Genomic DNA, 55,563 nt, shown 5'->3' with positions numbered 1-55,563 from the left:
TCGGACGCCGTGCTGGCCGCGGTTAACCGCGAGCCCATCAGTCTGCCCGCTGGTGCCCATATGGTGGTGGGGGATGCGACGACGGTGTTCGCGGCATTGTAGGAGGAAATGATGGTCAAAGCCTTAACAGTCGGGTTGGTCGAAACTGCTTCTGGGTTTCTGCTGATTAACCGGCAAAAGCCGCCTTACCGGGGATTATGGAACGGCCTAGGCGGTAAAGTTGAGTCTGGCGAAACACCGCTGGCTGGCATGCAGCGCGAACTCGCTGAAGAATGTGGCCTCCACTTGCCGCAAGCCGCCTTTACCGCTGGCGGCTTGGTGCACTGGTATGTTGATGGCAGCTTGCGCGGTGAGCTGTATTTGTATACCGCTAAAACCGACCGGAAGTTTGCCCAGCCGCTGGCCACCCGCGAAGGCATCGTCGCCGCTATGGATCGCGCTTGGCTGCTCGCGTCGGACAACCTGGGTCTGGTGCCGGACCTCGCGCCACTGCTGCCGGCGCTGCTAGCCGGGGAAGCGCAGACCTATCGCTCGGACTTCACCGGTGATCATTTTGATGGTCTAGAGGTGCTAGCGCATGATTGACGTGGGGCTCACCGCCGTGGCTGATCATCCCAGCTTGGCCAGCGGTAAAGCCAGCAGCTTGGCGGATCTGGCGGCGGTGTTTCCAGTGGTTGAGCTGGATACCACCTACTATAATGTGCCCAGCCAGGCGGTAGTCACCAATTGGTTGAAGCAAGTGCCGGCCGGCTTTCAATTTATTGTCAAAGCGACCCAGGCCATGTCGGCCCACAAGGTGGAAGAGGGCCATGACGCCGGCGCAGAATTCACTGGCTTGCGGCGAGCGTTGGCGCCGATGATTGAGCGCCAGCAGCTGGCTGCGATTTTGTTTCAGCTACCGCCGTATTTTGGCGTGTCCGCCACCAATATTCATGTGTTGCGGCGCATCAAGCTGCTGTACCCGGATTTACCCGTGGCGATTGAGTTCCGTAACGCCGGCTGGTATTTGCCGGAATATCGGGCGCAAACGCTGGACCTGCTGCGGACGCTGGGTTTCATTCATGTAGTGGCGGATGAACCACAAAGCGCGGCCGGCAGTGTGCCACTAGTGGCGGAAGCGACCAATGAGGCTTTGACCATCATGCGCCTGCATGGCCGTAACCTCGCTGGTTGGCAGCGCGGCGGCGCGCAGTGGCGCAGCCAGCGCACGAACTATCGCTACTCGGCTGAAGAGCTGCAAGCACTTGGCAGGGTGGCCCAAAATTTGGCCAGTCAGCGCGTGATGGTCATTTTCAACAACAACGGTGGCCACGATGCCGCCGATAATGCGCAGCAATTCATTGCCCAGCAAGGTTTGCACTACAATAATTTGGGGCCCCACCAATTGGATTTGTTCTAGCGGGTAGGCGCCAATATGCTATACTTAAGGCAATTTAGCGCCTGTCGTCATTTCGACAGGCGATGCTCAGGAGGCACACTTTTCATGGCAAAACCCACGTTTTATGTCACCACGCCGATTTACTATCCATCTGGTAAGCTTCATATCGGCAATGCATACACGACCATTGCAGCCGACGTCCTCGCGCGTTACAAGCGCCTGACCGGCTACGACGTTTTCTTCTTGACCGGCACCGATGAGCACGGTTTGAAAATCGAGCAAAAAGCGGACAAGCTCGGCATCACCCCGCAGGCCTTCGTCGACGGGATGGTGACGCAGATCAAGCAATTATGGAAAATGCTTGAAATCACCAATGACAAATTCATCCGCACCACCGACAAAGAACATGTGGCAGCGGTGCAAAAAATCGTTGAGCGCCTGATCAAGCAAGGCGACGTGTATCTTGGTGAATACACCGGCTGGTACTCGGTGGAAGATGAAGAATACTTCACCGAACCTCAGCTGGCCGAAGTTTACCGCGATAAAGACGGCAAGGTCATCGGCGGCAAGGCGCCATCTGGTCATGACGTCAAGCTGGTCCATGAGCCAAGCTACTTCTTCCGGATGAGCAAGTACACCGACCGGTTGTTGAAGTTCTACGACGAGCACCCTGATTTCATTCAGCCGGCTTCGCGTAAAACCGAAATGATCAACAACTTCATCAAACCTGGCCTGGAAGACCTCGCCATGAGTCGCACTAGCTTCAACTGGGGCGTGCCGATTCCTAGTGACCCGAAGCATGTGGTGTATGTCTGGGTGGACGCACTGCTCAACTATATCACCGCGCTGGGTTACGGCTCAGATGACACCACCTTGTTTGACAAGTACTGGCCAGCAGATGTCCAGTTGATTGGGAAAGAAATCGTGCGGTTCCACACCATTTACTGGCCAATCATCTTATTTGCCCTGGATCTCCCGCTACCAAAGAAGATTTACGGCCATGGCTGGTTAGTGATGAAAGATGGCAAGATGTCCAAATCCAAGGGCAATGCCATTTATCCCGAAATGATCGTTAAGCGCTATGGCCTTGATGCCTTGCGTTACTACCTGATGCGGGCCATTCCGTTTGGCAATGACGGGATCTTCACACCGGAAGACTTCATTGACCGGATTAATTTTGATTTGGCCAATGACTTGGGCAACTTGTTGAATCGGACTGTGGCGATGATCAACAAGTATGAAGATGGTATTTTACCTGACCTGAGCCAAACCGAAGCCACCGAATTTGACGCCGACCTTGAGGCTGTCGCCAAAACCGCCATTGCGAAGTATGGCGATTTGATGAACAACCTGCAGTTCTCTGACGCCTTGGACGCCGCCTGGAAGCTGGTCGCGCGTGCGAATAAGTACATCGATGAAACCGAGCCTTGGACCCTGGCCAAAGATCCCGCCAAAAAGGCCCAGCTGGCCAGTGTCATGGGGCACCTGGCCGAAAGCTTGCGCCTGATTGCGCTCTTAATTCAGCCAGTGATGACCCATGCGCCGAAGCAGATGTTCGAACAATTGGGCATGGATCCGGCGCTGGAAGCCCAGCAACAGCTGGAATGGGGCCATCTGCCCGCCGGCAATCGCATCGCCGAACAAGGCACGCCAATTTTCCCACGGCTTGATGTCGAGGAAGAAGTGGCCTACATCAAGGCCCAAATGCAGCCGCCGAAGAAACAGGCGACAGTGGACGAAAAGACCCGCAAAGGCGAAATCGACTTCAAGACTTTTGACAAGTCGGAAATCCGTGTGGCCGAAATCCTGAATGTGGAAAAGGTCCGCGGCGCCGATAAGCTCCTGAAGTTCACCTTGGATGCTGGGGACGAAGGTACACGCCAGATTTTGTCCGGCATCGCCGAGTATTACCCCCAGTTCAAGCAACTGATCGGCAAGAAGGTTATGGCGGTGGTCAACTTGAAGCCGCGGAAGCTTAAAGGCGAAATCAGTGAAGGCATGTTGCTTTCTTCTGAAGACAATGCCGGTCACATCACCTTACTCGAAGTCGCTGCTGGCATTCAAAATGGTAGCCTCGTCGGTTAACTTAAATTACAATATCCACTCAAAGCTCGGCTGCGGCCGGGCTTTTTGTGTGGACGGTGCCGCGGGGTGCGACGGTGGGCTCCGCTTGGCCGGGGGGCTGGCGGTGCGGCCGTTCCGAGCCTAAACTCGGTCTCGGACCTAGTTTTGAAGCCGCAGTCGCTGCGCTCCGCTGCGTCTTCAAAACTGCCGCGATTAGCTCTGGGAAGCCCAGCGCCAAACCCGCGCCGGTCTTCCTGTCGCTAATCGTTTCACTGCCAGCCCCCCGTCAAGCTCCGCCCACCGCCTCACCCCGCTAGTTAACAGGCGGAGGTTGGACTTTCCTTTAGCAGTTCGCCATGTTATTCACGTTGGGGCTGGATCTGGCGGCCAGCAAGCCTAAAGTGACTGTTTAATCGTAGTGACCGATATTTGCAATGTAGCAGGGCAGCAAAAAAGCGAACCGACCGCAGTCAGTTCGCTTGGTGAAGCATTAGCATGTTTTGCCATCGACCATGACGCCCTGCTTGAAAGCGGCAAGCACGTCGGCACCGTTAGCGGTGCCGACGCTGCTGTCAAGGGCGTGGGCGTTGTCGCTGATGCTGATGGCACCACCTTCAAAGTCCATTTTTAAGCCGGGATTGAAGAACAGCATTTCGTAGTCAGACGTGTACAAGTGGAGGCCGGCGGCGTTTTCTAGTGTAACGTCATAATCAGGGTCAGGTTGATCGAGAATGATCAGCGAGAACTTGGTGCCGATGCTACAAGCGCCGCCTTGAAGGGAATAGCGCCCACCGCCATCATCGGCGATGAGTAGAATTGTTTTGTCGGCATAGCCGTTTTGGCGCATCCGGGAAACGAAAGAATCAGAAAGCTGAATCGTGGCCATAAAAATTATCCCCTTTCACAACACTATCTTGCACAATCTAACTTGAGTATAAACCTCATGTCAAGCTGAGTGTCGCAGCCGGCGCCAGCCGATTAGACTGGCGAGGGCCAGTAAACCGCCACACGCGCCAAAGGTCCAAGCAAAACCGATTTGCTGGATGGCCCAGCCCAGCAACGGAAACAGGCCAATCATGGCCAGCGAGTATAACAGTGACGCTACTGACAACAAAGTGGCACGTTGCGCGCTGGGAATGCGGGCGTTGTACAGCACGGTGAAAACTGGCGGCATTAGCGCGGATAAGCCGTAAATGAGCAGGAATAAGCCGCTGATCACGGCGGTTTGGCCAATGGCGGTGAGTAGGAGCAGCAGGCTCAAAATGCCAAGCACGCCGGCTAGGAGCCGATTAGTGTTGAGCTTAAGGAGCCGCGGCGACAGCCGGATGGTGAGCACGGCGACGACTGTGGTGCCAGCCAGCAGCAGTGTGATGACCGGGGTGCTGAAGTGGCGGGCGGTCATGACATTTTGAAAATAGAAATAGTAAGCGGCGGCAATCGCCGAAACCGTGGCGTCAAACACCATGAGTCGACGCAAGGTCGGCTGCTGGCGCAACACCGTGATGGCCTCGCGAATGATTTGGCTGATGGTTTGGTGGGCGTCTTGCTGCTTGTGCTGTTGCGGTTCATGCAGAAACAAGGTGGCCAAAATACCCAGGACCGCAAAGCCTAGCGCCAGCCAATAGCTTACCGCCAGGTCCCAGTTGACCATGGTGCCGGCTAAGAGCAGGCCGGAGCTGGTGGCGATTTCGATGACAATGTTCAGTCGACTGGACACCTGTGGCCAGCGGACTTTTTGATCAGCTTCGAGGAGCGATTCATACAGCAAGGCTTCAAGCGTGCCGGATTGCAGGTTGTAAGACCACGCCGAGAAAATGAAACTTAAGGCAAACCAGGCGAAGCCGCCGTTGATCAGCATCATGGCGGAGGAAATGAGGCTCATGATCCGACTCAAAACCAGCATGGTGCGGTAGCTGAAGCGATCGGCGAGGACGCCAGAAGGCACTTCAGACAAGAAACTTGCCACATGGAAAATACTTTCACACAGGCCAATGGCAACGAGACTCAAGCCTTGCTGGCCAAGGTAAATGACCCAAAGCTGCGTGATGCCGAAAAATGCGAAGAAGCTATACGCATAAGCGGCGTAGAGCTGTTTTTGGTGATTCATTAGTTTATCCTAACTGCGTTTTTGCGCAAAACAAAGGCCATCGCAAAGATGGCCAAGAGCCACAAAAGAGGGTAGATTCCACCCCTTAAGCGGCAAAATTGTTAATAATCGCGTGGGCACGAGCAAGCCAGGATAACACGATGAAGACCTCCGATAATTGTTGGGTTGATTTTAGCACGTTCAATCGCCCAGTGCAATTCGGCTTACGAGGACAAAAAAACACCTGCGTCGCCGCAGGTGTCGGATGTTGCTTAATTACTTTTCAACTTCAACTTTGCTGTCCCAAGGAGTAGCAGTTTCGGCCAAGACCTTGTTCAGGCGATCGATGTTAGCTTTACCTTCAGTTTGCAGCCATTGCTTGCCGGCGTCTTCGCCTTTAGCAGCGAATGGTTCAACGCCAAGCTTCCAGGTGGCACGGCCGCAGAGGACACCGTTAAAGGTGGAGCCAGCAGCCTTAGCAAACTTCAATTCATCCAAGAACAATTCGTTGGTCACACCAGCGGACAGGAAGATGAATGGCAGGTCGGTAGCGTCGCTTTGTTCCTTGTAGTACTTAGCGGCTTCTTCCTTGGTGTAAACTGCTTCAACGCCATCGTCGGTGAAGCCTTCAACGAACTTCTGGTTAACTGGCACTTCAAGCTTCAGTACGGAAACGTTGTAGCGAGGGTCGCTGAATTCGCGCGTCATTTCGATGACCTTGTGTGGCTTTACCTTAGCATAAGCGGCATCGGCAACGCTGTCGGAGTTGGCATCGTAGGAAACCAGTTCCAAGAACATTGGCAGGTTGTTCGCCTTAGCTTCAGCCCCAACGCGTTCAACGAAGGCCTTCTTGCGATCGTTAACGGCGTCGCCTTCATCGGCATCGTAGTAAAGCAGGAACTTAACCGCGTCGCCGCCTTCTTCAGCAATGCGCAAAGCGGACTGGTTTTCAATCAAATCTGGGAAACGGCCAGGTTCGGTTGCATCGTAACCGGTCTTTTCGTAGGAAAGGAGCAAGCCGGCTTTGGAATCACGAGCCTTAGCAGCTGGCAGGCCGTATTCTGGATCCAGCAGAATGCTGCTTGCATACTTGGTCAGCTCTTCAGAAACGGCAACTTTGAAGTCCACGATGGTGGTTTCGTTAGCAGGTTGGTTAGCCGCAGCGGCGATCATCTTTTTCAAAGAACCCCGTTGGTCGATGGCCAACGCGGAAATTACATCGTTGTCATCGGACAGTTGCTTCAAGTGTTCAAATTGACCAGCAGTAAGTTTTACAGACATTATAGTCCCTCCATGTTTTTAATCGGCATGAGCCGTTCATCAATAGCGTACTCTATTTCAAACAAAAATGTTCACTTTTTTTCGAAAATGTTTCACACCGTGACAATTTGCGTGAGGCGCGAATAGGTGGCCTGATCTTGGGCGGTGATGGTGGCGTTGGTAATCAGCGCATCCATCTGGTCCAAATCATAAAACGAATAGAAATCCCGGTGGTTCAGCTTACTGACGTCGCAGCACAGATAGCGCTGTTCAGCATTGTTCAGGGCGAGGCGCTGGACTTCGCCTTCTTCAGGGCTGGCGTCATAGAGCGCGTTGCCAGCGATGCCATTGGCGGAAGTGAAGGCCTTACTCAGGCTCAGGTGGCGCAAGGCACTGGTGGCCATGCTGCCAATGAAGGCGCCTGAGCGACTGCGGTAAATGCCACCCACCATTTCCAAAATGAAACGATCGGCATGCCGCTGAAAGCTTTCAAACACCGGCAAACTGTTCGTGACGATGCGCACATCGGGCACTTTGACATAAGCGGCAATCAGCTCGTTAGTGGTACCAGGGCCAATATAAACCGCATCACCAGCTTCAATCAAGCTTGCTGCTCGACGGGCCACCGCGTCTTTTTCGACGGTATTCAGTGATTGCTTTTGCAGCCGGGTGAGTTCATGGGTGCGCTCAAACGCTAGGCTTTGGGCGCCGCCATGAACCCGCGTCAGCAGCTTTTGGGCTGCCAACTCTTCCAAATCGCGGCGGACGGTCATGGTTGAGACGTCGAGTTCCGCGCAGATCTCGTTGACACTGATGATTCCGCGGGCGTCGACGAGGCCTTGAATCGTCAGTAACCGTTCGCGTTTCAGCAATTTATCACCTCGCTTTCATGTTCGAAATTGTTTACTTTTGTTCGACTTAAACTTTAGCATGGAGAGTAGGTGAGGTCAAGATATGTTGACCTGGGAATGGCACATTTATGGGGTGGCGCCGTAGTTGCGCTCCGGTCGGCAGCGTCGGAGTGGCTAGCTACGGTTGAGGCCTTGCCGGCAAAGGACACCGGCGAGGCCTCAACCTAGGCTATCCATCCGGCTAAGCCCGCCGACCTCCGCCGCCTTTAGTTCCGCCGCCTTTTGCCTTCCTTTCGCCACCTGCGTATAATAACTGTCAGTATATAAGAGGAGAGCGTTATGCAAATTTTTGATTCTCATACGCATTTGAACGATACGCCTTACGCTGGCCAAGAGGCGCAGTATGTGCAGCAGGCGGCGGCGTTGGGCGTGACCAAGATGGCGATTGTTGGCTCCAATGCCGGCTTGAACGCTGGCGCGCTGCGGCTGGCGAAACAGTTCAATCAGCTGTACGCGATTGTCGGTTGGCACCCAGATGATAGCAAGGATTATGACCAAGCGGCGGAAAACCTGCTGGAAACCCAGCTGGCTTTGCCAAAAACCGTGGCGCTAGGCGAAATTGGGTTGGATTACCACTGGGATAACAGTCCCCGGGAAATTCAGCGCCGCGTTTTTCGCCGCCAGCTGGCCATCGCGCGGGAACTGCACCTCCCAGTCTCGATTCACTCCCGGGACGCGTTTGAGGATACTTATGCCATTTTGAAAGCGGCACATCTTTCAGAATTTGGCGCCATCATGCACAGCTTCACCGGCGATGGCGAGTGGGCCAAGAAGTTCCTTGATTTGGGGATGTATATTTCCTATTCCGGCATTGTCAGTTTCAAAAATGCCCCTGAGGAACATGAGTCCGTGCAGGTGGTGCCGGCTGACCGGCTGTTGGTGGAAACCGATGCCCCTTATCTGACCCCAGCGCCTTACCGCGGCCGGCCAAATGAGCCGGGCTACACGCGCTATGTGGTTGAGGCGGTAGCCAAGTGGCGGCAAGAAACGCCTGAGGCCATTGCCCAAACGACTTGGGATAACGCGCATCGCATTTTCAACTTGAAAGGGTAGTTATGACGTTTAAACAAATTATTGTCGTGGAAGGTCGCGACGATACCAAGCGGCTCACGGAAGCTTTTGGGCCGATTGACACGATTGAAACCCGCGGCAGCGCTATTGATGAAGCGACGCTAGCGCTGATCAAAAAAGCGCAGGCGAGCCGCGGCGTGATTGTGCTGACCGACCCGGATTTCCCTGGTGAAAAAATTCGCAAAACCATCAGCCGCGCCGTGCCCGGCGTCACCCACGCCTTTTTACCAGTCGCGGCGGCGGTGCCAGATCACAAAGGCTCGCTGGGGGTGGAACATGCCAGCCCGGCGGCACTGCGCGAGGCGTTAAGCCATTTGGTGGTGGAAGTGCCAGATGCGCCAGTGCAAATTCCGCGGGTAGTGCTGGAAGCGCAAGGGCTGATTGGCGGGCCGGCTGCGCGGCATCGCCGTGAGCGACTGGGTGAGCTGCTGCATATCGGCTACACCAACGGTAAACAACTACAGAAACGCCTAGCGCAATTCCGGATTAGTGAATCCGATTTTGCGGCGGCGGTCAAAACGATTGATGCGGAGGATGCTCATGCCTGAAGATCACCATATTGCCACCCCGGCGCGCACCAAAGAAATCTTGCAGCGCCACGGCTTTCGGTTCAAGAAGCGCCTGGGCCAGAATTTTTTGACTAATCCCGCGGTGCTGAAGCGCATTGTGGAGGCCGGTGAAGTGACCGCTGCCGATGATGTGATTGAAATCGGTCCAGGCATTGGCGCCTTGACCGAATACCTGGCGGAATCAGCCCATCAGGTGCTGGCCCTAGAAATCGATCCGCAGCTGATTCCGGTGCTCGCTGAAACCATGGCCCCGTATCCGAATGTCACGGTGGAGGAAGCCGATGTCTTAAAAGTTGACCTGGCCACGCTCCTGGCAGAGCATTTTGACGGTCAGCACGCGGTGAAGGTGGTGGCCAATCTCCCGTATTACATCACCACCCCAATTCTGATGCACCTGATCGAAGCACCGATTGATTTTGCCAGTATCACTGTCATGATGCAAAAAGAAGTCGCTGACCGCCTCACTGCCGGTCCTGGGAGCAAGGACTATGGCAGCCTGAGCATTGGTGTGCAGCAGCGCATGGCAGTGGCCATCGCCTTTACCGTTAGCCGCACCGCTTTTGTCCCAGCGCCGAATGTTGATTCGGCGATCGTGACCCTGACTAAACGGCCGCAGCCGCTGGCCAGCGTGCATGATCAGGCGGCTTTTGACCGGCTGGTGCGTGGCAGTTTTGCCGCCCGGCGCAAAACCCTGTGGAACAATTTGCAGGGCTTATATGGGAAGGATGCCGCCACCAAGGCCCAATTAACCGTGGCGCTCAAGGCAGTTGAGATTGCGCCCAGCGCCCGGGCGGAAACTTTAACCATCGAATCTTTTGCCAAGCTCGCCGATGCGCTCAAAGCCGCGGGGCTGTAATGTTACGGCGAAAATAAAAAAATGGTGAGAATTGTACAAAAGCCAAAAGATGATGCTTGTCTATATGCAATTGTAATGGTATAATTGCAAATTTCTTGCTTTCGTGCTATGATTAACGGCAAGGGGTGAAGTGCATGCCAATTACTTTAGCAAGCATCAAGCAGCAACTCGACCGCAAGATCGGGGAAAATTTAACCGTTGTCGCACAAGCAGGCCGTAAAAAGGTCACTCGGCGCAAAGGCACACTCAAAGAAACTTACCCAGCTGTTTTCGTGGTCGCCTTAGACCAAGACGAAAACGCCTTTGAGCGTGTATCTTATAGTTACGCTGACCTCCTCACCAAATCGATTCAAATTACATTTGATGACGAAGAGCAAGCATCATAACAAAACAAAGCAGCCACTCATTTGAGGGGCTTTTTTGTTTGGAAAAGAGGCAGTTATGTTACGTTTCCATCCCGTCAAAACAGCGGCGGATGAAGCCGCCGTGCTGGCGATTTATCAAAGCAATCCTGACTATTTCGCGCTGACGGAGCAGCCGGCGCCGACTTTGGCCATGGTGCAAGAAGACGCCGCCGCCCGACCTGCTGAGGTGAGCAAGTGGGATAAACATTACGGCCTGCTCAAAGTCGATGACCGGCCAGTTGGTGTTTTGGACCGGCTCAACGGCTATCCCGAAGCCGACATCGTCTATATCGGCCTGCTGATGTTGGCCAAAAGCGAGCAAGGCCAAGGCTTGGGCCAGCGCGTGATCCGGGGCCTGCGCAAGCAGTTTAAGCAACAAGGCTTCAAGCGCCTGCGCGTGGCCGTGGTCAGTGCCAACACCGGCGCCTTGACGTTTTGGGAACAGTTGGGCTTTAAGCCGCTGGGCGAAAGTCAGGCCCAAGTCGGGGCGGCGCCACAGGCAGTGGTGATTTTGGAGCAGGCATTATAGCGCCAGCCGTGTTCAAATGCGCTTGAAACCGGTATAATCAGCTTAACAACTACAAACGGTGATAGCCTATGGAAATCGTCCAGAAGGCCCCAGCCAAGATCAATCTCAGTCTAGACGCGCTTTACCAACACCGTGATGGGGCCCACGAGTGGGAAATGGTGATGACCTCGGTCGATCTGGCAGACTATGTGCATATTAGCCCAAGCAGCCGCCTTTCGGTATCCACTGATAGTGGCTTTTTACCTGAAGACCCGCGCAACCTGGCGTATCAAGCCGCCTTGGTGTTGCAGCGGGCCGCTGGCGTGCACCAAGGCGCCAAAATTCGCTTGGAAAAACATATCCCGGTGGCGGCCGGCTTAGGCGGCGGCTCCTCGGATGCCGCGGCGGTGCTACGTGGGCTTAATCAGCTTTGGGGCCTGAATTGGCCGCTTGAACGGTTGGCCAAAATTGGCCTGGCAGTGGACTCTGATGTACCGTATTGTGTGTATTCCCGCACGGCCTTGGTCACCGGCAAAGGTGAAATCGTGACGCCGCTGGACCGGCGTCCGGATTGCTGGGTGGTGCTGGCAAAGCCGCGAGTGTCGGTATCGACGCAAAGCATTTTGCGGGCCATCGACTATGAGCAAACCGTGCCGCATCCAGACACTAAGAAAGTAGTGGCTGGCATCAAGCAAGGGGATCTGCCTTTGATGATTAGTGGTATGGCCAACAGCTTGCAGCCGGTGACTGCCGCGAAGCATCCGGAAATCTTAGCCTTGCAGCAGCGCTTGGTGCGCTTTGGCGCGGATCACGCCCAAATGTCCGGCAGCGGCCCGACCGTGTTCGGGGTCTGCCGCAAACGTAGCCGGGCCCATCGCGTGTACAACAGCATGAAAGGTTTTTGCCGCGAGGTCTATCTCGTGCGGCCGCTTCAATAACGGCTTCAGCTGACGCCAAGGTCAGCTTTTTTTATTGGTCATCCTTATTCGTAATGACTCCTAAAACGCCGGCGCGACGGGGTTTGCGTTGACTTTGCTGGAGCGATGTTCCACAATGAAGACGTCCGGTCAGCGTGATTTTTTGGCTGATTGCGGCTAGACAGGAGGGATTAGGGTGCAACAACCGAAACCGAATCAAGCGTTTCGCTGGGGAATACTCCTCAATTCAATTTATATTATCGCGGAGGCCACTTTTGGCCTGCTGATTGGCTCCATTGCCTTGCTGGCTGACGCGGCGCACAACTTAAGCGACGTGCTGGGGCTGGGCATTGCCTGGTTCGCCGATTGGCTGTCCTGTAAGCGGCCGACGGCGAACCGAACATATGGTTACAAAGGCTCGTCAATTTTGGCGGCGCTGATCAATGCCGTGTTTCTGCTAGTGGCCATGGGCGCCATCATTGTGGAAGCGGCTGGCCGCTTTGCGCATCCGGAACCGATTCAAGGTGGGACCGTGATGCTGGTGGCTGGCATTGGGATTGTGATCAATGGCGCCACTGCGCTGTTATTTCATCAAGGCCAGGCCCACGATCTCAATATTCGCGGGGCCTTCATGCACATGGCTGCTGATGCTGGGGTGTCGCTCGGCGTCGTCCTCGCCGGCGGGCTGTATCTGCTGACCGGCTGGGAGTGGCTTGACCCATTCGTGTCCATTCTGGTAGCGATTGTGGTGCTGATTGGTACCTGGGGTCTGCTGAAAGACGCGGTGAACCTCGCCATAGCGGCGGTGCCAAAAGCGATTGACACTACCAAGGTGCAAGCGATGATTAATGCTTACCCGACGGTGGCCAGCTGCCACGACCTGCACATTTGGGCCTTGAGCACCACCGATGTCGCTTTGACGGTGCACATCACGCGTAAAACCGATGCCAATAATGACCAGTTTCTGACGGATTTGAGTCACAAATTGCGGCACACCTTTGACATCGCCCATGTCACCATCCAAGTCGAGTACGGCGATTATCAGCCGCTGCAAGACGGCGACAATGCGTATTAACGCAAAAAGCCGGTCTTCACCCGTGTCATACGAGTGGAGGCCGGCTGCTTTTGACTTAGCGCAGCTGTAAATCCTCATTGTAGAACTGCGGGTAAGCGCGGTAGCAGGCAATGACGCTGCTGATGGAAGTGGCTGCCAGCAGCATGAACGTCACCATGATCTGATACATAATCGCTTTGGTGGGGTCAATGCCGGCAAAAATCAAGCCGGACATCATCCCTGGCAGGCTCACCAGACCAACGGTTTTAGCCGAGTCAATCGTCGGCGCCATGCCGGTTTTGATTGCAACCCGCACAATGGGCATCGTGGCTTGTTTCAAGTCGGCGCCTAACGCCAGCCGTTCCAGCAGGCCTTGGCGCTGATCATGGAAGCTGGCATTCAAGCTCCGGTAGCACAACCCAATGGCGACCATGGCGTTGGAGGCAATCATGCCGGAAATCGGCACGATTTGACTGGGGGTGAACTTAACCGCGTGCGCCACCACCAGCAAGACGATGGTGGTCAAAGTCGCCACTGAAATCGCCAGCAAGCTAATGACAAAAGCATGCGGAATGCCAGCGGCGCGCTTGCGGGCATTTAACGCGGCGTTAAAGATGATGATGGCCACCATCAGCAGTGTCAACCAAACGCGGTCGACGCGGATGATATAGGTCAAAACGTAGCCGACGACTGTGAGCTGAATCACGGCCCGCACCACACCAATCAGCATGTCTTTTTCAAGGCCGATGTGTTCCTTGAAGTTTACGGCTAGGGCAATCAGCACCAAAATCACGGCGAAGGCCAGCGCGGTAGGACTCACAATTAAATTGTTCATTGGGCGGCCTCCAATCTGCCGGCAGTAATGGTGAGCAAACGGTGGGCAACGTTAATTTCCGTTTCGTCATGCGTCACGGCCAGCACTGTCAGGCCTTTTTGGTTAAGGCCTTCGATCAGTTCATGGACGATGGTTTTGGTGGCGGCATCCAGGCCGGTAGTCACTTCATCCAGCAAAATCACATCCGGTTCAAACAGCAAGTTGCGGATTAAGGCCACGCGCTGTTTTTCACCGCCTGATAGTTCCGTGATCGGTTTGGTTAGCATGCTGGTGGGCAAATCCACTTGCGCCAGAGCGGCTTGGGCCTTGGCCGCGTCAAACGGCTGGTTGCGCAGCTCGAACGGGAAAGCCAAGTTATCCTGCACCGTGTCGCCGAAGAGGCTGGGCTGCTGGAAACAATACGACACCGCTTGTCGGTACGTCGTTTTAGGATACGAACTTTGCGGCTGATCGTGGTAGGTGATCTGGCCGCTGGTGGGGGTCAAAAGCGTTGCCAGCAGGCGGAGCAGCGTACTTTTCCCGGAGCCTGAAGGACCCGAAATGGTGATATATTCGCCGGCATCAACGTTGAAGCTAATGTCGGTCAGAATCTCACGGTCAGGGGTACGATACCCCACGTGATCCAGTGAAAATAACATCGAGGTCATCCTTTCAACTTGTTTATAATCATTCTAATATAAAGGCCGAGGGAATGCACCTGTTCTGGCCTAAAACTCGAGGTAATAGTTGATATCCGTTTCCCCGCGAGCACTGGTAAAATGATAATCCGCGGTATTCAGACCGCCGATATGGAAGCCATACTTCAGATAGAAGCGATTGGCAGCCAGATTGGACCCTTGAGCAATCGTGCACAGGCCTTGATTGCCATGCGCTTCGGCGAGTGGAATCGCCGCGTTAAGCAGCTGGTGGCCGATACCTTGCCCGCGGTAGGCCTGATTGACCTTCAAATCAGCCAGATAAAGGTAATGATTCCACCGAAACTCGTATTCAAAAGTCGCCAGGCCGATGCACGTCGCTTCATCAAAGGCGCCTAAAGCAAACCCGACGGCATCGATGTCTGCCAGTTGGTAATGTTCATCGGGGAAGGTCTGGGTGAAAGGCTTCGTCAAAAGCCGTTCGTGGTGATGCCAGCCCTGGTCATCGCGAGTCACAATGAATTCTCCAAACCGACTGAACGGTTCATTCGGTAGCTGCAGGGCGGCTTGATTCGCTGCGGTAATGCGTTCGATTTTCATGAGGGTACTCCTTTGTTAGTGACATCTCGCCTGAGTATACGCCAGCCCGCCAGCAGGAACAACGTGCCTCGGCCAAGGAATGCGAACAATAATGGAAATTATCGGAAATTGACTGGGATTTTGTTTGCCAATCCCGTATAATTGTGAGGATTAATGTCAAACGAGGCAGGATAATCCAAATATTCGGAGTTAAGGAGTAATACAATATGAAAGTTCGGCGTAGCGACCGGCTCATTGACATGACCCGGTACTTATTAGAACGGCCCCACACCCTGGTGCCATTGACCTATTTCTCAAAGCGGTATGATTCGGCGAAGTCTTCAATCTCTGAAGACCTTGCCATCATCCGTCGTGTCTTCGCCCAGCGGCAAACCGGCATTCTGGAAACCGTCCCTGGTGCCGCCGGTGGGGTGCGCTTTGTGCCAGTGATGGGGCTGGCAGAAGCAGAACAATTCGTCACTGAAATGGCGCACCGGCTGTCGGAAACTGACCGTCTGCTGCCAGGGGGGTATGTCTACTTATCTGATTTGCTGGGTAGCCCTGATGTGCTCCGCCAAATCGGGCGGGCGATTGCCACCCAATACTTAGATGCCAAAGTGGATGCCGTGATGACAGTGGCCACTAAGGGCATTCCGATTGCGCAAAGTGTCAGCCAGTACCTCGATGTCCCATTTGTCATTGTTCGCCGCGACTCCAAAATCACGGAAGGCTCGACCGTGTCGGTGAACTATGTGTCCGCTTCTTCGGCGCGCATCGAAAAGATGGAGTTGAGCAAGCGCAGTTTGCCAGCAGGCAGCCGGGTGCTGATTGTGGATGACTTCATGAAAGGCGGCGGCACCGTCAACGGGATGCGCAGCCTGATTACCGAATTCGATGCTGAATTGGTGGGCATTTCGGTGTTTGCGGAAGGCAACTTCTCTGGCGATCGGATGGTGTCGGAATACACTAGTTTGATTCGCGTGGATGAAGTCGATACGAAAGCCAACACGTTGCATGCTGTGCCAGGGAACTATTTGGATCAGAACATGAGCCGGCTGAAAGGGTTGGCCGAATGAGTGCGTATCTGATTCCGATTAAAACTGCGGCGCTGGTGTTTCCATTTTTGGCCTTGCTGCTGGCCCTGCCGTTCATGATCGTCCAGTACCGCCGCTATGGGAGCTTTATTTTTTGGCGGGCCGTGGTGCTTTATACTTTCGTCTTTTACCTGATCACGGCGTATTTCCTCATCACGTTGCCACTGCCCAGCATTGCCAGTGTCGCAAAATTGACCACGCCGCGCTACAACCTGGTGCCGTTCATGGCGCTGCGCACGTTCCTGAATACCACGGTGTTTTCCCCGCTGCATCCTGGGACTTGGTTGGCGGCGTTGAAGCAGCCGGGCTTCATCCAACCGGCGTTCAACTTGCTGCTGACCGTTCCGTTTGGGGTTTATCTGCGTTATTACTTTAAGCGCAGTGTGCCGCAAGTACTGGTGATGACGTTTGGACTCAGTCTGTTCTTTGAACTGACCCAGCTGTCTGGGTTGTACGGCATCTACCCGCGGCCATACCGGCTGTTTGATGTTGATGATTTGATCATCAACACCACCGGCGGGGTGCTGGGCGGCTTGATTGCCCCAGCCTTGATGCGCGCCTTCCCGAGCCGCGATGAAATGGATGCCAAAAGTCGCGCCCGCGGCAGTCAGGTCACCTGGTTGCGCCGCTTTGTGGCCTTTCTGGTCGACAATCTGCTGGGCGTATGGTTGATTGGCGCAGTGCTGGAGTTGATTGCCACGCTGCTCGGCGTGCGGTCTGCGCTGGGGGATGTCATTGTGACGCGAGTGCTGGCGCCAGTCTTCATCTTTGTGGTCTACCCGTTGGTGCGACGTGGCGCGACGCCAGGCAAAGCGCTGGTGCGCATTCGCATTGTCCAAGAAGATGGCGCGCCAGTCGGCTTTGGCCGGTTGCTGTGGCGAGAATTTCTCTTATACGGGGTGGCGCAATACAGTGTGTTCGGCTTCATGCAGCTTTTTAACGAAATCTTTGTGAAGTTCCACCGTACAGAAGTCAACTTCGCGCTGCTCGGCCTGTTTGGCCTCGTGGCAGCCTTCATTGTGCTCAATTTCTTGTGGGAAATGGTGACGCGGGATAATCATTATTTCTATGATGTCTGGGCGAAAACCAAGCAGGTCAGCACCATTGAAACGGACGCGCAAACTAAGGTGTAGCACCGTCAGCCACTCGGCAATCCGGGTGGCTTTTTGCTGACTTGATTAAATTGGTTTAGCCAAATGAAAGCTGTTGAAAGCCCGCTACCAAGCGGTCTATCCCAGTTTGTCAGTTGCTCAAAAGGCGGCAGTGGGCTATGATAAACGAGAATGTTAGTAGGATAGGAGCGAACATTATGTCGGGAAAATACACCATCATCTTAGCGGCCGGTAAAGGCACGCGGATGAAGTCCAAACTCTACAAGGTTTTGCATCAAGTCTGCGGTAAGCCGATGGTCGATCATGTGCTGACCGAGGTCGAAAAGACCCAGCCGGATCAGATTGTGACGGTTGTGGGTCACGGTGCAGAAGCCGTTGAAGAAACCTTGGGCAAGCGCAGTCAGTATGTCGTGCAGGAAGAACAACTGGGCACTGGCCATGCCGTCTTGCAGGCAGAGCCGCTGTTAGGCACTAAAGAAGGCATGACCCTGATTGCCAGCGGTGACACGCCGCTGTTCACGGCGGCGACCTTTGAGAAGCTGTTTGCCTATCACATGGATAAAGGTGCCAAGGCGACGATTTTAACCGCGACGGCGCCGGATCCATTCGGCTATGGCCGGATTATTCGCAGCGACATTGGTACAGTGCAAAAGATTGTGGAACAAAAAGACGCCACGGCCGAAGAGGCGCGGGTCAACGAAATCAACACCGGTGTGTATGTTTTCGATAACCAGGCGTTGTTTGCCGCTTTGCATGAAGTCAAAAACGACAATGCCCAAGGCGAATACTACCTGCCCGATGTGATTCAAATTCTCAAGGCCAAAGGCGACGTCATCGCCGCTTACCGGATGAAGGACTTCTCCGAATCCATGGGGGTCAATGATCGCGTGGCTTTGGCCGCTGCGACTAAGGTGATGCAGGCCCGCATTAACAAGCAGCACATGCAAGCCGGGGTGACGTTGATTGATCCCGCCACGACTTACATTGATGCCGATGTCGAAATCGGACCGGACACGATTATTGAGCCCGGCGTGTACCTCAAAGGGCACACCAAAATTGGGGCGGATTGCAAGATTGGCACGCATTCCGAGCTGATTAATGCCACCCTGGAAGATCACGTCACCGTCACCAGCTCCACCATTGAAGATTCCATCATGCATACCGGCTCGGATATCGGCCCGAACTCCCATTTGCGGCCAGACTCCGAAATCGGCGAAGGCGCGCATCTTGGCAACTTTGTCGAAATCAAAAAAGCCACGATTGGGCCGCGCACCAAAGTCGGGCATTTGACCTATGTCGGCAATGCCATTTTAGGCAGCGACATCAATGTCGGTTGCGGTGTGGTCTTCGTGAACTACGACGGCGTCAAGAAGTGGGAAGCCAAGGTTGGCAGTCACGCCTTCATCGGCTCTAACTCGAACATTGTGGCGCCAGTCACCATTGCTGACCACAGCTTCATTGCCGCCGGTTCCACCATCACCGAGGATGTGCCTTACCACGCCATGGGCATCGCCCGGGCCCGTCAGGTCAACAAGGCGGATTTCTGGCAGCGCACGGCGATTGCCGATGATCCAGAATGGAACCAACCAGATAAGTAGTCAAAGCCACCAGTCGCGTTGCGGCTGGTTTTGCTTTGCCATTTTCTGCAAATGCCGCACCGATTATTGCGGTGGTACCTAAAAATTAGGTCAGCAAACGCAAATAAAATTGCGATTGATGGGTGGAAAAGCCCGTTCACGCCTCAATGTTCTGGTATAATCAGACTGTAAATGGGCTCAAAAGTCAGTGCTGTGTTCATCAATAAATTAATATCATGGAGGAAACCATGCCTTACTCTGATCCGAAGTTGAAGATTTTTGCCTTGAATTCGAACAAACCCCTCGCGGAAAAAATTGCCGCTGAAGTGGGTGTTGAATTAGGGAAGTCGTCAGTGACTCGTTTTTCCGATGGGGAAATTCAGATCAACATCGAAGAAAGTATTCGTGGGGATGATATTTACCTCATCCAGTCGACTTCTGCGCCGGTTAATGACAATCTGATGGAACTTTTGATCATGATCGATGCCTTGCGCCGGGCCAGTGCCCACACCATTAGCGTCGTGATTCCTTACTACGGTTACGCCCGCCAAGATCGCAAGGCCCGCTCGCGGGAACCAATTACCGCCAAGCTGGTGGCCAACATGTTGGAACGCGCTGGTGCCACCCGCGTCTTAGCACTGGATCTGCATGCGGCCCAAATCCAAGGGTTCTTCGACATTCCCGTTGACCACTTGATGGGTGCCCCGCTGCTCGCGGATTACTTCATCCGCAACGGCTACACCAATGCCGACACCGTCGTGGTTTCGCCTGACCATGGTGGCGTGACCCGCGCCCGGAAGCTGGCAGAATTCCTGAAGGCGCCAATCGCCATCATCGACAAGCGCCGCCCACGGCCAAACGTCGCTGAGGTAATGAACATCGTCGGCCATGTCAAAGGCAAGAAATGTATCATCATTGATGACATGATCGACACCGCCGGCACCATTACCCTAGCCGCCCAGGCGTTGAAAGACGCCGGCGCCATCGAAGTGCAAGTCGCCGCCACCCACGCCGTCTTCTCTGGCCCAGCGGTGGAACGCTTGCAAAACAGTGCGATTGAGCGCGTGATTGTCACCGATTCGATCAACCTAGCTGAAGATAAGAAGATTGATAAGCTCGTGATTGTTTCGGTGGGTCCGCTAATTGGCCGGGCCATCACCCGCATTCAAGAAAACAAGCCAGTGTCACCGTTGTTCGAAAACCGGTTCACTCGCTAAGCGGTGAAGTGACTGATTACTAAGATAAAGTTGAAAAAAGTTCTGAACCACCGGCATCTGCGGCAGTTCAGAACTTTTTTAGCTAAGAATGACGATAAGCTTGGCGAACCATCAAGAAAAATCTGAGAATTGAAGGAGGTGTGGAATAGATGACTGACCATGCGCAATTGGTGACCCTAGATTGGCTCACGACGCCAACTGAACAGGAGCTGGACCAGCTGATGACAATTTGGCTGGCGGCCAACGAACAGGCGCATGCCTTTGTGCCGGCAAGCTACTGGCGGACGAATGAAGCTGAGGTTCGGGCGGCCTTGCCTGAGGCTCAGCTCTTGGTAGCGCGGCAGGCTAGCCAAATTGTCGGGTTTGCTGGCGTCCAAGACCACTATTTAGCCGGCCTGTTCATTACCGCGGCAATACGCAACCAAGGGGTCGGGCACCAGCTGATGACTGCGCTTAAGGACCGGTATGCGACCCTAACGTTGTCGGTGTATGAGCAGAATAGCGGTGCCGTGCGCTTTTATCTGCGGGAAGGCTTTAAGGTCTTGCAACGCGAAGAAGATGAGGCCGTGCACCAGCCGGCATTGGTGATGGGTTGGCAGCAAACTGAGTAACGGAGGAAGAAAATGCGACCAGTTTACTTTTATGGGGCCATCAGCCTGGACGGCTACCTGGCCGACGAACACGACGACTTAGCGTGGCTTCTTAGTAGCGACTTGGCGGGGCAGGAAACCTACTCGGCCTTTGAGCGCAAAATCGATACGCTGGTGATGGGGCGGGTGACTTATGAGGTTAGTCGCGCACTTGCTGGGACGACGCCGTTTTACCCTGACAAGCAGCTGGTCGTACTGTCGCATACGCACACTGGCGCACCGTACCAAAGCGGGGACGTGGCCACCGTGGTGCGCGACCTGCAAGCGCAGCCCGGCCGCGGCATCTGGATTGTTGGAGGCGGCGGCTTGGTGAAGGCCCTGCTGGAAGCTGATCTGATTGATGAGTGGTGGGTGCAGGTGGTGCCGGTGCTGTTGGGGCACGGCAAGCGCTTGTTTGAGCCAGGCGACTATGAAACGCGCCTCAAGCTGATTGAGACCACGCGGCTTGGGGAGCTGATCGAGCTTCATCTGGGCCGGAAGTAGGAGCACCCAGCTGCAAGGCGGCCCAAAAAACCGGCGTCACCCCAGATACATCTTGGGATGACGCCGGTTAGTAACAGTCCTAACTTGGGCTAAGCGCCGCTGGCAACGGGCCAGAACCGAAAGCAGGTTCAGGCCTGTTTTTCTTTGGCCAACAAATCGCGAATCTCGGCCAACAGTTCTTCTTGGGTCGGGCCAGCAGGGGCGGGCTTTTTCTTCGGTAAAATCTTGTTGGCCATGCGTACCAGCAAGAACACGATGAACGCAATGACCAAGAAGTTGAGAATGTCGTTGATGAAGGCCCCGTATGTAAACTTGGCGCCGGCGACGGTGACGCTCAACTTGGCCAAGCTGGCGCTGCGCAGGAATAAGCCAATCAACGGATTGAGTAAGTTATTGGTTAGGGACGTGATCAACGCGGTGAACGCGCCGCCAATAATGACCCCAACTGCCATATCCAGCACGTTGCCGCGCATGATGAAATCACGAAAATCTTTTAGCATTGCCATCTTCCTCCTTATTCGCTTTACTTATATTCTAACAAAACGACCGGCCTTGCAACATCAGATGTGCAAGGCCGGTCGTTGAGTTTAGCGGTTATTCGATAATTTCACTCTTGCGGGTGATGTGGTGCATTTTGTTGATCCACGGGCGAATCGGTTCTTTCAGGAACATGCCGGCTAGGAAGAACACCAGGCCGAACGCCGCCAGCGCCAACAGGTCAAGGCGCATATTCGGCCAGTAGATGCCGCCGACGGTTTCGCGCAGCATATTGACCGCGTAGGTGAAGGGCAGCCACGGGTTGATCATCTGGAAGAATTTACCTGACAAGACCACTGGGAAATTCCCACCGGCGCCGGAAATCGATAGCACCAGGATGATAATCCCCAGCCCCTTCCCGATGTTACCAAACAGGGAAATCAGCGCGTACAAGATAGAGACAAAGACCACCGACAAAAGCATGGCCAGCAGCACATACAGCGGCTTATTGACGACGTAGGTACCAATCAGGTAGAGGTTCCCCAGCGCCGCAATCAGCGCCTGCCCCATGCCTAACCCGGCGAAGGTGAGCCAGCGGGCGATATATTGCTGCTTCACCGTCGCTTGCGCCAGTTCGGCAGGCAGTTTGTATTCCGTAATCAAAATTGCGCCTAGCAGGAGCGCGCCGACCCAGATACACAAAGCGAGGTAGAATGGCGCGCTTTGCGAGCCGTAAGTCGGAATCGGGTAGAGGTGCGTTTCGTTAATGGTGACTGGCGCGGCTAGGAAGTCGGCTTCTTTGGTGGCATCACGGCGTAGCAGCTTCAGTAAGGCACTTAAGTCGATGGACTTTTCGCCTTTTTTGATGGCAGCCGCTCCGGTTTGAATGGCCTGCTTCAAGGTTGGCCAGTCGTTTTGCTTGAAATTCGCGGCCAGCTTCAGTCCAGACTCGAGTTCAGGCATTTTGGCATTGGCCAAGGCCAAGCTGTTGGTTAAATCCTGTTCGATGCCTGGCAGGTCCTGCTGGATAAAGGTGTTGGCCTGGGTCAGCTTGGTTTTGAGGGTCGGGAAATCATTTTGGTACAAGTCAGCGACGGTGGTGATGCCGCTGGTGATCAGCTGCATGTGACCATTCAGCAGTTCATTGGCGTCGGTCAGTTCCGTCTTGAGCGCTGGCAGTTGTTTTTTGGCGGTGGCCAAGAAGGTGTTGGCCTGGGTCAGCAAGTCTTTGGTGTTGGCCAGTAGCGCTGGTAGTTGCGGTAAAATCTGGCTGTTGATCTGCGCCAAGGTGACATCGGCGTCTTGCAACGCGGCAGTCAGAGCCGTCAACACCTGCTGCACAGTTTGGCCGAGCTGTAATTGTTGCAAGTCGGCGGCAGTTTGAGCAAATTGAGTCGCGGCGTTTTGCAGTTGCTCGAGCTGACTTTGCAGCTCGGCGGTGCTGGCCGTTTGGACCAAACCGGCAAAATGGGTGGCCTGCTTTTGAATGACAGTGGCACCAGCGGCTAAGGCATTCAGGCGGTTGATGGCGTCGGCGAAAGAGACATTTTGGCCATTAAGTTGGCCCGCCGCGGTTTGTAGCTGGGTCAGCGTTTGCGCCAGCTTAGTGGCAGTGGTGGCCACTTCCCCTTGGCGGCTGGCCAACGCGGTGAGCCGGTCGGCAATGGCGGTGCGTGCCGCCGCGTTATCTGGGTCAGCATCCAGTCCGGCCAGTTGCGTTTTCAAATTAGCCAAATCGGCGGCTAGGCTGGTGTTGGCGGCTTGAATCAGCGTGAGACCAGCATCAGTGGCGTTTTGAATCAAAGTGAGCGCCTGCTTGATTTTCGGCAGCACCTCGTCTTTGGTGGTGGCCACCGCGGCTTGGGCGTGCTGACCGAAGGCGGTGAGTGCCGGCAGGGTGCCGTCCACCGAATTAATCACGTTGATGCCTTGGCTGGTGATGGTGAGGGACTTGGTGACAGCGGATTCCAGTTGGTCGAAGTTCACCACCACCGTATTCAGCTGGGCACCAGCGTTTTTCACTTCAGGCAGTTTGCCTTTGACCTGGGTGGCGAGCTGGCCGGCCTCATCGATGGCCGGCAAGAAACGCTGCGACGCCACCAGCTTTTGGGTCATGGCGTTGACTTCAGGGAGGTAAGTGGCCATTTCATTGGCGGTTTGGAGTTTGGCCTTGAGCGTCGGCATTTTGGCTTGCAAGGTGTCGACTTCATTCAGGTACTTTTCAATGGTCGGCAGCTGCGCGTCGGTACTGGTGACCAAACTGGTGAAGCGTTTGATCATCGGTAGATTCTCATCCAGCTTGACGCCGGCTTGATTGAACACCTTGCCCAACGTTGAGGCAACCGTGGTGACGAACTGTTTGGAAATGGTGCTTTGCAAGGTATTGGCGCCGGTATCGGTGATTTTCGGCGCAATGGCGTTGATTTTCTGGTTCACGTAATAATCGAGCTGCGGCTTTTTGATTTTGCCTTGCACGAAGCTCATGAGATCGCGGGAGAAGGTTTTGGGCACCACAATGCTGGCATAATATTTGCCACTTTTGACCCCTTCAACCGCGGTTTGCTTGGAGTCGACGAACTGCCAGCCGAGCTTATCATTGTGCTTGAGCTCGGTGATCAGTTCATCGCCGATGGCCACCTTTTGACTCTGAAAAGTGGTGGGCTGATCGGCGGAGTACACCGCGACTTTCAAGTCATGTGTGTTGCTGTAGGGATCCCACAAGGCCCAGACGTTGAACCAGCAATACAGGCTGGGAATGACGACTAACGCCAGAATTAAAAGGAACGCAAACGGACTTTTTAAAATGCGCCGCCAATCAAGGACGAACAGCCGACCAATGTTTTTCATAAAATCCTCCAATAACTTATTCTAGGGCAGAGTATAGCATTATTTATGCAGGGCTAGAACGCAAGATTCACGAGCTTGGCGCCCCCAAAGTGAACAAAAAAAGAACCTCAGCCAGACTGACTTAGGTTCCAGATTGTAGCTTGCTGTTATCATGATAACGAAAAAAACGTTGGTCGTCTTGATACAATTTTCCGGATTTGTCCAACCACCGCACGCCGGCGCTAATGCCGACCATGATCGCCATCACCGCAATCAGGCCGATGATGATGATATGCCGCCGCTTGTGCAGGACCACGAAGGCGAGATACTCACGAATCACGGCATTGGGCAAGAAGTAAAAGGACGTGGCGGCGCCGACGCCATTGGCATCAAGCCCGGCCGCCCGGGCAAAGACGCCAGCCCGGAACAGGTGATAGTTGTTGGTGAAGAAGGCCGCCTTGACAGGTTTCGCGCCTTCGCGCTTGGTGATCAACGCTTTGGAAAACTTCATATTTTGATAGGTGGTTTTGGATTGATCTTCCAACAACGTATCGGTTTCGGGGATGCCATGGTCAACGGCCCAGGCGCGCATGGCCGCGGCCTCTGACAGTTTCTCATCTTCGCCCTGGCCACCGGAAAAAATAATTTTCGGGGCGGGCCGGTTTTTGGCCACTTGTTTTTGATAGAAGGTGACGGCGGCCTGAATACGGGCGGCTAACAATGGTGAAACCTTGTCCCCGTTGATTAGGCCGGCCCCTAGAACAATCAGGTAGTCGCGATTGTGCCGCGGCCGCCAGAGATTGTAAAGCACCAGGATGGTCAAGAAATTATAGAGCGCCAACAGCTCGTAACCGATGCTGAGGGTGAAGAAGAAGGTCAAGGCGTCATACAACGGATCGGGAATCCACTGGCGGCCAAAGGTGCCAGCCACTTCCAGTAACAGCAGGCCCACCGCAATGCCCAACGTTAGCATGTTGCCCAGCGAATGGCCTTCACGCCGCCACACCAGCCAGGCATTCCAAAGCAACCAGACTAAGTGCAAAGCGAACAGTAAAATGATGATGCCCACCGCAATCACGAATAGCGTGCCAGTGACGGCAATCAAGAGCCGGTTACCAGAGGCCAAAATGGCAAAGGCCAAAGTCGCCAAAAAGACAATGGCGAACCAGTTGAATAGCATTCCGTTGTAGAGATGGCGTGGTTCTTTGAAAAAGCTGAAGCAGAATAGCGCGCCCATGATGAGGGCTGGCAACCAGTACCAAAGCGCAAAGTTCGGCACAAAATCACATCCTTAGTGGCGATTAGAAGCAGGTTCAAGTATAATGAGGAAAATATGAGAAAAGGACGGCTAGTTGATCATGGCAGATCCGGTATTCGGACGCAAAGACCCCAAGCTTGATTATCACACGCGAATCGGGGTGTACGGGGTCATTCCTGACGCCAGCGGCAAACGCCTGCTGATTTTGCAGGCCCCTAATCATGCCTTGTTTTTGCCCGGCGGCGAAGTGGAGCCAGGCGAAAGCGATGAGGAAACGTTGACTCGTGAACTCTTGGAAGAGTTCGGGGTGAAAGTGACCATCGGCGCCAAACTGGGCCGCGCGGCCGAGTATTTCTACTCTCATCACCGCAATACCGCTTATTATCACCCGGCCACGTTCTACGCGTGCACCGACATTCAGCGCGTCGCGGATCCTTTGGAGGACTTCAACACGCTGATGCTGATGCCGATCGAGCTGGCGGCAGCCGAGCTGAAGCGGCCAACCCATCGTTATGGCGTAGCGCAATGGCTCAAGCAACGCTGATTATTTGAACGCGGGATCAATCAGCGTGTCATTGAGAATATACTGCTGAAATTTGGCGTAGGTGCCGGCGAATAAATCGTCGGCATTTTTGCTGAGCATGACTTTTGGAAAATAGAACCGCTTGTCCCCAGTGGCTTTACCACTAATCGCGGCTACCAGCGGGGACAAAGTTGAGAGTTCTTCCAAAGTTCCATCGGCTTGGATAATTTCGATTTGAGTTTTGGGATTGGCGACGCTGGGATCGTATTGATCATAGGGTAAATCGAAGCTGTCATTTTCGGCGGTGTAGTAATCTGGATCAAACCCGGCCTCGCTGACCAAAGCGCGCAGCTGTGGCAGTAGCACGGCAGTTTGATCGGTGATGGCCACGGATTTGAGCGGCCGCCGGCTCAAGAAGCGGCCAGCCAAGTCCTTCAGCACCGGATCAGGATAATCCAGCCAGTAGGTGAAATAGGTGTTCAGCACGCCATCATCAAGCCGCAGGTAATCCTTTAAGTCGAATTGATGCTCGAAGAACGGAATCAGCAGCCGCGGGTTGTAGCGCGTATCGAATTTACCCGCTTCATACAACGTCTTGGCGCGCTGCAACAGGTGGGTCAAAATCATTTCCATGGACCGCGATACCGGGTGGAAGTATACCTGTTGGTACATCTGGAACCGACCCACAATGTAATCTTCCACGGCGTGCATGCCGTTGGCGTCAAAACCGATGCCGCCTTGATAAGGGCGCATCACTCGTAAAATGCGGGCCAAATCGAAGTCGCCGTATTTGGTGCCAGTGAAGTAGGCATCCCGCAGCAGGTAATCCATCCGGTCGGCGTCGATTTGACTGGAAATCATTTGCACGACCTGCGGGTTAGGGTAAGTATGGGCAATCACGCTGGCCACCTGCTCGGGGAAGTCTGGCGCCACGCCGCGCAGAATTTTGTTCACTTCGGTGCTTTCATCCGTCAAAATGCGGCGGGTGATGGCTTCGTGGTCAGTGGCAAAGATGTGCTCAAAAGTATGCGAGTAGGGTCCGTGCCCGATATCATGCAGCAAGGCCGCACACAGCGCCACCAGCCGCTCGTTGTCATCCCACAGGCCATCACCAGGGGTTTGGGTGGGGAAGTTCACCGCAAAATTATCGCAGATTTGCCGCGTGATTTCATAGACGCCTAAGCTGTGGGTGAAGCGGGTGTGCTCAGCGCCTTGGAAGACGTAATCTGCCACGCCGAGTTGCTTGATGCGGCGCAGACGCTGGAACTCAGGGGTGTTGATCAAGTCCAAAATCACCTGATGCTGCACATGGATATAGTTATGGACGGGATCGCGAAAGACTTTTTCCCGGGGAAGCATTTTAATGGCCATATTTATTCTCCTTCAAACTGATTGCGGGCTTGCATGTCGGTTAAGGCGGCTGTCAGCGCTGATTGATAGGCCGAGGTGGCAAGGACAGGCGTGAGGGACACTGGCTTTGTGGTTAAAGCAGCCGTGAGTTTAGCACTTAAGCCTTGCGCGGTGAGCGGGGCAGCAAGGTGGGCATTTAAAGTGCCCATCGTTGCAGGCCTCACCTGCGGAAAGCGGTGGCGCGGATCGGCTTGGCCGTCGCCGGCCTGGTAAAAATCAGCCATCACCTGGCCGCGCGCGGCTTGATCGCCGCCAACGGCCAGATATGCCATCACCACGATGCCGCGACTGGTGCGGCGCTGAGCTAGCCCGGCGATTTTTTGTCCCCCTAAGCTCAGGTCAAAAGTGCCTGGGCAATAGGAATGAGGCACCTCACCCACCGTCAGCGGCGCCCCCACCGCAGTCGTCAGCCAGTCCGCCATGAGCTGATAGGCTTCAGGAATCGTGGCGGCGTCAGGGGGTAAGAACAAGCTAACGTTCAGCACCTGATCGTCGCAGACAATGCCTAAACCGCCAGAGTTGCGAACAAAGAAGGGGTAGCCCGCTGCTTGCAAGGTCTTCAGCGCTGCTGGGAGCTGCGGCAAGCGCAAATCCTGCATTCCCAAAATCACGGTGCGGGCCAATGTCCAGTAGTGGACGAACACTGCAGGCAACCCGGCTGGCCGGCTCAAAAGGGCGTTGGTATGCGCAAAGCTCAAAAGCCGCTGGTCAGCGGTGAAGTGTTGGTTTAACACGCCGATTGGCCCTGCCTGGTTCAGTACTTTGTCCATCCGCTCGCCCCCATTCATACCCTATTATATGCAAGTTCGGCGTGCCATGCACCTTTCCCAAGGAATTGAGCGGTTGGGCCAACTGCATAAAACATGACGCAGGCGTCAGTTTTAAGCCAAAAGAGGGTCTTTACGTTATAATGGAGAGCAGAAAGGGCTGATTCGAATGGATTTATCACACGGCGTCCCGGTGCAAGTGCACCTTGAGACTTTTGTCACCCAAGAGGCGGAAACGGAGAACCATGTGTTCGATGAGCCAGGCACAGTCGTTCAAATGGGGGACACACTGTACATTCGCTATCGTGAAGTGAACGAAGAAGAACATACCGACTATCCGGTCACACTGAAGTTGCGGGCCGATGGTTCTGTCCAGCTGTCGCGCGGCTCCAGCGAAGATGATACGCATCTGCGGCTACATTTTGCCAACAACCGCCGCATTCTGACGCGCTACCGCACGCCTTATGGCATCATTCCGGTGGAAACGGTGACGCCGCGGCTCGATGTGCGCCTGACCACGGATCCGCTGGCTGGCGAAATCTATATCGAGTACGAGTTGTTCGGCAACGGCGACCATCTGGGAAATTATCGGATGCGATTGCTTTTTAACGCTTGAGCGCGTATTATTCACAATAGACTGTATTAAGCAGAAAGGGCGTGTACCGGTTGAAACTTGATGTATTTGCCGATGCGAATAAATCAGAACTGTCCATGATCGAGGTTGCTCGCGGCATTCTCGAAGAAAAAGGCGACACGATGGGCTTTGCGGACATCGTGAACGAAATTCAGACCTTCTTGGGCAAAAGCGATGAGGAGATCCGTGATCGGTTGCCGCAATTCTACACTGACCTGAATGATGATGGCAGCTTCATCTCCTTGGGCGATAATGTCTGGGGCTTGCGGGCTTGGTACCCATACGATTCCGTTGATGAAGAAGTCAACCACCCAGAAGATGAAGAAGACACCCCACGCCGCGCCAAGAAGCGTAAGAAGGTCAACGCCTTTCTCGCTGACGTGGCCGACGATGATGATGTCATCGACTACAACGACGATGATCCAGAAGATGATGACTTCGACGCCGATGATGACGATGAAGACACCAGCGACGACTTCGACAATGGCGTTGACGCTAACGGCGACGACGATGATGACGAACAAGAAGACAATCTGCCCGACGGTATCGAAGGCCAGCTGGCAGAATTCAGCGACGACGATGAAGAAGATGACGATTCAGACGACACCGACACCCCAGATTTCTCCGCGGATGACGATAGCGATGATGATGACTCAGACGAAAATTAAGCATCTGCAAGCGGCCTAGCGCCGCTTTTTTTGTACCATTCAGGCATGAATAATAGGGCTTGGTGGTCATTATCAAAATGCTTTGGATTTAAATTAACATCTTTGCTGTTCGACCGATGTGGGCTGTGAAGCACAGGCCCTGGTCGTTTATGGCTGATTGATGTGCTACTTAACTCATAAGCGAACGTTGAGTTTTTTTGAAGCCACGCGAAAGCGTTACTGTTATGAAGCAGGTGAGGGTGGGGCGGCAGAGGGACGCGGTGGTCCAGCCGCGAAACAGTCTGGACACGAATAGACTGCGGGCTTTGCAGGCTATTCCTGGCCAGAATGGGGGCAAATGTGAAACGCCGTTGAGCGAAGCGATGGCGGTTCACATTTGAGGCTGGAGACCGTATTTTGGCTCCAGCAGACCCCGCAGCAGGACCACCGCGTCCCGGCGCCGCCCCGCCCTCACCTGCGGCTACTCGTCGAGCTAAGTGCGCCCAGCTCCACAGCCTGTGCTTGACACTTACCGTCCTTCCAGTTACTATATTGCTTGGGCGCCTTACAGAAAACGTAAGGCCAGACGGTTTCAAGCTCCCTGTTCGATTGAATAGGGGGCTTGTTTTTGTTTTTTCCCGAAAAAATTCACAAAGGAGTTTTCTCATGACCAAGTATATTTTTGTCACTGGTGGGGTCGTGTCATCACTAGGTAAGGGGATTGTTGCAGCCAGCCTTGGCCGCCTGCTGAAAAACCGCGGCTTGAAAGTCACGATTCAAAAGTTCGATCCATATATCAACGTGGATCCAGGCACCATGAACCCTTATCAGCACGGGGAAGTGTTCGTGACGGATGACGGCACAGAAACCGACCTGGACCTTGGCCACTACGAGCGCTTCATCGATATCAACCTGAACAAGTACAGCAATGTGACCACCGGGAAGATTTATTCTGAAGTGCTGAACCGCGAACGTCACGGTGAATACCTGGGCGCCACGGTGCAGGTCATTCCCCATATCACCAACATGATCAAAGAGAAAATCATGCGGGCGGCGACCAAAACCGACTCTGATGTGATTATCACCGAAATTGGTGGGACCGTGGGGGATATCGAATCCCAACCATTCCTGGAAGCCATTCGTCAGATGAAAAAGGACGTCGGCCCGGAGAACGTCTACTACATTCATGCCACCTTGGTGCCATATCTGCGCGCCGCTGGCGAAATGAAGACCAAGCCAACGCAGCACTCGGTTAAGGAATTGCGGAACGTCGGCATTCAGCCAGATATGCTGGTGCTGCGGACGGAACAGCCGGTCACCGAAAGCATGAAGAAAAAGATTTCACTGTTCACGGATGTGCCAGTGGCGTCAATTATCGAGTCGCGCGATGCCAAAATTTTGTACTCCGTGCCGCTGGCCATGCAGGCGCAAGGCATGGACGAACGCGTGGTGGAACACTTTGGCTTTGACACCCCAGCGGCGGATATGAGCGACTGGACCAACCTAGTCAGTCGGGTGGAAAACCTGCAAGACACGGTGCACATTGCCTTAGTCGGCAAGTATGTGGAACTTAAGGACGCGTACATTTCCGTCACTGAAGCGCTGAAGTCTGCAGGCTACTTCTGGAATGCCAAGATCGATTTGAAGAAGTACCAAGCCGAAGATATTACGGAAGCTAATGTCAAGGAACTACTCGGCGATGCCGATGGGATTTTGGTGCCAGGCGGCTTTGGTGATCGCGGCTTGGAAGGCATGATTACCACCATCAAGTATGCGCGGGAAAATGATGTGCCATTCTTCGGTATCTGCTTAGGGATGCAAATGGCGTCCATCGAATTTGCCCGCGATGTGGCTGGCTACAAGGATGCCTTCACCACGGAAGTCAGCAAGGATATCAAAGATCCCGTGATTGACATCATGGCTGATAAGAAGAACCTGGAAAACTTAGGCGGCACCTTGCGCCTCGGCCTCTACCCATGCGTGCTCAAGCCAGGTTCGGTGGCGGCAGCGGCCTACGACAACGCCAAGGAAATCGACAAGCGTCACCGTCATCGTTACGAATTCAACACCGACTATCGCGCGGCGCTGGAAGCCAAAGGGTTGGTCTTCTCTGGCACCAGCCCAGACAACCGGTTGATGGAAATCATCGAATATCCGAAGAACAAGTTCTTCGTTGCCCCACAATATCACCCTGAATTCCAATCTCGGCCAACCAAGCCAGAAGGTCTGTTCAAGGCTTTCATCAAGGCGGCTGGCAATTACTAAAAGCCATTTCTTACTTGGAAAAGTGCGGTGCTTCGCGCTTATCATCAAGTAAGGTCAGCACTAACTTCGAAGTGTCAGCGAAACGCTGGCACTTTTTTGTTAGAGTGCTAATGGCAATTTGCTGAAAACGGCGGTGCGACGGGAGATTGCGGGTTGTTTTTTGGACGCGAGTTCATTAGAATATAACGGTGAATGTAGTTTTGAAACCTTCACGCCTACCAGTTAACGAAATTTTCATTTCGAAATAATTTTCGGCCGAATTCGACGTCTGCGCCGAATTTCGTGTGCCGCTTCAGTGGCCCAACGCAAAGCGCCAATTTTTGCGGTGGTTGCTTCTAGTGAACGTCTTTTAGTGAGGAAAAAATTCATGAAAAACATGCTGATTCACGGAGGCAAAAAGCTCTCCGGCACCGTCGTGATTGGCGGGGCGAAGAATAGTACCGTGGCGCTGATCCCAGCCGCGATTTTGTCTCGCACGCCTGTCACACTCGAATCTGTTCCTGAGATTCAAGATGTCTACAACCTGATGGCCATTTTGGAAGAAATGAACGTCAAATCGCAGTTTTCTGATTGCGTCCTGCATATCGATCCCACCCAGATTCAAGATGTGCCGCTGCCCAATGGTAAAATCAAAAGCTTACGCGCCTCATACTACTTCATGGGGGCGCTATTAGGGCGCTTCGGCCGCGCGGTCGTCGGTCTGCCTGGCGGGGATGATATCGGCCCGCGCCCCATTGATCAACATATCAAAGGTTTCGAGGCGCTAGGCGCCACCGTGACCAATGAACATGGTGCCATCGCCATTCAAGCGCCTAAGGAAGGCCTGCATGGCGCCCGGATATTCCTTGATATGGCGTCAGTGGGCGCCACCATCAACGTGATTTTGGCGGCGGTCACTGCCAAAGGCCATACTGTGATTGAAAATGCGGCCAAGGAACCTGAAATTATTGACTTGGCCACTTATTTGAATAACATGGGCGCCACCGTGCGCGGCGCCGGGACGGATACGATCCGGATCGAAGGGGTCGCGGAATTGGCCGCTCACAACGCTCATACCATCATTCCCGATCGAATTGAAGCCGGGACTTACTTAGCGATGGCCGCGGCCGTGGGCGATGGCATCAATGTCAAAAACATCATTTCCGAACACTTGGACGCCTTTTTAGCTAAGCTGGAAGAAATGGGGGTCGTGATGGATGTTGGCGAAGATAATATTTTCGTCTATCCTTCTGGCGATTTGCGGATGGTCCAGATCAAGACCCTGCCTTATCCGGGCTTTGCCACGGACTTGCAGCAGCCAATTACGCCGCTGATGCTGAAGGCGCAAGGGGAAGGCATCATTGTCGACACCTTGTACCCCAAGCGCGTGCGCCACATTCCAGAATTAGAGCGCATGGGCGCTAACATCACCGTGGAAAATGACGTGATCATGCTTCACCACGCAGATCATCTGGAAGGCTGTGAAGTCACCGCCGAAGAAATCCGCGCCGGGGCTTGTCTGATGACTGCGGGTCTGATGGCAGAAGGCGACACGACCATTACCAAAGCGGAGAATATCCTACGCGGCTATGACCGCGTGATTCAAAAGCTGCGCGGCTTAGGCGCTGATGTGGAGCTGATTGATAGCGAAACACCCGCCCCAGTCCAAGCCGAAAACTGATTGCAAGTTTGGCTTTGGCATGATAGAATGCTAGAGTTGTGTACTGAATTATCTCTAGGTCAGGCAATGACTTAGGGCAAAGGAGAAGATATCATGAAGCAAGGCATCCACCCAGAATATCACCAGGTAGTGTTCATGGATTCCTCAACCGGCTATAAGTTTATTTCCGGTTCGACCAAGAACTCAAGCGAAACCATCGAATGGGAAGACGGTAACACCTACCCACTCGTCCGCGTTGAAATTTCTTCTGACTCCCACCCGTTCTACACGGGCAAGCAGAAGTTCAGCAAGGCTGACGGCCGTGTTGATCGTTTCAACAAGAAGTACGGTTTCACCAACAAGTAAAACATTGCCCGGCATGTTGCGGTTTGTCTGCGACGTGCCGGTTTTTGATTCACCAAAAATCCACCCTCACCAGTCATTAATGGCACTCATTAACTGGTGAGGGTGGATTTTTTCAGTGCCCAGCAGCCGGCGGTTTAATCCACCGACTTCAAGGCTTCAAGCATGTCGACACTTTGGATCTTGTGATTCATCATGAGCATTACGAGCAGTGAGAAGACAATCGTGAGGCCAACGGAAATGCCGATGTTAAGCCAGGTTAAGCCTGGTGCAACCATCGCGGTGGCTGGTGGCAACAGCGCCATGATGTAAGCATGGAACGCGTAGCCAACCCCGATGCCGGCGAGAATCCCGACCCCAGTTAAGATGTTGGTTTCCCGGTAAATGTACATGAGCACTTCTCGGGGGTAGAACCCAAGCACTTTCAGGGTGGACAGCTCGCGGACGCGTTCGGAGACGTTGATGTTGGTTAGGGTGTACAGCACGACCAACGACAAGAGTGAGGCACTGAGTACCAACACGAGAATCAAGTTATTCAAATTACTCAAAATGTTGGTGATGGTGCGTTTGGTTTCTTGCGATTGGACGGTTTGCACAGCGGCAGCTTGGTGGTTGAAGCGGGCGGCAAAGTGGTTAACCGCTTTGCTGGTGCTGTGTTTCAGTGTCACCAGGTAGGCGTTTGAGCTAGTCTTCGTGTGGTAGACCTGCTGGTAGTAGTGTTGGTTCATGTAAACATAGTGGCCGGCATACATCGTGGTGATGGCGGCGACTTTAATCTTGTGCGCGGTACCGTCGCTAGCTTTAATGGTGAAGGAATCACCGGCTTTGACGCCTTGCAGTTTGGCGAGTTTCTGCGAGATGATAGCCCCTTGGTTGGTGAGAGTGAGCTTTTTGCCGGTTTGCGTATCCCGGAGTTTGATGTACCGATCCATGGCACTGGCGTTTTGCGGCACCATCAAGGAGATGTTTTCGCGGGAATCAGAGCCGCTGGTGGTGGCGTAAACATTCTCAAAGTAGGCGGCGGTTTCGCGCTTGACTTGATTGGAAGCGGTCACGGTCTTTTTCGCCGCGCTGACCTTGGCGGCTTGGGCATCAGGGTTGTAAACCGCCACCAGATCATACTGGCTGATTTGGCCAAATTGCCGGTCGATGATGGTGTTGAGGGAATCGCGAATCCCAAAGCCGGTAATCATTAACGCAGTAGCGCCAGCCACCCCGATAATGGTCATGAGCATGCGGCCTTTGTAGCGGAAGAGATTGCGCGCGGTGACCTTGTGCGAGAAACTCATGCGCTGCCACAACGGGGTGATGCGTTCAAGCAAAATGCGCGAGCCGCTGGCCGGCGGCTTTGGCAGCATCAAGTCCGCCGTGATGGTTTTGAGTGAAGCATGGGCGGCGAGCCAAGATGCTAGTACCGTCGAGAATAACGCCAGGGCCAACCCCAAGGCGATATAGCCAGGATGCAAGGCCAGTTGCAAGCTAGCAAAGTTGAAGTTGGCGGTGTAGGCGCGGAAAATGATTCGTGGCAGCACCAGCAGCCCTAGGATACTGCCTAACACCGTACCAGTAATGGCAGTGGTGACACTGTAAACGAGAAATTCGCGCATGACCTCGCCTTTGGTGTACCCCAAAGCGCGCAGCGTGCCCATCTCGATGCGTTTTTCCTCCACCATCCGCCGCATGGTGGTGAAGCTGACCAAAATGGCAATCAAGAAGAAGAACGCGGGGAAGGATTTGCCCAGGGCATCAATGCGGGCGGCGTCTTCGCCATAGTTGTTGTAGCCATCGTTGTAATCATTGCGGGTCGCCACCGTCAAGGTGATCTGACTGAGTTGCCGCTTGGTGGTTTTGGCGATGGCGACTTTGGCCTTGGCCTGGGTGAGCTGCTTTTGTTTCGTGGTTAAAGCCGCTTGTTGCTGTGTGAGCGCGGCTTGCTTGGCGCTCAGTTGGGCCATGGCGACAGTGTTTTGCGTGGCCTGGGCCTGAGCCATTTGGCTAGAGAGCTGGGTTTGGGCAGCGGTCAAGGTGGCCGTTGCGCTTTGCAAGGAAGCGGTGTTGGTCTTAATGGCTTGTTCAGCAGTGGTGATCTGATCGGTTAAGTCACTGCGCAGGCTGGTAACCCGGGCCTGGTTGCGGCGGTTCAGCGTTTTTTGCAGTTTGTTGACCAACGTGGTGGCATGATGCTCATAAGCCGTTGAGTAGGCTGCGCCTTTGGTGGTGCTGAAAGCTAGCCGCGCGACATTGGGCTGGTTGGCCGTAAACGCGGCTTTCGTGGTGTAAGCAAAGCCGGTTAAGGTTCCATTCCCCAAACTCGTTGACCCGATTTTGTCTTTCTTCAAGTATTCAGTTGAGGTGGCAAAGCCCACCACAGTGAAGCTGCGGTGCTTGAGGCCAGTCGTGGCGCCGGTTTTGCCAGCGGCCAGGGTAATCTTGTCGCCTAGCTGATAGCGGCCGCGCAAGCTGTCACTGAGGACGATTTGCTTGGCGGTTTTCGCCTGATGGCCTTTGGTGAGCGTTAACTGCGACAAAGTCTGGGGGTTGCTTTGAATGCGCAACGCTTGCGTCGTGTTTTTGACCAAAACGTCGGTGGTATAGCCAAACTCGGCTTTTTTAATGCCACTGAGTTGGCGAATAGTGGTTTGGTCCTTGGCGTCGAGGCTGACCGTTGAAGTGACTTTGGCGTCAGCCAAGTGTTCTGCTTGGTAGGCAGTTTGCGCGGTTTGGCGCATGTTGGGGCCGGTAACGTTGAGGCCAATCAGGACGAAGACCCCAAGCATCAGGAGCGCTGACACCGAGAAATAACGCGCGCGGGACATTTTGAACTCGCGCCCAATATTCTTATTTAACATTGTCATGAGACGGCCTCCTACCATTCGAGTTCAGCCACCGGGGTCGGCTGGGCATTGCGGGTGTCGGCCTTGACCTGACCGTCGGCGATTTCAATCACATGGTCTGCCATCGGCCGGATCATGGAGTTGTGCGTCACGATGATGACGTTTTTGCCGGATTGCCGGGCGAAGTCTTGGAACAGTTGCAAAATCTTTTTGCCGGTTTTGTAATCCAAGGCGCCGGTGGGTTCGTCAGCTAAGAGCAGGGCAGGATTTTTGGCCATGGCGCGGGCGATCGCGACGCGTTGCTGTTCACCACCGGAGAGCTGAGCGGGGAAATTTTCCGTGCGTTTTTCCAGCCCCACCGCCTTGAGCGCCTCGTCAGCCGGCATCGCCTGATCGGCAATTTCAGCTGCCAGTTCGACATTTTCCCGGGTGGTGAGGTTTTGCACCAGGTTGTAAAACTGAAAGACAAAGCCGATTTGTTTGCGGCGATAAGTGGTGAGGCCGCGTGAATCGAGGTCGCCCAGTTCGATGCCGTTCACGTTGACTGACCCGCTGGTGAGGTGATCCATCCCCCCAAGCACGTTCAAAAGCGTGGACTTGCCGGCGCCGGAAGCGCCTAAGATGATGGTGAGCTCGCCTGGCGCGATGTCGAAGCTAATGTTTTGATTGGCGGTGACAGCGTGGTCGCCACTGCCGTAGGTTTTGGTTTCGTTTTTCACGGTGATGAAATTCGTCATTGCATTTCTCCTCCAAGCCGTTAATAATGAACAACGTGTTAATCAAATTACTCTCATATTAAACAACGGCTCGTGGCCAGTTCTATGCACAGATTTTAAAAAACTGTTCAGTAAAAGGAGAAAAAATAACATGCCTACGCATCAAGAACGGGTCGCCCAAACGGAAAAGGCGATTATGTCGGCGCTGGTCGCCGTTGGTAAAGCCAAACCCTTGAATCAAATTACCATCAGCGATCTCACCCGTACTAGTGGGATTAGTCGCGGCACGTTTTATTTGCACTATCTAGATAAAGATGATTTGGTGACCAAAATGGAAGCGGCACTCACCACTGAATTTCAGCACCGGTTAGACGGGGGCATCGAAGGCACCATGAATCCGCAAGATTTTACTGCCGGGCGCCCTTATCCGGTGATTGACCAGATCGTGGCCTTGGTCGCGGCCAATCGCGCTTTACTGGCGTTTCTATTTGGCCCGAATGGCGATCCCGGATTCGTGGCTTTGCTGACGGATAAGTTGCAAACGGCCATTCTCGGCGAGCTGTACCGCGTGAAAGGGACGCCGACGTTTCGCCGCGATTTGCCGCAGCCCTATGCCTTAAGCTTGGTGACCAATGCCATTATGGCGGTGGTGCGCACCTGGCTGGCTGGTGAAGATCGCCTGCCCCCGGCTGAATTGGCGCAAGTCATCATGCGCGCCTTGTATTTATCCCCGTATGACATGTTGGGGATTACCCAGCGAGGCACATCAAACTAACCAAGCAAAAAACTCTCAGACCACTTGGCATTTACCAAGTTGCCTGAGAGTTTTTGGTATGAGGAGCGCAAATAATGGGTTAAGAAGAAAACTCAACGCGGTTAACTAAAAAGTGGGAAGGAATGGCAATCCGCGTCTTGGGTTTGGGCGCTGAGGTCACTAGACTGAAAGCACTTTGGCCGATACTAGAAAAGTGATGGTCGATGGTGGGCATGTCTAATAAGAAGCCAGATAATTGATTTTCTTGACCAATTAATGGTGGCATGGTCAGGTGATGATCCAGGTAATACTGGCGCACCCCAGCTGCGACATCATCGCCATTAGTAAAAATGTACTCCAGTGGTAGTTGACGCTGCACCAGAGTGGCGGCGGCGCGGTAACCATCAGCATAAGTGGTGACATCCGTGATGACAGCGTTAGGATCCGGCTTAGTGGCGTAGATTTGTTCAAATACCCGCATGGTTACGGCGCTGGTGGCACTTTGCGCGACTGGTCGACTGAAGAGAAAGGCGATGTGCTGAATATGTTGTTGATGCAACCAGGTGAAGGCCTCAGCATAGCCACTTTCCCGATGTGAAAAAACGGCCGGAATCGCAATGGCACCAGGATCTTCACAAATGACGATGGGCCCATATTCTAAGTAACTCGCAAGTTTAGTGAGGGCGATGCCGTGAGACGTAAAAATCAAACCGTCAAAGAGCTTGCGCCGCAAAAGTTCGAGGTACGCTTCTTCCATTGACGGATCATATTCTGAAGGGAGTAAAGTGACCCGATAATCGCTGGCAAAAGCGCCAGCGAGAATGCCTTGTAAAAGTTGCGTGAAATACGGGTGTTTCGCATGCGGTAACACGACCCCAATGGTGTTGGTCTTGCCCGTGCTTAAATCACGCGCAATCACATTCGGACTGTAGTGAGTCGCCTTAATCACCTGGCTGATTTTTTCACGGGCAGTCTGAGATACATAGCCGCTTTGGTTAAGGTAGCGGGAGATGGTCGCAATCGAGTAGCCTGTCAGCTTCGAAATATCCCGAATGGTGGTCATGCTTCTTTCCTCCTTGGTCTAAGATCGGCGCAATGTTGTAAGGCATAAGCGACGCCATCCTCTGCATTTGATTTCGTGAGGTAGGCGGCGACTGCTTTCACCGCTGGCGCGGCATTGGCCATCACCACTGGCAGGCCCATCATGTTAAGCATAGGCAAATCGTTATGGCCATCACCAAAGCCTGCCACCTCAGCCTGAGTAAGATTTAATTGGTTCATCAGATAGGCAATACCCCGAGATTTTAAGGCTTCGTCACTGGTGATTTCCAGGTAAGCAGCGCCAGATTGTTGCGGTTTGATATTGGGCAAAGCCAAGGCCTTTACGACAGTTTGGGCTTGGTGCATTACCTGCTTGTCAAAGGCAATCAGCATGATTTTAAACACCTGCAAAGCTGGCTGGGCCAATAGCGTTGTGAGTGGGGCGATGACAGGCGTCTGGCCGGTTAAACGGGCTTCAAACCGAATCCCTTCATCCTGACGTGGGGCATACCAGCGGTTTTGGTCATAGAAGCTGATGCTCAAAGCAGGCACCTGTTCCGCCAGCGTCAAGAGTAACTGTCTGGCCGTGGGTAAGGGGATGGTGCGCGCACTGATGGTGGTCCAGCCGCTTGGGGCTGCTTTGAAGATTAAACCGCCATTGAAGCCGATTTGCGGTCCTGTCAACTTGAGGGCTTCAATCGTGGCCAGCATTTCCATCGGCGCCCGGGCGGACACTAGGGTAAGTGGCAGATTCGCGGCTTTCAGCGCTGCGGCAGTCGCAGCGGTCACCTGCCCCGCGGGATTGAGCAGGGTTCCGTCCATGTCAGAAAATAGATGTTTGATCATGATTGACACTCCTTTATTGTAATCGTCCTTAGGATAAAAGATGTAACGCGTTACAGGTCAAGGGGTATTTTTGCTTTTCTTCGCGCCTAAAATTGACAGACCGTACGCCAGTGCTATTCTGAGTGCAATAAGACAAAGTGAGGCTGGGCGAATGGACAATACTTGGTGGTGGCTATTGGGCTTAGTGGCCCTGTTATTTGGCGGCATGTTGCTGAGTGCCTGGCGAGCGCGCCAGCAGTTGCAAACGCGGCTGTTGATGTCGTGGGGCCAGCTGCCAGGCCGCACGCGGCAGGACAGTGAGGCCAGTTTGCAAGAAGCCTATGCGGCGCAGCGCCAGCTCCATCCCCGAGGCAGCACGATTGATGATTTGACCTGGCATGATCTCAATTTGATGCAGGTGTTTCAGCGCGTGAATCTGACCGAATCAAGTGTGGGGGCAGAGGCTTTATACGCACAAATGCGCGGGTTTTATTTTGGCCAACCAGCAACCGATGAAAAGCTGATTGCCTTTTTTGCCCAGAATCAACCAGCGCGCATGGCGGTGCGCACCGCTTTTGCGCATCTCGGTAAGGTCGATCACAACCAGTCGCAGCAGTACTTGTTGAATGCCGATCACCATGTGCTACCGGGCAGCTGGCAATTTCGGGTGCTGGGCTTATTACCGCTGGTTGGCGTCGCCCTGATTTTTGTGGTGCCGCTGGCTGGGGTGTTGCTGATGATTGCCAGTTTGCTGTTTAACTTGGTGTACTATCAGTTGCGCCGCAACGCGCTGGAGCTTGAACTCAACGCCATGCGCTATCTTGTGCAAACCATCGCTGCGGCCCACCAGCTCAGTGGCATTAACACCCCGCGGCAAGCTGCTTTGAAAGCGGCCTATGCCCCGCTCAAGCAGATCACGCGGCATGCGTTTGTGTTTCGTACCCACACCGGCACGGAATTGGAAGTGGTGATGGATTATCTGGGCATTTGTTTTATGTTGCCGTTTATCGCCTATAACTCGGTGCTGCAGACGTTGACCGCGCAGCGGCAAGCGGCGCTGACGTTGTGGCAGGAGCTGGGGCAGTTGGAGGTGGCGATTGCCATTGCCAACTTCCGCCAAGCCAGTCCGGTGGCCTGCCAGCCGACTTTTACGGCGGATGCGGTTGAAGCGCAAGGCCTGGTGCATCCCCTACTGAAAAAGCCAGTGGCCAATGACCTGGACTGGCGTCAAACCGCGTTGATCACCGGCAGTAACGCTTCAGGGAAGTCCACTTACGTCAAGAGTGTGGCCATCAACTGTGTGCTGGCGCAAACCATCAACACTGCCACGGCCAGCAGTTTTGCCTTGGCCCCAGGGCATGTGGTGACCGCCATGGCAGTGCAAGATGACATCACAGCGGGTGATAGCTACTTCATCGCCGAAATCAAAGCCATTCAGCGCGTGCTGAAACTTGCCGCGCAAGGTCAGCGCGTGTACGGGTTTATCGATGAAATTCTGAAAGGGACCAACACCATTGAACGCATTGCTGCTTCTGCCAGTGTCGTGCAATGGCTCAGTCGCACCAAGGCGCGGGTGATGGTGGCGACACATGACAGTGAACTGACCGAGATCTTGAAAGCCTTGGTGATTAACTGGCATTTCCAAGAAACGGTGACGGCCAGTGGTGTGACCTTCGACTATCAGTTGCATCAAGGGCCGGCAACCTCGCATAACGCAATCGCGCTGCTGTCGACCATGGCTTATCCCCAGCCGATTATTCAAACCGCGCATGATTTGGTGGCAGCGTTTGAGCAGACCCGTACTTGGCCACAAGTGGAGCAGAGCAAATGAAGCAGGTGGTGGTGGGGCTCAGCGCCGTCTTAGCCTTATTGATGATTGGCATGGTGCCGCTTGGTGCCATGATTGCCGTGCAGTTAGGTGTGTTAAGTTGGCTGGGCTATGCCTGGCGAGCGGCCTTTTGGTACATGGTGGTGGCGAATGGCGCCGCTTTTGGGCTCGGCTTGTTCACCGATGGTTTTAGCAAGGCCTTGATGCGGATCCAGCCCACCTGGGGGCGGCAGCAGCTGGTGATGCTAGGGCTTGATCTTGGTCTGAACGCGGCGGTGTATGCGGTGGTGGCCTGGGGGTTTCAACTGCAGTTAACGGCCAGCTTAATTTGGCTGCTGGCTGCGGTAGGGACCTTGGTGGCTTGGTTGATTGAGCTGGGCATGACAAAAATAACAGGTGAGGCTGAAGCTTGATTGATTGTGCACAAACTAATTGTCAAAATCTTAAAAGATATATTAGGCTGAGCTAACCATCAAATCCGCAATCAAGGTGCTATAACCCAACAATGCCGGCAGTGGATATTGACTTGGTGCATTAAATAAATTATTTTTACGAAAACTGAACTCAAATTTCGCGAATAAGTTATATGATTAAATCATCGTAAGGCAACAGGAAATCAGCCTTATGCTTACACACTAACTTACACTCCCAAAAAAGTTCCCCCAAACTTTTCCACCAGCGATGGTGGTTTTTTTTTGCCCTCGAATGAGGCAGCGCGATTTGCAGCGCAGGGGCGGGGTCTGTACACTAGAAGAAAAGGAGTGGGCTGATATGCAGCGTTTATTGAAAGGATTATATGGCCTGAATCTGCTAGGGGCGGTGGGCTACTATGTCGTCTGTTTGCCGGCGTTGCTGGCAGGGCATCCCATTTACCCTGGTCAAAAGGGCTTGCTGGCCCAGGTGGCCGCAGGTGTCTTGCTGGCGTTTTTGCCGCTGATCATTGAGCACGGCTTTAAATTTCGCTTTCCACTGGTACTGAAGGTCATTTACGAATGCTTTATTCTCGGTTCGGTGCTGCTGGGTACCGGGATGCAGTTCTACAATATTCCGTACTGGGATAAGTTCTTACATCTCTTCTCTGCTTCACTGCTCGCCGGTTTAGGCTTGGCGCTGTACAGCGCGCGCACTCCGGTTGCCAAGCGGGCAGAGATTGATCCGCTACTGATCTCAGGCTTTGCGTTTTGCTTTGGGACCACCATCGGCGTGTTCTGGGAGTTTTATGAGTTCACCTTTGATGGTTTGCTGGGCATGAACATGCAGCGCTTTTTGGCTAACGGTGTGCCGCTGGTCGGGCGCGCGGCCCTGATGGACACGATGGGCGATTTGTTCGCCGATGTGTTTGGTGCCTTGGTGCTGGCCGTTTGGGCGTATGTCATGCTTAACCGTGATCACAAGTGGCTGCAGCCGTTCACCTTTACTAAATTAACGACGAAATAAAGATTGACACCGCATTCATGGCGGTGTATTTTTATGCCGTAGGTTAGTTGCTCATATAACTAACCAATTAACCAAGAGAAAGGAAGGCCGCTAATGCATTTTGATGCGAATAGTGTGATTCCACTGTATCAACAAGTCGCCGATGCGTTCACGGCTGGCATTCTCAGCGGGGCGTTTCCAGAAGGCGACCAAATCCCCTCCACGACCGAAGTTTCACGGCAATATCAGTTAAACCCAGCCACGGTGCTGAAGGGGATGAACCAACTGGTCGCGGCCGGCTTAATTGAGAAGCGGCGCGGACTCGGGATGTTTGTGACGACTGGCGCTCAGGCTAAGCTGAAAGCGCAGCGTCAAAGCGCATTTTATTCGGAGCAAGTGGCGGCGCTGGTGCAAACCGCTAAGGAACTTGGGGTCAGCAAGGCGGATCTGCTCGCCGCCATTGAAAGAGGGTATGGGCATGAGTGAAATTACGATTAAACAGGTGACTAAGCGTTACGGTGCCAAGCAGGTGCTCAAAGGCGTCGACCTGAACCTGGCGGCCGAGCACATCTATGCGTTGCTGGGGCGCAATGGCGTGGGGAAAAGTACGCTGCTGCGGATGATCAACAATCGCACCTTGGCCACCAGTGGCAGCATCACGATGGATGGCCAGTCCGTGGTGGACAACGAAACCATTCAGAACCGGGTTTATCTGATGAATGATTCGCCGCTGTATCCGATCGACAAAACTGTCAGCTGGCACTTTCATACTGCCAAGCTGATGTTTGGCGGCTTTGATGAAGCTTTAGCCGCCCATCTGGTGAAGGCTTTTCACGTGGACCAGACCCGGCAGTTGCGGCAGCTGTCCACTGGCTTTAAAACCATCGTGAAGTTGATCATTGCGCTGTGTGTGCCGTGTGATTTTATTTTGTTGGACGAACCGGTGTTAGGGCTGGATGCGCCGAATCGGGAACAGTTCTATCAGGAATTGCTCGCGACGTACGCCCAGCGGCCGCGGACTTTTGTGATTGCCACCCATTTAATTGAAGAAATTGCGACCTTGGTGGATCACGTCTTCGTGCTTGCCCATGGCGTCGTCACCATCGACGAGGCGGCAGAAACGCTGCAAGCGCGCGGCCGCGCCGTTAGCGGCCCCCACCAAGCAGTGGCGACTTACTTAGCCGAGACCCCAATTCTGTCGCAAACAACGATGGGTCAACTGACCACTGCTTATACGATGAATGTGCCTGCCACGCCGGCCCCGGCGGCGGTGCAAGTGACGGCCCTTAATTTGCAGCAATTGTTCATTGCCTTGACGCGAGAGGATGAGAGCGATGCGGTTTAAACAATTGCTGGGGCTAAGCTTAACTCAGCTGGGCAAAATTCTAGGTGGCGGCATGCTCTTTGCCGGGATTGGGGCGCTGGTGCTGGGACTGGGCATGGGTAGCGAGGTGGTGCCCGGGCGGTACTTATTATGGTTTGTGGCGTTTTTCGGCGGTTTGTTTGCTATCGACTGGACCGCTGGTTTTGCTTTTCAAAATGGTATCAGTCGGCGCACCATGTGGCGGGTTGCATGGTCGTGATGTTGATCTTAGCCACGATTGGCAGCTGCGGTAGCTGGCTAGTGCTAGCGCTGCTTCACTTGGCTGGGCAGCCAGTCGTGGCCGGGGGTTGGTTAACTGCCATTGTGATGTGGTTGCAGCTCGTGGTGTGCCAATTGGGCGGGCTCGCGATTGGGGCCGGGAATTTAAATCGCCGCTTTGGCTGGGCGGTGCTGGGACCGGCGTTTTTGCTCCTGACGATTTGCGGCGCGCTGCCGCAAATCGTCAGTCAGGCCCCTACGACGCCGGTACTCCATGCGCTGTGGTGGACTTGGAGCCAGCAGTGGCCACTGGCGTTAGGTTTACTGGTGGTGAGTGGGGTTGGGGCATTGGCAACCCGGCTGATTTACCGGCGGTTGGAAGCGCCGCTGTTGCCGGAGGTGGGTCAATGAAATTCAAAGTTTTGTTGAAACTGCAAGCACCCGTGGCTTTGCTGATGTTTGGCGCTATTTTTGGCTTTGTCACCATCGGGGCAGCGGTGATTGTGCTACTGCTGCATCCTGATGATCCCGCGTTTTGGCAAGTGATGTTCAGCATGCTCATGGGGTATGCCGTGGTTTTTGGCTTGCTGGGAGCTTCATTGATCACCATCAACGATGGCCTAAGCTTTGCCTTTCAATATGGGGCTGCCCGCCAGACTTTGCTGAAAAGTACGCTGGCTACATTTGCCTTAGTGGGCTGCCTGGCGCTAGCGCTGGTGTCAGTGGCAGAAGCCCTCAGCCAGCCAGTGGTCGGCTTTGCATGGACGCTGCTACCAGGTCTGAATCCTGGGCCACTTCAGTTGGGCTTGCTGTGGCTACTGGTGATGGCGGTGTGTAGCTTAGAGGGTTGGCTGTTTTTAGTCACGCTCAGACTGCGGCCTGCGCGGCGCTTCAAAGTCGTCATGAGTGGTCTAGCAGTGGTGGTGATCGTGATCGTGGCGCTGATTGCGGCGGTGATGTTGTCAAAGCCAGTGGCCATGGTGTTGCACCAAGTGGGTCAATGCTTGTGGGGCACGCCATGGCATCTGGCTCGGCTGCTGGGGCTTGTGGCGGCCGTTGGTATTTGGGGCTTGTGGCGTAGCTTGCGAACCAGTGAAGTGGTGGCTCGCTAGGAGGAAAGTAGCATGAAATTACGGTCGGTGTTACTGATACAACTTAAACATGGCGCAGCGCGCTATTTATTGATGGGCGTTGGTGTGGCCGGTTTTGCGTCTGCGAACAGTCAGACCGCCCAGGTGTTTTATACCTTTCCTTGGCTATTGATTTTGCTCAGCGCGATTTTGACGCCGTTACATACGGCGCGGCTTGGAGTTCAATATGGGTTGAATCGGCGGCATATGGTCAGCGGTGAACTAAGCGTCGCCCTTGGCAGTGCCTTGTGGTTTACTGCGGTCCTTTGGTTGACGGCCAGTTTGACGGCGCCGCGCACGGTGATGTTTTATATCGATCGTTATGGCACCTACGACCTGCGCGGCGGGTACCTGTTGCTCGGCACGCTGGCGGTGACGCTCGCGGGGGCCCTGCTGCGGGCCTATCACAATAGCTTGAAGCTGATCGTCCCTTTAGCACTGGTTGGCGGGATGATTAGCGCCGAGACTTATCCCAGCGGTAGGCCGGCCGGAGTGTTGGCCAAATTCTTATACCGACCAGCTACTCCTAGTGGCCAGCCTTGGATGATTATCTTGCTGCTAGCCTTGCTTTGTCTCGTGCTGGTGGGGCTGATGTTTTGGGCATATCGGCGCTTTGAATTGCGATCAGGTGAAGTGACCCGGCCAACCTGAACGCATAAAAAATCGACCCGCGCTGGGCCGATTTTTTTATATTCAACTACTGGGCAACGCGGAACGGATTTCGGCGTCAAATTGGCGCCACCGGTAATCACGAGCAAACTGTAATTCTTCTTTGAAGGGGGCTGAGCATGCCAATTCAGCTTGGCGACTGAAGTAAACGAGCCAGCCGCCGTAATCATCCGCGGGCAAATTCATCCGGGCATAGCTCAGCACGGCTGGTAGGGCGGCTTCATCGGCTACTAAGGCGGCATGGCCAAATGCTTGCGGCGATGGGGCTTCGTCCAATTCGGGCGAGCGCCAAATCAGTTGCCGCCAAAAGTTGGCCCAATCTGGCGCTAAGGTCAGCCATTGGTCGACTTCGGTATCGATGTAGCGAATACTAGGTGGATTTTGCGCCAGATCAAAGCAAAAATACCGCGCATCAGTTTTGGCAAAAGGCACCAGGTTCGCTGGCAGCGGCGCCTCAAGCCGCGGCCCAATGGTGGCGAAGGCGTGAATCACCGCCCCGTCGATGGCATCGCTGGTGGGTTCTGGCGTGGGGAAAAAGTACCGCCGTGGCCACTGGCCGGTGGCGACCAGGGCATAATAGTCAGCGGGAATTGCGGCCAGTTGCGGGATGGTGGGCAAGGTAGCCGGTGGCGTCACTAAGGCAGGCCATTTGAGCATCATTATCGCCTCATTTCAATGTCTATCTTACCAAAGGTGGAAGGCGCGCAGGGTGGTTTTGAAGTATAATCGGAGGGTAAGGAGAAGGAGTCATGACGATGCGGAATACTTTGGTCTATGTCCATTATGAACCACTGGCGAATATGTTCTTAACGGCCGGCATTTCGGCGAGCGATGTGCTGAATTCAGCGCCGACGCCGTTTCGCCATTTACTACTTTTACCGCCCGTTGATGAGGACGAATTCATCGATCCGCACACCGGCTTCAACGAGGTGAGCGGCGAGGAAGCGGTCAAGACTTTCATGCGCAGCAAAGCCGCTCGCACGCGTAGCTGGCTGGATTACCGCCATGCCAATTACCTGCGGGAGCTGTTGCCGACTGAAATTGCGGAGTTACTTTACCTTGGGTTCACCAAGACCCATATTACCCCGCCGTATTACTATAAGTTGCAAAATCAGCTGGTGTTCTTGCCGATGCCTAATGACATGGTGACGATGTATTTCCGCACCACCAAGCGTTTCAGCCAGACGCTAGCGACGGCGATTGTCCGGCATTTGCGGCTGGCAGCCAATGATCAGCCGTTTTGGCTCCGTCTGCGCGCCCAGCATTTCCCGGCGGTATCGACAACGGTGCTGGCCGATTTGTTCCCGCTGTTTGAAGAAGGGGTGCTGCTCGACTTCAGCCGCGGCTTGTTTAGCCGTGATCAAGTTAAAATTCCACTGTACCAGGTACAAAATCGTTTTGTTCCGGAACAGCCACTTGATCAAGATGGCCTCAAACGCGTCGGGGAGTTGAGTTTGATTCGCGAAACCAACCAGTGGCAGCTGCGCCTGCGGGAAAAAGTAGCAGAGCGCTGAGCATTGCGCTACAATATGAACGCTGTGAATTCTAAGGATCAACGCTAGGAGAGTAAGTCATGAAAATGAAGTTAAGCGAAATCGCTCGGGTTGTGGGGGCCGAGTATTCGGTGCCGGATTCATTGGCGCCGACGGTTACGGGCGTCGCGTTTGATACGCGCAAGCTCCAACCCGGCGATTTATTCATCCCGCTGCAAGGTGAGCGTGATGGGCACACGTTCATTTCAAATGCGGAAGCCAAAGGCGCCTGTGCGACTTTTGTGGCCGCCGACCATGCGCCTTTTGCCACGCGCTTGCCGCAGCTGGTGGTCGAAGATCCCTTGGCCGCGTTGAACACGCTGGCGCGGTATTACCTGCTGATGAAGGTTAATCCCAAAGTGGTGGCCATTACCGGTAGCAATGGGAAAACCACGACCAAGGATATGACGGCGGCAATTTTGGCCACCCAGTACCACGTCATCAAGACGCAAGATAATTACAACAATGAAATCGGGGTGCCGATGACGATTTTGGCCATGGACACCAATACCGAAGTGCTGGTCGTCGAAATGGGCATGGATCGCCCCGGTCAGCTACATGAACTGAGCAACCTCGTGGCGCCTGATGTGGCAGTGATCACGATGATTGGCGAAGCGCACATCGAGTTCTTCAAAACGCGGGATAAAATTGCCGATGCCAAAATGGAAATCACTGATGGCCTCAAAGAAGATGGTTTGTTCATTTATAACGGCGACGAGCCGCTACTGCGCGAGCGGGCTGAACAGGTGTCGCAAGAGCAAAAAACCTTTGGCCTGGAGCCGGAAAATATGCTTTACGCCCGCGATATTGAAGCCGGTGAAACACGCACCGAATTTTCCTTGTCCCGCTGGCCAGATTTGCGGTTCTCAATTCCGATGATGGGCGAATGGAATGTGGCCAACGCCTTAGCCGCGATTTTGGTGGGCCGCCGCTTCCATGTGAAGCCAGAAGCGATTCAAAGTGCTTTGCGCGATTTTCCGGTCACCAAAAACCGTACGCAATGGGTGATGGGGGATGCCGGCGAGTCGATTTTAAGCGACGTCTACAACGCCAATCCTACGGCGATGAAGGCAGTGCTGGGCGACTTCGCGAAGTTCCCTTGCCAAGGCCGCCGCATTGCCGTGCTGGGGGATATGCTTGAACTAGGTGAAGCTTCGGCGGCCTTGCATGCCAGCGTCGCCGAAGCTTTGGATCCTGATCAAATTCAGGAAGTCTATCTCTACGGGGATGAAATCGTCAGCCTCAAGCAGGCCTTGAGTGAAAAATATGCCCCGGAGCATGTGCATTATTTTCCGAAGGCCGAACAGCGTCGCCTGATTGTCGCGCTGCAAGATACTGTGATGCATGACGACTTGGTGATGCTTAAAGCCAGCCATGGGTTGCACCTGGAAAATGTGCTGCAGGCTTTAATTGACGGCACGAGCGAATAGCAAAAAAGCGGCCAGCGAGCCGCTTTTCTTATACTCAAGCGTTGGTTGATAGGCAAAATCGTGCGCGCCGGCTAGACTGAAAGCAACCTCACAGCAAGAGGCACCGGTCAGGCATTGCCGACCGGAAACAAGGAGGAATTTCAAATGCAAATTTTCGATGCGCAACATATTGGTCAACAAATCGCAACAGCCCGCAAAGCCAAAAACATGACGCAAAGTGCTCTCGCCGATCAGCTCGGCGTTTCCTATCAGGCGGTTTCCAACTGGGAACGGAGCCAGAGCCTGCCAGATATCGATAAATATGCGCAACTGGCTGAGGCCCTAGACCTGGATTTGGCCACGCTTATTGGCTCTCAAGAAGGCGCGCACACTGTGGTTGTCATTAATGACGATGACGCCGCAGTTGATAGCACGACCTTAACTGCCGCTGCGCCAGTGATGAAGCCCCAAGCCGTTGAAGCTAAAGCGGCTAAAGTTGACTTGCCGTTGGATAAGCTAAAAATGGTGGCGCCATTTTTGAGTGAAGCCACCTTGGTTGAACATCTGGAAGCGCAAAAGCACGAGGCCGGGTTTAACGAAGCTTTGGTCAAACTGGCGCCTTTCATTGGCCAGGCGAATATCGAACCGCTGGTGGCCGATTTGGATGTTACCAAGGAGGCCGATCAGGCGCTGTTATTCAAACTAGCGCCATTTCGCACTTATGATGCTAATGACGAAACTGCTCAGGCCATCTTGGGGCAAACGCACAGTCTTAAAGCGGTGAAGAAGTTGTTCCCATTCTTAAGCAAGCCAACCTTGGATGATTTGTTCACGCAAGCGGCCCAGGCCGATTCACTGGATAAAGGACTCACCGCGATGGCGCCGTTTGTTTCCGAAACCGCAGTCGCCGCACATGTTAAAGCCTTGCTGCAAAACGGCGACAGTCAAGCGGCGCGTGCGTTCATGCCGTTTCTGTCTGATGCGGGGTTGCTGGGGCTGATGAATTAATGAAGTAAACCAAGGCCAGTACTGCGGATGCTTGCGGCGCTGGCCTTTTTTGTACCACCAAACCTGGACTACTTGGCGGGCGAAAGGTGGCTGATCGCCACAGCCATAGTTGCGCTCCGGTCGGCCAACGCCGGTGCAGTTTGATCAGTCTGTAGCGCTAGCGCGTACAGACTGACATGCGGCAGCAGCTACGCCCCGAGCCTCAAAGCCAAAAACCGGCTTTAATGCTCGAGGCTTGATCAGTCTGTAGTGTGAAGCACGTACAGACTGACATGCGGTAGAAAGGCTATCTGACCGGCTAAGAGCGGCCGACCTTCGCAGCCTTTAGTCGCGCTCTGGGTGGCCAACGCTGGGGTGGTTAACTACGCTTAAGGCCTCACCGTCAAGACCGGACGGCAATGCCTTAAGCTAGGTTACCCATCCAGCTAAGAGCGGCCACCCTCCGCCGCCTGCTTGCAGCCTTGGTTTGTGTTCACTGCTTATTCGTGGTAAGCTATTTGAGATGCTTTTCAGAAAAAGGCATGTCAGAAACTAGAATATTTACAAAGTCAGGGCCTCTTACACTACGCTCTGGTTTGTAAAAGAGCGTGTGGTGAACACACAAGGAGGAACTTGCTTGAAATTTAAAGAATTAGGTCTCGATCACGATTTGCTGAAAGCTATCTCACGGTCTGGGTTTGAAGAAGCAACACCGATTCAGGAACAAACCATTCCGCTGGTACTGCAAGGCAAAGATGTGATTGGCCAAGCGCAAACCGGGACAGGGAAAACGGCTGCCTTCGGTTTGCCAATCTTGCAAGCCATGGACTTAAGCGATCGGTTTGTCCAAGCACTGGTCATTTCCCCGACCCGTGAACTCGCTGTCCAGACGCAAGAAGAACTGTACCGCCTCGGCAGCGACAAGCATATCAAAGTCCAAGCCGTTTATGGTGGGGCCGATATCCGCCGCCAAATTCGCGGTTTGGCGGACCACCCGCAAATCGTTGTGGGGACCCCCGGGCGGCTACTTGATCACATCAACCGCCACACCCTGAAGCTGGCCAACTTAAAGACGTTGGTGCTGGATGAAGCGGATGAAATGCTCGACATGGGCTTCATCGAAGACATTGAAAAAATTGTGGAACAGGCACCTGAAGGCCGTCAGACCTTGCTGTTCTCAGCCACGATGCCCCAGCAGATCATGAAGTTGGCTAACAAGTTCATGCACGAACCGGTCACCGTTAAAATTAAGTCCAAGGAATTAACCGCCGACACCGTGGAACAATACTACGTGCGCGCGAAAGATTATGAAAAGTTTGATATCATGACTCGCTTGTTCGACGTTCAGTCGCCAGAGTTGACCCTGATTTTTGGCCGCACCAAGCGCCGCGTGGACGAATTAACCCGTGGTTTGAAGGCACGCGGTTACCGCGCTGAAGGCATTCACGGCGATTTGACCCAGCAAAAGCGCATGAGCGTGCTGCGTCAGTTCAAAGCCGGCGAGCTTGATTTTCTCGTGGCTACCGATGTGGCGGCCCGTGGTTTGGATATCAGTGGCGTGACGCACGTTTACAACTACGACATTCCGCAAGATCCTGACAGCTATGTTCACCGTATCGGCCGGACGGGCCGGGCCGGGAAGAAGGGCGTTTCTGTCACGCTCGTCACCCCGAACGAAGTCGAATACCTGCACTCCATTGAGGATTTGACCAAGAAGCGGATGTTGCCACTGAAGCCACCGACAGAAAAAGAAGCCTTCATCGGCCAAGTTTCGACCGGGCTTGAAACCATCAAGGGGCAGATGACCGATGCTGACGACTTGGAAAAGTATCAGCCAATGGCCGAAGGGTTGCTGGAACAATACAGTGCCTTGGATCTGGTCTCAGCGTACCTGAAGGCCGTTTCGCCTGAAGATGCCTCTGCAGTGCCAGTCAAAATCACCCCAGAACGGCCGTTGCCTCATCACGGTCATGGTCGTGGTAACTATCGTGGCAACAACAGTCACGGCGGCTATCGCGGCAACAACCGCAATGGCCACAGCAGTGGTCGCGGCAAGCGCGATTTTGACAAGAGCCGCCGCTTTTCTGAAAAGCGGTCGGAACGTCAAGGCGCCAAGCGCAGTTTTAAGAAGTAACCGAAAGCTCGTCTCTGCGGAGGCGAGCTTTTTGCATTAAAGTGGTGGCAAACCAGCTACCTAGGCTATCTGTCGGACTAAAAGCGCCCAGCTTCGCAGCCTGGAGTTACGCTGCGGTTGGCCAACGCCGGAGTGGCTAGCTACGACCAAAGCCTCGCCGTCTAAGTGCGACGGCAATGCCTTGGCCTAGGCTACCCATCCTGCTAACTGCGGCCACCCTCCGCTACCTGTAGGATTCATGCCACGATGAACAATTTTCAACCCGATGCGCCAGACATGAAGACCCTTCAGGCTTATAATGAAAACAACACATGAGAAAGGGTGGGCGCGATGATTGCTGGTTTAGGCATCGACCTAACCGAACTGGCGCGGATTGAAGCCGCGCAGAACAAGAATACTGGCTTTGCGAATAAGGTGCTGACGCCCAACGAGTACGCCCAATTTACCAAGTTTAGTGGCGCGCGGGCAGTCGAGTATTTGGCGGGGCGTTTTTCGGTAAAAGAATCCTACGCCAAGGCTTATGGTACTGGTTTAGGGCAGGTGCAACTGCAGGACGTGGAAACACTCGATGATGACAAAGGCAAACCCGTCATCACCAGGCATCCGTATCCAGGTCAGGCCTTAGTGTCGATTTCGCACACCGCCACGTTAGTGATGACAGAAGTGATTTTGGAGGCTCAAGCATGAGTATGGTAACAGCAACCCTGCGCCCAAGTCGCGTGGAAATCAATGAAACGGCGATTGCCCACAATGTTCAGCACGCCATTGCCGGACTCCCTGATCAAACCGCGCTGTTCGCGGTGGTCAAGGCCGATGCTTATGGTCATGGTTTGTTGCGGGTGGCGCGGATTGCGCAGGCGGCTGGTGCTAGCGGCTTTTGTGTGGCCGTCCTGGATGAGGCGCTGGCACTGCGCCGCGCTGGCTTCACACTACCGATTTTGGTGCTGGGCATTATTGAGCCTGAGTATGCACCGATTGCGGCGGCCAATCATATCGCTGTGCCAGTGGGGGATGCCGACTGGTTGCGGCGCGCCGAAAAAGGCCTGACCGAGGAGAGTTTGCCACCTTTGACGATCCATTTGGCCTTGGACACCGGCATGGGCCGGATTGGTTTCCGCACGCTGCCGGCGCTACAGGAAGCGCTAAGTGTGATTGCCGGCCAGCCGGCTTTTCATATTGAAGGGTTGTTTACCCACTTTGCCACCGCTGATGAACCTGATCCGACTTACTTCAAAATGCAAGTTGAGCGTTTCAAAACTTTCCTGGCTGCTTTGCCTGAGCGGCCCAAGTACGTGCATGTGGCCAATTCCGCCACGAGCCTGTGGCATGCCGCGTGTGACTGTAACCTGGTGCGCTTTGGGGTGGCGATGTATGGGCTGAATCCTTCAGGCCGTTCGATTGAAGCCACACCTTATCCGCTGGAGCCAGCGCTGACGTTGAAGTCCTCCTTGAGCTTTGTGAAACAGATTGAAGCGGGCGAGGCCGTCTCATACGGTGCCACCTATCATGCTGCTAAGGATGAATGGATTGGCACCGTGCCGCTGGGTTATGCGGATGGCTGGCAGCGCCGCCTTCAAGGTTTTCACGTCTTAGTTGACGGGCAGGCTTGCGAAATCGTTGGCCGTGTCTGCATGGATCAATTCATGATTAGGCTGCCCCATGAAGTGCCAGCTGGCACGCCAGTGGTGCTGATTGGCCAAAGTGGCGACGCCAGCATTTCGCTGCAGGATGTGGCGGATTATGCGCACACGATTCACTATGAAATCGCCTGTGGCTTGAGCGAACGTTTACCGCGGGTTTCAGTCAATTCCTTCAACGCGTAATCAGCAAGCAACCGCCTTAAATGGGCGGTTGTTTTTTCTTATCCCTGTGATACGATGAAATAAATTGGAGAACAGGGGGGTCTTGAAATGGACGCAGGGGATTTAATCAAGTTGGATCAGCCATTAGCCGAGTTACTTGACGCGTACTGTCGGGGCAATGGCGTCGACGAACAAACCGTCGTGGCACTAGCGCTGCGCCGTTTTCTGACCGATGACGATCCTGCATTAGCCGCTTTAATCGCTGGCTATGTTAAAATGGGGGCGTTGAATGCGCAAATCGCCAACGAGTTCACGGTTTGCGAAAGTGAAGCGTTGACCGAAAGTTGGTAAAGGAGGGGGCTATGGTCGTTGTTAAACGCGGAGATGTTTTCTTCGCCGACCTATCGCCAGTCATTGGCTCGGAGCAAGGCGGGATGCGCCCGGTTTTGATCATTCAAAACGATGTGGGTAATCGCTACAGTCCTACTGTGATCGTGGCGGCAATCACCTCCCGCATTGCCAAGCCCAAGATGCCCACGCATGTCGGGCTGTTAGCGGAGGAAGATGGGATCGAGCGCGACTCGGTGATTTTACTCGAGCAAATTCGCACCATCGATAAGCAGCGCCTCCAAGACAAGGTCACGGCCTTGACCCCGGCTAAAATGAAAGCGGTCGATACCGCCCTCGCCATTTCGGTGGGACTAAAGGTCGTCTAAACATAGGCTCTGTGTCAAATGGTGTTGATTAATAGTTTTTATCTTTTGAAAGGTCCACTCTTCGGAGTGGATTTTTTGTTATTGAACCGAAAAATATCGTCTGTGAAGCCAGATGGCCA

57 protein-coding genes and 1 pseudogene (1 of these 58 only partly in view) are annotated in these 55,563 nt (G+C 54.0%); 41 read left to right on the top strand and 17 right to left on the bottom strand.

Annotated elements, in window-relative coordinates:
• The 4 genes from JUF11_RS04960 to metG all read left to right on the top strand — a co-directional run.
• On the top strand, nt 1-102 hold the 3' end of the coding sequence (locus JUF11_RS04960; RefSeq protein ID WP_204118610.1) for an NAD-dependent protein deacylase. 585 nt of this gene lie to the left of the window's left edge; only the last 102 of its 687 coding nucleotides appear in the window; the start codon falls outside the window, past its left edge; it ends in the stop codon at nt 100-102.
• 9 nt (nt 103-111) lie between these two features.
• Nucleotides 112-585 carry an NUDIX domain-containing protein gene (locus JUF11_RS04955; RefSeq protein ID WP_204118609.1) on the top strand — a complete coding sequence of 158 codons (474 nt, stop codon included), beginning with the start codon at nt 112-114 and terminating at the stop codon, nt 583-585.
• On the top strand, nt 578-1,399 hold the full coding sequence (locus tag JUF11_RS04950) for a DUF72 domain-containing protein (RefSeq protein WP_204118608.1): 822 nt from the start codon (nt 578-580) through the stop codon (nt 1,397-1,399). Before JUF11_RS04955 ends, JUF11_RS04950 begins: the two co-directional genes overlap by 8 nt.
• 84 nt (nt 1,400-1,483) lie before the next feature.
• Nucleotides 1,484-3,463, top strand: a complete 1,980-nt coding sequence (gene metG / locus JUF11_RS04945; RefSeq protein WP_204118607.1) for a methionine--tRNA ligase — start codon at nt 1,484-1,486, stop codon at nt 3,461-3,463.
• Nucleotides 3,464-3,932: 469 nt separating this feature from the next.
• On the opposite strand, the gene JUF11_RS04940 is transcribed toward metG, so the two are convergent.
• The 4 genes from JUF11_RS04940 to JUF11_RS04925 all read right to left on the bottom strand — a co-directional run bounded on the left by JUF11_RS04940 (nt 3,933) and on the right by JUF11_RS04925 (nt 7,660).
• On the bottom strand, nt 3,933-4,328 hold the full coding sequence (locus tag JUF11_RS04940; RefSeq protein WP_204118606.1) for an iron-sulfur cluster biosynthesis family protein: 396 nt from the start codon (nt 4,326-4,328) through the stop codon (nt 3,933-3,935).
• Between the two features lie 60 nt (nt 4,329-4,388).
• Nucleotides 4,389-5,549 carry an MFS transporter gene (locus tag JUF11_RS04935; protein WP_204118605.1) on the bottom strand — a complete coding sequence of 387 codons (1,161 nt, stop codon included), beginning with the start codon at nt 5,547-5,549 and terminating at the stop codon, nt 4,389-4,391.
• A 255-nt stretch (nt 5,550-5,804) separates the two neighbouring features.
• Nucleotides 5,805-6,809, bottom strand: coding sequence for a tagatose 1,6-diphosphate aldolase (locus JUF11_RS04930; RefSeq protein WP_204118604.1), 1,005 nt, complete (start codon nt 6,807-6,809; stop codon nt 5,805-5,807).
• Nucleotides 6,810-6,901: 92 nt separating this feature from the next.
• The gene (locus JUF11_RS04925; RefSeq protein WP_204118603.1) at nt 6,902-7,660 is read right to left on the bottom strand and encodes a DeoR/GlpR family DNA-binding transcription regulator; all 759 of its coding nucleotides are present in this window, start codon (nt 7,658-7,660) and stop codon (nt 6,902-6,904) included.
• Nucleotides 7,661-7,978: 318 nt separating this feature from the next.
• Here JUF11_RS04925 and JUF11_RS04920 point away from each other — a divergent pair, with 318 nt between their 5' ends.
• From JUF11_RS04920 to JUF11_RS04890, 7 genes are all read left to right on the top strand, one after another.
• Nucleotides 7,979-8,752: a TatD family hydrolase gene (locus JUF11_RS04920; protein ID WP_204118602.1), complete on the top strand. Its 774-nt coding sequence runs from the start codon at nt 7,979-7,981 to the stop codon at nt 8,750-8,752.
• A 2-nt stretch (nt 8,753-8,754) separates the two neighbouring features.
• Nucleotides 8,755-9,318, top strand: a complete 564-nt coding sequence (gene rnmV, locus JUF11_RS04915; RefSeq protein WP_204118601.1) for a ribonuclease M5 — start codon at nt 8,755-8,757, stop codon at nt 9,316-9,318.
• Nucleotides 9,311-10,195: a 16S rRNA (adenine(1518)-N(6)/adenine(1519)-N(6))-dimethyltransferase RsmA gene (gene rsmA, locus JUF11_RS04910; protein WP_204118600.1), complete on the top strand. Its 885-nt coding sequence runs from the start codon at nt 9,311-9,313 to the stop codon at nt 10,193-10,195. The genes rnmV and rsmA overlap by 8 nt, the downstream gene beginning before the upstream one ends.
• A gap of 134 nt (nt 10,196-10,329) precedes the next feature.
• Nucleotides 10,330-10,581: a Veg family protein gene (locus JUF11_RS04905; RefSeq protein ID WP_125579460.1), complete on the top strand. Its 252-nt coding sequence runs from the start codon at nt 10,330-10,332 to the stop codon at nt 10,579-10,581.
• 55 nt (nt 10,582-10,636) lie between these two features.
• On the top strand, nt 10,637-11,128 hold the full coding sequence (locus JUF11_RS04900) for a GNAT family N-acetyltransferase (RefSeq protein ID WP_204118599.1): 492 nt from the start codon (nt 10,637-10,639) through the stop codon (nt 11,126-11,128).
• A 68-nt stretch (nt 11,129-11,196) separates the two neighbouring features.
• The gene (ispE, locus tag JUF11_RS04895; protein ID WP_204118598.1) at nt 11,197-12,045 is read left to right on the top strand and encodes a 4-(cytidine 5'-diphospho)-2-C-methyl-D-erythritol kinase; all 849 of its coding nucleotides are present in this window, start codon (nt 11,197-11,199) and stop codon (nt 12,043-12,045) included.
• A gap of 175 nt (nt 12,046-12,220) precedes the next feature.
• Complete coding sequence (locus tag JUF11_RS04890) at nt 12,221-13,099, top strand: cation diffusion facilitator family transporter (RefSeq protein WP_204118597.1); 879 nt, start codon at nt 12,221-12,223, stop codon at nt 13,097-13,099.
• A gap of 55 nt (nt 13,100-13,154) precedes the next feature.
• On the opposite strand, the gene JUF11_RS04885 is transcribed toward JUF11_RS04890, so the two are convergent.
• From JUF11_RS04885 to JUF11_RS04875, 3 genes are read right to left on the bottom strand one after another with little or no spacing between them, the layout of a single operon-like run.
• A complete protein-coding gene (locus JUF11_RS04885; RefSeq protein WP_125579464.1) occupies nt 13,155-13,913 on the bottom strand; it encodes an ABC transporter permease in 759 nt (252 codons plus the stop codon).
• Nucleotides 13,910-14,560, bottom strand: coding sequence for an ABC transporter ATP-binding protein (locus JUF11_RS04880; protein ID WP_204118596.1), 651 nt, complete (start codon nt 14,558-14,560; stop codon nt 13,910-13,912). The genes JUF11_RS04885 and JUF11_RS04880 overlap by 4 nt, the downstream gene beginning before the upstream one ends.
• A 60-nt stretch (nt 14,561-14,620) precedes the next feature.
• A complete protein-coding gene (locus JUF11_RS04875) occupies nt 14,621-15,148 on the bottom strand; it encodes a GNAT family N-acetyltransferase (protein ID WP_204118595.1) in 528 nt (175 codons plus the stop codon).
• Nucleotides 15,149-15,354: 206 nt separating this feature from the next.
• On the opposite strand from JUF11_RS04875, the gene purR reads away from it, so the two are divergent.
• From purR to JUF11_RS04845, 6 genes are all read left to right on the top strand, one after another.
• Nucleotides 15,355-16,203, top strand: a complete 849-nt coding sequence (gene purR, locus JUF11_RS04870; protein WP_125579467.1) for a pur operon repressor — start codon at nt 15,355-15,357, stop codon at nt 16,201-16,203.
• Nucleotides 16,200-17,354 carry a VanZ family protein gene (locus JUF11_RS04865; protein WP_204118594.1) on the top strand — a complete coding sequence of 385 codons (1,155 nt, stop codon included), beginning with the start codon at nt 16,200-16,202 and terminating at the stop codon, nt 17,352-17,354. The genes purR and JUF11_RS04865 overlap by 4 nt, the downstream gene beginning before the upstream one ends.
• Before the next feature lie 176 nt (nt 17,355-17,530).
• Nucleotides 17,531-18,931, top strand: a complete 1,401-nt coding sequence (glmU, locus tag JUF11_RS04860; RefSeq protein WP_204118593.1) for a bifunctional UDP-N-acetylglucosamine diphosphorylase/glucosamine-1-phosphate N-acetyltransferase GlmU — start codon at nt 17,531-17,533, stop codon at nt 18,929-18,931.
• Nucleotides 18,932-19,158: 227 nt separating this feature from the next.
• On the top strand, nt 19,159-20,127 hold the full coding sequence (locus tag JUF11_RS04855) for a ribose-phosphate diphosphokinase (protein ID WP_125579470.1): 969 nt from the start codon (nt 19,159-19,161) through the stop codon (nt 20,125-20,127).
• A 149-nt stretch (nt 20,128-20,276) separates the two neighbouring features.
• Nucleotides 20,277-20,738 (top strand): GNAT family N-acetyltransferase, encoded by a 462-nt coding sequence (locus tag JUF11_RS04850; protein ID WP_204118592.1) that lies wholly within the window; start codon nt 20,277-20,279, stop codon nt 20,736-20,738.
• A gap of 12 nt (nt 20,739-20,750) precedes the next feature.
• Nucleotides 20,751-21,260, top strand: a complete 510-nt coding sequence (locus JUF11_RS04845) for a dihydrofolate reductase family protein (RefSeq protein ID WP_204118591.1) — start codon at nt 20,751-20,753, stop codon at nt 21,258-21,260.
• A gap of 128 nt (nt 21,261-21,388) precedes the next feature.
• Here JUF11_RS04845 and mscL read toward each other — a convergent pair whose 3' ends face one another.
• The 3 genes and pseudogenes from mscL to JUF11_RS04830 form a co-directional block, all read right to left on the bottom strand.
• Nucleotides 21,389-21,760 (bottom strand): large-conductance mechanosensitive channel protein MscL, encoded by a 372-nt coding sequence (gene mscL / locus JUF11_RS04840; RefSeq protein ID WP_125579471.1) that lies wholly within the window; start codon nt 21,758-21,760, stop codon nt 21,389-21,391.
• Nucleotides 21,761-21,854: 94 nt separating this feature from the next.
• Nucleotides 21,855-24,584 carry a YhgE/Pip domain-containing protein gene (locus tag JUF11_RS04835; protein WP_204118590.1) on the bottom strand — a complete coding sequence of 910 codons (2,730 nt, stop codon included), beginning with the start codon at nt 24,582-24,584 and terminating at the stop codon, nt 21,855-21,857.
• 235 nt (nt 24,585-24,819) lie between these two features.
• Nucleotides 24,820-25,800: pseudogene (locus JUF11_RS04830) on the bottom strand (YdcF family protein); the annotation flags it as partial.
• A gap of 121 nt (nt 25,801-25,921) precedes the next feature.
• Between JUF11_RS04830 and JUF11_RS04825 the strand changes: the two are divergent.
• On the top strand, nt 25,922-26,365 hold the full coding sequence (locus JUF11_RS04825) for an NUDIX hydrolase (RefSeq protein ID WP_204118589.1): 444 nt from the start codon (nt 25,922-25,924) through the stop codon (nt 26,363-26,365).
• Here JUF11_RS04825 and JUF11_RS04820 read toward each other — a convergent pair whose 3' ends face one another.
• Nucleotides 26,366-27,715, bottom strand: a complete 1,350-nt coding sequence (locus tag JUF11_RS04820) for an HD domain-containing protein (protein ID WP_204118588.1) — start codon at nt 27,713-27,715, stop codon at nt 26,366-26,368. It abuts the gene before it with no gap.
• 2 nt (nt 27,716-27,717) lie between these two features.
• A complete protein-coding gene (locus tag JUF11_RS04815) occupies nt 27,718-28,524 on the bottom strand; it encodes a lipoyl protein ligase domain-containing protein (protein WP_204118587.1) in 807 nt (268 codons plus the stop codon).
• Nucleotides 28,525-28,690: 166 nt separating this feature from the next.
• On the opposite strand from JUF11_RS04815, the gene JUF11_RS04810 reads away from it, so the two are divergent.
• The 5 genes from JUF11_RS04810 to JUF11_RS04790 all read left to right on the top strand — a co-directional run bounded on the left by JUF11_RS04810 (nt 28,691) and on the right by JUF11_RS04790 (nt 34,072).
• Nucleotides 28,691-29,137 (top strand): YwiB family protein, encoded by a 447-nt coding sequence (locus tag JUF11_RS04810; RefSeq protein WP_125579476.1) that lies wholly within the window; start codon nt 28,691-28,693, stop codon nt 29,135-29,137.
• Between the two features lie 50 nt (nt 29,138-29,187).
• On the top strand, nt 29,188-29,823 hold the full coding sequence (rpoE, locus tag JUF11_RS04805) for a DNA-directed RNA polymerase subunit delta (protein WP_308439908.1): 636 nt from the start codon (nt 29,188-29,190) through the stop codon (nt 29,821-29,823).
• A gap of 645 nt (nt 29,824-30,468) precedes the next feature.
• A complete protein-coding gene (pyrG, locus tag JUF11_RS04800) occupies nt 30,469-32,067 on the top strand; it encodes a CTP synthase (RefSeq protein ID WP_204118585.1) in 1,599 nt (532 codons plus the stop codon).
• A gap of 367 nt (nt 32,068-32,434) precedes the next feature.
• On the top strand, nt 32,435-33,727 hold the full coding sequence (murA, locus tag JUF11_RS04795; protein WP_203632232.1) for a UDP-N-acetylglucosamine 1-carboxyvinyltransferase: 1,293 nt from the start codon (nt 32,435-32,437) through the stop codon (nt 33,725-33,727).
• Nucleotides 33,728-33,820: 93 nt separating this feature from the next.
• Nucleotides 33,821-34,072 carry a type B 50S ribosomal protein L31 gene (locus tag JUF11_RS04790; protein WP_125579480.1) on the top strand — a complete coding sequence of 84 codons (252 nt, stop codon included), beginning with the start codon at nt 33,821-33,823 and terminating at the stop codon, nt 34,070-34,072.
• Between the two features lie 134 nt (nt 34,073-34,206).
• Here JUF11_RS04790 and JUF11_RS04785 read toward each other — a convergent pair whose 3' ends face one another.
• Nucleotides 34,207-36,924, bottom strand: coding sequence for an ABC transporter permease (locus JUF11_RS04785; RefSeq protein ID WP_204118584.1), 2,718 nt, complete (start codon nt 36,922-36,924; stop codon nt 34,207-34,209).
• An 11-nt stretch (nt 36,925-36,935) separates the two neighbouring features.
• A complete protein-coding gene (locus JUF11_RS04780; protein WP_204118583.1) occupies nt 36,936-37,640 on the bottom strand; it encodes an ABC transporter ATP-binding protein in 705 nt (234 codons plus the stop codon).
• A 130-nt stretch (nt 37,641-37,770) separates the two neighbouring features.
• Here JUF11_RS04780 and JUF11_RS04775 point away from each other — a divergent pair, with 130 nt between their 5' ends.
• Nucleotides 37,771-38,394, top strand: a complete 624-nt coding sequence (locus JUF11_RS04775; RefSeq protein WP_204118582.1) for a TetR/AcrR family transcriptional regulator — start codon at nt 37,771-37,773, stop codon at nt 38,392-38,394.
• A gap of 79 nt (nt 38,395-38,473) precedes the next feature.
• Here JUF11_RS04775 and JUF11_RS04770 read toward each other — a convergent pair whose 3' ends face one another.
• Entirely contained in the window at nt 38,474-39,436 is a 963-nt protein-coding gene (locus JUF11_RS04770; protein WP_204118581.1) for a LacI family DNA-binding transcriptional regulator, read from the bottom strand.
• A complete protein-coding gene (locus JUF11_RS04765; protein ID WP_204118580.1) occupies nt 39,433-40,260 on the bottom strand; it encodes a Cof-type HAD-IIB family hydrolase in 828 nt (275 codons plus the stop codon). Before JUF11_RS04765 ends, JUF11_RS04770 begins: the two co-directional genes overlap by 4 nt.
• Nucleotides 40,261-40,411: 151 nt before the next feature.
• Here JUF11_RS04765 and JUF11_RS04760 point away from each other — a divergent pair, with 151 nt between their 5' ends.
• The 9 genes from JUF11_RS04760 (at nt 40,412) to JUF11_RS04720 (ending at nt 46,846) form a co-directional block, all read left to right on the top strand.
• Entirely contained in the window at nt 40,412-42,070 is a 1,659-nt protein-coding gene (locus tag JUF11_RS04760; RefSeq protein ID WP_204118579.1) for a MutS-related protein, read from the top strand.
• Nucleotides 42,067-42,480: a hypothetical protein gene (locus JUF11_RS04755; RefSeq protein ID WP_204118578.1), complete on the top strand. Its 414-nt coding sequence runs from the start codon at nt 42,067-42,069 to the stop codon at nt 42,478-42,480. Before JUF11_RS04760 ends, JUF11_RS04755 begins: the two co-directional genes overlap by 4 nt.
• 358 nt (nt 42,481-42,838) lie before the next feature.
• Entirely contained in the window at nt 42,839-43,504 is a 666-nt protein-coding gene (locus tag JUF11_RS04750; protein ID WP_204118577.1) for a DUF2238 domain-containing protein, read from the top strand.
• 93 nt (nt 43,505-43,597) lie between these two features.
• Nucleotides 43,598-43,969, top strand: coding sequence for a GntR family transcriptional regulator (locus JUF11_RS04745; RefSeq protein ID WP_204118576.1), 372 nt, complete (start codon nt 43,598-43,600; stop codon nt 43,967-43,969).
• Complete coding sequence (locus tag JUF11_RS04740; protein ID WP_204118575.1) at nt 43,962-44,828, top strand: ATP-binding cassette domain-containing protein; 867 nt, start codon at nt 43,962-43,964, stop codon at nt 44,826-44,828. The genes JUF11_RS04745 and JUF11_RS04740 overlap by 8 nt, the downstream gene beginning before the upstream one ends.
• Nucleotides 44,818-45,066, top strand: a complete 249-nt coding sequence (locus JUF11_RS04735; protein ID WP_204118574.1) for a hypothetical protein — start codon at nt 44,818-44,820, stop codon at nt 45,064-45,066. Before JUF11_RS04740 ends, JUF11_RS04735 begins: the two co-directional genes overlap by 11 nt.
• Nucleotides 45,057-45,476, top strand: coding sequence for a hypothetical protein (locus tag JUF11_RS04730; protein WP_204118573.1), 420 nt, complete (start codon nt 45,057-45,059; stop codon nt 45,474-45,476). Before JUF11_RS04735 ends, JUF11_RS04730 begins: the two co-directional genes overlap by 10 nt.
• Entirely contained in the window at nt 45,473-46,177 is a 705-nt protein-coding gene (locus tag JUF11_RS04725; RefSeq protein ID WP_204118572.1) for a hypothetical protein, read from the top strand. Before JUF11_RS04730 ends, JUF11_RS04725 begins: the two co-directional genes overlap by 4 nt.
• Before the next feature lie 12 nt (nt 46,178-46,189).
• Nucleotides 46,190-46,846: a hypothetical protein gene (locus tag JUF11_RS04720; protein ID WP_204118571.1), complete on the top strand. Its 657-nt coding sequence runs from the start codon at nt 46,190-46,192 to the stop codon at nt 46,844-46,846.
• Nucleotides 46,847-46,888: 42 nt separating this feature from the next.
• On the opposite strand, the gene JUF11_RS04715 is transcribed toward JUF11_RS04720, so the two are convergent.
• Nucleotides 46,889-47,521, bottom strand: a complete 633-nt coding sequence (locus JUF11_RS04715) for a thioredoxin domain-containing protein (protein ID WP_204118570.1) — start codon at nt 47,519-47,521, stop codon at nt 46,889-46,891.
• A 98-nt stretch (nt 47,522-47,619) separates the two neighbouring features.
• Between JUF11_RS04715 and JUF11_RS04710 the strand changes: the two genes are divergently transcribed.
• The 8 genes from JUF11_RS04710 (at nt 47,620) to JUF11_RS04675 (ending at nt 55,444) form a co-directional block, all read left to right on the top strand.
• Nucleotides 47,620-48,378: a hypothetical protein gene (locus JUF11_RS04710; protein WP_125579522.1), complete on the top strand. Its 759-nt coding sequence runs from the start codon at nt 47,620-47,622 to the stop codon at nt 48,376-48,378.
• Between the two features lie 59 nt (nt 48,379-48,437).
• Complete coding sequence (locus JUF11_RS04705; protein WP_204118569.1) at nt 48,438-49,826, top strand: UDP-N-acetylmuramoyl-tripeptide--D-alanyl-D-alanine ligase; 1,389 nt, start codon at nt 48,438-48,440, stop codon at nt 49,824-49,826.
• A 144-nt stretch (nt 49,827-49,970) separates the two neighbouring features.
• Nucleotides 49,971-50,813 (top strand): helix-turn-helix domain-containing protein, encoded by an 843-nt coding sequence (locus JUF11_RS04700; protein WP_204118568.1) that lies wholly within the window; start codon nt 49,971-49,973, stop codon nt 50,811-50,813.
• 616 nt (nt 50,814-51,429) lie between these two features.
• Nucleotides 51,430-52,926 carry a degradosome RNA helicase CshA gene (cshA, locus tag JUF11_RS04695; protein WP_204118567.1) on the top strand — a complete coding sequence of 499 codons (1,497 nt, stop codon included), beginning with the start codon at nt 51,430-51,432 and terminating at the stop codon, nt 52,924-52,926.
• Nucleotides 52,927-53,256: 330 nt separating this feature from the next.
• Nucleotides 53,257-53,613: a holo-ACP synthase gene (acpS, locus tag JUF11_RS04690; protein ID WP_204118566.1), complete on the top strand. Its 357-nt coding sequence runs from the start codon at nt 53,257-53,259 to the stop codon at nt 53,611-53,613.
• A 2-nt stretch (nt 53,614-53,615) separates the two neighbouring features.
• The gene (gene alr, locus JUF11_RS04685; protein WP_204118673.1) at nt 53,616-54,749 is read left to right on the top strand and encodes an alanine racemase; all 1,134 of its coding nucleotides are present in this window, start codon (nt 53,616-53,618) and stop codon (nt 54,747-54,749) included.
• An 87-nt stretch (nt 54,750-54,836) separates the two neighbouring features.
• Nucleotides 54,837-55,079: an antitoxin gene (locus JUF11_RS04680; protein WP_125579497.1), complete on the top strand. Its 243-nt coding sequence runs from the start codon at nt 54,837-54,839 to the stop codon at nt 55,077-55,079.
• An 11-nt stretch (nt 55,080-55,090) separates the two neighbouring features.
• Nucleotides 55,091-55,444 (top strand): type II toxin-antitoxin system PemK/MazF family toxin, encoded by a 354-nt coding sequence (locus JUF11_RS04675; protein WP_125579498.1) that lies wholly within the window; start codon nt 55,091-55,093, stop codon nt 55,442-55,444.
• The last annotated feature ends 119 nt before the right edge of the window (nt 55,445-55,563 follow it).

Origin of the sequence: Lacticaseibacillus suilingensis (genome assembly GCF_016861845.1) — a bacterium.
GTDB classification, from domain to species: domain Bacteria; phylum Bacillota; class Bacilli; order Lactobacillales; family Lactobacillaceae; genus Lacticaseibacillus; species Lacticaseibacillus suilingensis.
Note: the sequence above shows the minus strand (reverse complement) of the source record. Positions and strands in the feature narration are given on the sequence as shown.

Excerpts from the sequence above, each read along its gene's own strand:
- JUF11_RS04955 (WP_204118609.1), top strand. The coding sequence starts at position 112 with ATGGTCAAAGCCTTAACAGTCGGGTTGGTCGAAACTGCTTCTGGGTTT.
- JUF11_RS04950 (WP_204118608.1), top strand. The coding sequence starts at position 578 with ATGATTGACGTGGGGCTCACCGCCGTGGCTGATCATCCCAGCTTGGCC.
- metG (WP_204118607.1), top strand. The coding sequence starts at position 1,484 with ATGGCAAAACCCACGTTTTATGTCACCACGCCGATTTACTATCCATCT.
- JUF11_RS04940 (WP_204118606.1), bottom strand. The coding sequence starts at position 4,328 with ATGGCCACGATTCAGCTTTCTGATTCTTTCGTTTCCCGGATGCGCCAA.
- JUF11_RS04935 (WP_204118605.1), bottom strand. The coding sequence starts at position 5,549 with ATGAATCACCAAAAACAGCTCTACGCCGCTTATGCGTATAGCTTCTTC.
- JUF11_RS04930 (WP_204118604.1), bottom strand. The coding sequence starts at position 6,809 with ATGTCTGTAAAACTTACTGCTGGTCAATTTGAACACTTGAAGCAACTG.
- JUF11_RS04920 (WP_204118602.1), top strand. The coding sequence starts at position 7,979 with ATGCAAATTTTTGATTCTCATACGCATTTGAACGATACGCCTTACGCT.
- rnmV (WP_204118601.1), top strand. The coding sequence starts at position 8,755 with ATGACGTTTAAACAAATTATTGTCGTGGAAGGTCGCGACGATACCAAG.
- rsmA (WP_204118600.1), top strand. The coding sequence starts at position 9,311 with ATGCCTGAAGATCACCATATTGCCACCCCGGCGCGCACCAAAGAAATC.
- JUF11_RS04905 (WP_125579460.1), top strand. The coding sequence starts at position 10,330 with ATGCCAATTACTTTAGCAAGCATCAAGCAGCAACTCGACCGCAAGATC.
- JUF11_RS04900 (WP_204118599.1), top strand. The coding sequence starts at position 10,637 with ATGTTACGTTTCCATCCCGTCAAAACAGCGGCGGATGAAGCCGCCGTG.
- ispE (WP_204118598.1), top strand. The coding sequence starts at position 11,197 with ATGGAAATCGTCCAGAAGGCCCCAGCCAAGATCAATCTCAGTCTAGAC.
- JUF11_RS04885 (WP_125579464.1), bottom strand. The coding sequence starts at position 13,913 with ATGAACAATTTAATTGTGAGTCCTACCGCGCTGGCCTTCGCCGTGATT.
- JUF11_RS04880 (WP_204118596.1), bottom strand. The coding sequence starts at position 14,560 with ATGACCTCGATGTTATTTTCACTGGATCACGTGGGGTATCGTACCCCT.
- JUF11_RS04875 (WP_204118595.1), bottom strand. The coding sequence starts at position 15,148 with ATGAAAATCGAACGCATTACCGCAGCGAATCAAGCCGCCCTGCAGCTA.
- purR (WP_125579467.1), top strand. The coding sequence starts at position 15,355 with ATGAAAGTTCGGCGTAGCGACCGGCTCATTGACATGACCCGGTACTTA.
- JUF11_RS04865 (WP_204118594.1), top strand. The coding sequence starts at position 16,200 with ATGAGTGCGTATCTGATTCCGATTAAAACTGCGGCGCTGGTGTTTCCA.
- glmU (WP_204118593.1), top strand. The coding sequence starts at position 17,531 with ATGTCGGGAAAATACACCATCATCTTAGCGGCCGGTAAAGGCACGCGG.
- JUF11_RS04855 (WP_125579470.1), top strand. The coding sequence starts at position 19,159 with ATGCCTTACTCTGATCCGAAGTTGAAGATTTTTGCCTTGAATTCGAAC.
- JUF11_RS04850 (WP_204118592.1), top strand. The coding sequence starts at position 20,277 with ATGACTGACCATGCGCAATTGGTGACCCTAGATTGGCTCACGACGCCA.
- JUF11_RS04845 (WP_204118591.1), top strand. The coding sequence starts at position 20,751 with ATGCGACCAGTTTACTTTTATGGGGCCATCAGCCTGGACGGCTACCTG.
- mscL (WP_125579471.1), bottom strand. The coding sequence starts at position 21,760 with ATGCTAAAAGATTTTCGTGATTTCATCATGCGCGGCAACGTGCTGGAT.
- JUF11_RS04835 (WP_204118590.1), bottom strand. The coding sequence starts at position 24,584 with ATGAAAAACATTGGTCGGCTGTTCGTCCTTGATTGGCGGCGCATTTTA.
- JUF11_RS04825 (WP_204118589.1), top strand. The coding sequence starts at position 25,922 with ATGGCAGATCCGGTATTCGGACGCAAAGACCCCAAGCTTGATTATCAC.
- JUF11_RS04820 (WP_204118588.1), bottom strand. The coding sequence starts at position 27,715 with ATGGCCATTAAAATGCTTCCCCGGGAAAAAGTCTTTCGCGATCCCGTC.
- JUF11_RS04815 (WP_204118587.1), bottom strand. The coding sequence starts at position 28,524 with ATGGACAAAGTACTGAACCAGGCAGGGCCAATCGGCGTGTTAAACCAA.
- JUF11_RS04810 (WP_125579476.1), top strand. The coding sequence starts at position 28,691 with ATGGATTTATCACACGGCGTCCCGGTGCAAGTGCACCTTGAGACTTTT.
- pyrG (WP_204118585.1), top strand. The coding sequence starts at position 30,469 with ATGACCAAGTATATTTTTGTCACTGGTGGGGTCGTGTCATCACTAGGT.
- murA (WP_203632232.1), top strand. The coding sequence starts at position 32,435 with ATGAAAAACATGCTGATTCACGGAGGCAAAAAGCTCTCCGGCACCGTC.
- JUF11_RS04790 (WP_125579480.1), top strand. The coding sequence starts at position 33,821 with ATGAAGCAAGGCATCCACCCAGAATATCACCAGGTAGTGTTCATGGAT.
- JUF11_RS04785 (WP_204118584.1), bottom strand. The coding sequence starts at position 36,924 with ATGACAATGTTAAATAAGAATATTGGGCGCGAGTTCAAAATGTCCCGC.
- JUF11_RS04780 (WP_204118583.1), bottom strand. The coding sequence starts at position 37,640 with ATGACGAATTTCATCACCGTGAAAAACGAAACCAAAACCTACGGCAGT.
- JUF11_RS04775 (WP_204118582.1), top strand. The coding sequence starts at position 37,771 with ATGCCTACGCATCAAGAACGGGTCGCCCAAACGGAAAAGGCGATTATG.
- JUF11_RS04770 (WP_204118581.1), bottom strand. The coding sequence starts at position 39,436 with ATGACCACCATTCGGGATATTTCGAAGCTGACAGGCTACTCGATTGCG.
- JUF11_RS04765 (WP_204118580.1), bottom strand. The coding sequence starts at position 40,260 with ATGATCAAACATCTATTTTCTGACATGGACGGAACCCTGCTCAATCCC.
- JUF11_RS04760 (WP_204118579.1), top strand. The coding sequence starts at position 40,412 with ATGGACAATACTTGGTGGTGGCTATTGGGCTTAGTGGCCCTGTTATTT.
- JUF11_RS04755 (WP_204118578.1), top strand. The coding sequence starts at position 42,067 with ATGAAGCAGGTGGTGGTGGGGCTCAGCGCCGTCTTAGCCTTATTGATG.
- JUF11_RS04750 (WP_204118577.1), top strand. The coding sequence starts at position 42,839 with ATGCAGCGTTTATTGAAAGGATTATATGGCCTGAATCTGCTAGGGGCG.
- JUF11_RS04745 (WP_204118576.1), top strand. The coding sequence starts at position 43,598 with ATGCATTTTGATGCGAATAGTGTGATTCCACTGTATCAACAAGTCGCC.
- JUF11_RS04740 (WP_204118575.1), top strand. The coding sequence starts at position 43,962 with ATGAGTGAAATTACGATTAAACAGGTGACTAAGCGTTACGGTGCCAAG.
- JUF11_RS04735 (WP_204118574.1), top strand. The coding sequence starts at position 44,818 with ATGCGGTTTAAACAATTGCTGGGGCTAAGCTTAACTCAGCTGGGCAAA.
- JUF11_RS04730 (WP_204118573.1), top strand. The coding sequence starts at position 45,057 with ATGGTCGTGATGTTGATCTTAGCCACGATTGGCAGCTGCGGTAGCTGG.
- JUF11_RS04725 (WP_204118572.1), top strand. The coding sequence starts at position 45,473 with ATGAAATTCAAAGTTTTGTTGAAACTGCAAGCACCCGTGGCTTTGCTG.
- JUF11_RS04720 (WP_204118571.1), top strand. The coding sequence starts at position 46,190 with ATGAAATTACGGTCGGTGTTACTGATACAACTTAAACATGGCGCAGCG.
- JUF11_RS04715 (WP_204118570.1), bottom strand. The coding sequence starts at position 47,521 with ATGCTCAAATGGCCTGCCTTAGTGACGCCACCGGCTACCTTGCCCACC.
- JUF11_RS04710 (WP_125579522.1), top strand. The coding sequence starts at position 47,620 with ATGCGGAATACTTTGGTCTATGTCCATTATGAACCACTGGCGAATATG.
- JUF11_RS04705 (WP_204118569.1), top strand. The coding sequence starts at position 48,438 with ATGAAAATGAAGTTAAGCGAAATCGCTCGGGTTGTGGGGGCCGAGTAT.
- JUF11_RS04700 (WP_204118568.1), top strand. The coding sequence starts at position 49,971 with ATGCAAATTTTCGATGCGCAACATATTGGTCAACAAATCGCAACAGCC.
- acpS (WP_204118566.1), top strand. The coding sequence starts at position 53,257 with ATGATTGCTGGTTTAGGCATCGACCTAACCGAACTGGCGCGGATTGAA.
- alr (WP_204118673.1), top strand. The coding sequence starts at position 53,616 with ATGGTAACAGCAACCCTGCGCCCAAGTCGCGTGGAAATCAATGAAACG.
- JUF11_RS04680 (WP_125579497.1), top strand. The coding sequence starts at position 54,837 with ATGGACGCAGGGGATTTAATCAAGTTGGATCAGCCATTAGCCGAGTTA.
- JUF11_RS04675 (WP_125579498.1), top strand. The coding sequence starts at position 55,091 with ATGGTCGTTGTTAAACGCGGAGATGTTTTCTTCGCCGACCTATCGCCA.